This is a genomic window from Treponema lecithinolyticum ATCC 700332 (assembly GCA_000468055.1).
GTDB classification, from domain to species: Bacteria; Spirochaetota; Spirochaetia; order Treponematales; family Treponemataceae; genus Treponema_C; species Treponema_C lecithinolyticum.
Genome location: KI260569.1, coordinates 282,018 through 339,688 on the forward strand (window position 1 = coordinate 282,018; position 57,671 = coordinate 339,688).

The 57,671-nt window shown below is 43.1% G+C and carries 51 protein-coding genes and 3 tRNA genes (2 of these 54 cut by a window edge); 10 read left to right on the plus strand and 44 right to left on the minus strand.

Annotated elements, in window-relative coordinates; genetic code table 11:
- The 4 genes in view from HMPREF9193_RS09415 to HMPREF9193_RS09430 are tightly spaced (at most 53 nt apart) and all read left to right on the plus strand, a layout consistent with a single transcriptional unit that may run on beyond the window.
- Positions 1-2,415 carry the 3' portion of an efflux RND transporter permease subunit gene (locus HMPREF9193_RS09415; RefSeq protein ID WP_021687898.1) on the plus strand. It extends 18 nt beyond the left edge of the window, so the window shows 2,415 of its 2,433 coding nt (coding positions 19-2,433); its start codon lies beyond the left edge, outside the window; it ends in the stop codon at positions 2,413-2,415.
- A 53-nt stretch (positions 2,416-2,468) separates the two neighbouring features.
- Positions 2,469-3,254 carry an outer membrane lipoprotein-sorting protein gene (locus HMPREF9193_RS09420; protein ID WP_040848207.1) on the plus strand — a complete coding sequence of 262 codons (786 nt, stop codon included), beginning with the start codon at positions 2,469-2,471 and terminating at the stop codon, positions 3,252-3,254.
- A 44-nt stretch (positions 3,255-3,298) separates the two neighbouring features.
- Positions 3,299-3,736, plus strand: coding sequence for a hypothetical protein (locus HMPREF9193_RS09425; protein WP_021687900.1), 438 nt, complete (start codon positions 3,299-3,301; stop codon positions 3,734-3,736).
- Between the two features lie 4 nt (positions 3,737-3,740).
- Positions 3,741-5,285, plus strand: a complete 1,545-nt coding sequence (locus tag HMPREF9193_RS09430; protein WP_021687901.1) for a hypothetical protein — start codon at positions 3,741-3,743, stop codon at positions 5,283-5,285.
- Between the two features lie 72 nt (positions 5,286-5,357).
- Here the strand turns inward: HMPREF9193_RS09430 and HMPREF9193_RS09435 are convergent, their stop codons facing one another.
- A complete protein-coding gene (locus HMPREF9193_RS09435; protein ID WP_021687902.1) occupies positions 5,358-6,395 on the minus strand; it encodes a S66 family peptidase in 1,038 nt (345 codons plus the stop codon).
- A gap of 203 nt (positions 6,396-6,598) precedes the next feature.
- Between HMPREF9193_RS09435 and HMPREF9193_RS09440 the strand changes: the two genes are divergently transcribed.
- The gene (locus HMPREF9193_RS09440) at positions 6,599-8,521 is read left to right on the plus strand and encodes an IdeS/Mac family cysteine endopeptidase (RefSeq protein ID WP_021687904.1); all 1,923 of its coding nucleotides are present in this window, start codon (positions 6,599-6,601) and stop codon (positions 8,519-8,521) included.
- Positions 8,522-8,606: 85 nt separating this feature from the next.
- Here HMPREF9193_RS09440 and HMPREF9193_RS09445 read toward each other — a convergent pair whose 3' ends face one another.
- The 5 genes from HMPREF9193_RS09445 to HMPREF9193_RS09465 all read right to left on the minus strand — a co-directional run bounded on the left by HMPREF9193_RS09445 (position 8,607) and on the right by HMPREF9193_RS09465 (position 16,390).
- A complete protein-coding gene (locus HMPREF9193_RS09445; RefSeq protein ID WP_021687905.1) occupies positions 8,607-9,341 on the minus strand; it encodes a glycerophosphodiester phosphodiesterase in 735 nt (244 codons plus the stop codon).
- 39 nt (positions 9,342-9,380) lie between these two features.
- Positions 9,381-10,898 carry an ABC transporter substrate-binding protein gene (locus HMPREF9193_RS09450; protein ID WP_040848086.1) on the minus strand — a complete coding sequence of 506 codons (1,518 nt, stop codon included), beginning with the start codon at positions 10,896-10,898 and terminating at the stop codon, positions 9,381-9,383.
- A 96-nt stretch (positions 10,899-10,994) separates the two neighbouring features.
- Positions 10,995-12,842 carry an ABC transporter ATP-binding protein gene (locus HMPREF9193_RS09455; protein ID WP_021687907.1) on the minus strand — a complete coding sequence of 616 codons (1,848 nt, stop codon included), beginning with the start codon at positions 12,840-12,842 and terminating at the stop codon, positions 10,995-10,997.
- Positions 12,835-14,553: an ABC transporter ATP-binding protein gene (locus HMPREF9193_RS09460; protein ID WP_021687908.1), complete on the minus strand. Its 1,719-nt coding sequence runs from the start codon at positions 14,551-14,553 to the stop codon at positions 12,835-12,837. Before HMPREF9193_RS09460 ends, HMPREF9193_RS09455 begins: the two co-directional genes overlap by 8 nt.
- Before the next feature lie 100 nt (positions 14,554-14,653).
- Positions 14,654-16,390 (minus strand): ABC transporter ATP-binding protein, encoded by a 1,737-nt coding sequence (locus HMPREF9193_RS09465; protein WP_021687909.1) that lies wholly within the window; start codon positions 16,388-16,390, stop codon positions 14,654-14,656.
- A 135-nt stretch (positions 16,391-16,525) separates the two neighbouring features.
- Between HMPREF9193_RS09465 and HMPREF9193_RS09470 the strand changes: the two genes are divergently transcribed.
- On the plus strand, positions 16,526-16,948 hold the full coding sequence (locus HMPREF9193_RS09470) for a J domain-containing protein (protein WP_021687910.1): 423 nt from the start codon (positions 16,526-16,528) through the stop codon (positions 16,946-16,948).
- A 113-nt stretch (positions 16,949-17,061) separates the two neighbouring features.
- On the opposite strand, the gene HMPREF9193_RS09475 is transcribed toward HMPREF9193_RS09470, so the two are convergent.
- From HMPREF9193_RS09475 to HMPREF9193_RS09595, 25 genes are all read right to left on the minus strand, one after another.
- On the minus strand, positions 17,062-18,432 hold the full coding sequence (locus HMPREF9193_RS09475) for a sigma-54-dependent transcriptional regulator (protein ID WP_021687911.1): 1,371 nt from the start codon (positions 18,430-18,432) through the stop codon (positions 17,062-17,064).
- A complete protein-coding gene (locus tag HMPREF9193_RS09480) occupies positions 18,432-19,622 on the minus strand; it encodes a two-component system sensor histidine kinase NtrB (RefSeq protein ID WP_021687912.1) in 1,191 nt (396 codons plus the stop codon). Before HMPREF9193_RS09480 ends, HMPREF9193_RS09475 begins: the two co-directional genes overlap by 1 nt.
- Positions 19,619-20,887 carry a DNA polymerase III subunit delta' gene (locus tag HMPREF9193_RS09485; protein WP_021687913.1) on the minus strand — a complete coding sequence of 423 codons (1,269 nt, stop codon included), beginning with the start codon at positions 20,885-20,887 and terminating at the stop codon, positions 19,619-19,621. Before HMPREF9193_RS09485 ends, HMPREF9193_RS09480 begins: the two co-directional genes overlap by 4 nt.
- Positions 20,880-21,404 carry a CvpA family protein gene (locus HMPREF9193_RS09490; RefSeq protein ID WP_021687914.1) on the minus strand — a complete coding sequence of 175 codons (525 nt, stop codon included), beginning with the start codon at positions 21,402-21,404 and terminating at the stop codon, positions 20,880-20,882. Before HMPREF9193_RS09490 ends, HMPREF9193_RS09485 begins: the two co-directional genes overlap by 8 nt.
- Positions 21,394-22,677 carry a UDP-N-acetylglucosamine--N-acetylmuramyl-(pentapeptide) pyrophosphoryl-undecaprenol N-acetylglucosamine transferase gene (locus HMPREF9193_RS09495; protein WP_021687915.1) on the minus strand — a complete coding sequence of 428 codons (1,284 nt, stop codon included), beginning with the start codon at positions 22,675-22,677 and terminating at the stop codon, positions 21,394-21,396. Before HMPREF9193_RS09495 ends, HMPREF9193_RS09490 begins: the two co-directional genes overlap by 11 nt.
- On the minus strand, positions 22,674-23,597 hold the full coding sequence (locus tag HMPREF9193_RS11090) for an ankyrin repeat domain-containing protein (protein WP_169720465.1): 924 nt from the start codon (positions 23,595-23,597) through the stop codon (positions 22,674-22,676). Before HMPREF9193_RS11090 ends, HMPREF9193_RS09495 begins: the two co-directional genes overlap by 4 nt.
- A gap of 92 nt (positions 23,598-23,689) precedes the next feature.
- Positions 23,690-23,762 (minus strand) — tRNA-Phe (locus tag HMPREF9193_RS09505).
- A 426-nt stretch (positions 23,763-24,188) separates the two neighbouring features.
- Positions 24,189-24,470 (minus strand): helix-turn-helix domain-containing protein, encoded by a 282-nt coding sequence (locus HMPREF9193_RS09510; RefSeq protein WP_021687919.1) that lies wholly within the window; start codon positions 24,468-24,470, stop codon positions 24,189-24,191.
- An 85-nt stretch (positions 24,471-24,555) separates the two neighbouring features.
- Positions 24,556-25,380, minus strand: coding sequence for a bifunctional hydroxymethylpyrimidine kinase/phosphomethylpyrimidine kinase (gene thiD, locus HMPREF9193_RS09515; protein WP_021687920.1), 825 nt, complete (start codon positions 25,378-25,380; stop codon positions 24,556-24,558).
- 79 nt (positions 25,381-25,459) lie between these two features.
- Positions 25,460-25,532 (minus strand) — tRNA-Lys (locus HMPREF9193_RS09520).
- A 123-nt stretch (positions 25,533-25,655) separates the two neighbouring features.
- Positions 25,656-26,921, minus strand: a complete 1,266-nt coding sequence (locus HMPREF9193_RS09525) for a hypothetical protein (RefSeq protein ID WP_021687921.1) — start codon at positions 26,919-26,921, stop codon at positions 25,656-25,658.
- A gap of 36 nt (positions 26,922-26,957) precedes the next feature.
- Positions 26,958-27,773: a hypothetical protein gene (locus HMPREF9193_RS09530; protein ID WP_040848090.1), complete on the minus strand. Its 816-nt coding sequence runs from the start codon at positions 27,771-27,773 to the stop codon at positions 26,958-26,960.
- Between the two features lie 60 nt (positions 27,774-27,833).
- Entirely contained in the window at positions 27,834-29,348 is a 1,515-nt protein-coding gene (locus tag HMPREF9193_RS09535; RefSeq protein ID WP_051306057.1) for a MiaB/RimO family radical SAM methylthiotransferase, read from the minus strand.
- 6 nt (positions 29,349-29,354) lie between these two features.
- Positions 29,355-30,134 (minus strand): tetratricopeptide repeat protein, encoded by a 780-nt coding sequence (locus tag HMPREF9193_RS09540; protein ID WP_021687924.1) that lies wholly within the window; start codon positions 30,132-30,134, stop codon positions 29,355-29,357.
- Between the two features lie 12 nt (positions 30,135-30,146).
- Positions 30,147-30,509, minus strand: coding sequence for a bactofilin family protein (locus HMPREF9193_RS09545; protein WP_021687925.1), 363 nt, complete (start codon positions 30,507-30,509; stop codon positions 30,147-30,149).
- 55 nt (positions 30,510-30,564) lie between these two features.
- Positions 30,565-30,635, minus strand: a tRNA-Gly gene (locus tag HMPREF9193_RS09550).
- A 114-nt stretch (positions 30,636-30,749) separates the two neighbouring features.
- Positions 30,750-31,238, minus strand: a complete 489-nt coding sequence (locus HMPREF9193_RS10925; protein WP_021687926.1) for a LysM peptidoglycan-binding domain-containing protein — start codon at positions 31,236-31,238, stop codon at positions 30,750-30,752.
- A 63-nt stretch (positions 31,239-31,301) separates the two neighbouring features.
- Positions 31,302-33,926, minus strand: a complete 2,625-nt coding sequence (lon, locus tag HMPREF9193_RS09560) for an endopeptidase La (protein WP_040848092.1) — start codon at positions 33,924-33,926, stop codon at positions 31,302-31,304.
- A gap of 66 nt (positions 33,927-33,992) precedes the next feature.
- Positions 33,993-36,428: an endonuclease MutS2 gene (locus tag HMPREF9193_RS09565; RefSeq protein WP_021687928.1), complete on the minus strand. Its 2,436-nt coding sequence runs from the start codon at positions 36,426-36,428 to the stop codon at positions 33,993-33,995.
- A 22-nt stretch (positions 36,429-36,450) separates the two neighbouring features.
- Positions 36,451-37,413 carry a ribosome small subunit-dependent GTPase A gene (gene rsgA, locus HMPREF9193_RS09570; RefSeq protein ID WP_021687929.1) on the minus strand — a complete coding sequence of 321 codons (963 nt, stop codon included), beginning with the start codon at positions 37,411-37,413 and terminating at the stop codon, positions 36,451-36,453.
- 99 nt (positions 37,414-37,512) lie between these two features.
- Positions 37,513-38,115 (minus strand): response regulator, encoded by a 603-nt coding sequence (locus HMPREF9193_RS09575; protein ID WP_021687930.1) that lies wholly within the window; start codon positions 38,113-38,115, stop codon positions 37,513-37,515.
- Positions 38,116-38,220: 105 nt separating this feature from the next.
- Positions 38,221-38,781: a regulatory protein RecX gene (locus HMPREF9193_RS09580; RefSeq protein ID WP_021687931.1), complete on the minus strand. Its 561-nt coding sequence runs from the start codon at positions 38,779-38,781 to the stop codon at positions 38,221-38,223.
- 41 nt (positions 38,782-38,822) lie between these two features.
- The gene (gene rpsI, locus HMPREF9193_RS09585; RefSeq protein WP_021687932.1) at positions 38,823-39,215 is read right to left on the minus strand and encodes a 30S ribosomal protein S9; all 393 of its coding nucleotides are present in this window, start codon (positions 39,213-39,215) and stop codon (positions 38,823-38,825) included.
- 12 nt (positions 39,216-39,227) lie between these two features.
- A complete protein-coding gene (gene rplM / locus HMPREF9193_RS09590; RefSeq protein ID WP_040848095.1) occupies positions 39,228-39,656 on the minus strand; it encodes a 50S ribosomal protein L13 in 429 nt (142 codons plus the stop codon).
- A 177-nt stretch (positions 39,657-39,833) separates the two neighbouring features.
- Positions 39,834-40,070, minus strand: a complete 237-nt coding sequence (locus tag HMPREF9193_RS09595; protein WP_040848096.1) for a hypothetical protein — start codon at positions 40,068-40,070, stop codon at positions 39,834-39,836.
- A gap of 243 nt (positions 40,071-40,313) precedes the next feature.
- Between HMPREF9193_RS09595 and HMPREF9193_RS09600 the strand changes: the two genes are divergently transcribed.
- From HMPREF9193_RS09600 to HMPREF9193_RS09615, 4 genes are read left to right on the plus strand one after another with little or no spacing between them, the layout of a single operon-like run.
- Positions 40,314-41,456 (plus strand): ABC transporter ATP-binding protein, encoded by a 1,143-nt coding sequence (locus tag HMPREF9193_RS09600; RefSeq protein WP_021687935.1) that lies wholly within the window; start codon positions 40,314-40,316, stop codon positions 41,454-41,456.
- Positions 41,453-42,325, plus strand: coding sequence for an ABC transporter permease (locus HMPREF9193_RS09605; protein WP_021687936.1), 873 nt, complete (start codon positions 41,453-41,455; stop codon positions 42,323-42,325). Before HMPREF9193_RS09600 ends, HMPREF9193_RS09605 begins: the two co-directional genes overlap by 4 nt.
- 5 nt (positions 42,326-42,330) lie before the next feature.
- Positions 42,331-43,206, plus strand: a complete 876-nt coding sequence (locus HMPREF9193_RS09610; RefSeq protein ID WP_021687937.1) for an ABC transporter permease — start codon at positions 42,331-42,333, stop codon at positions 43,204-43,206.
- A 14-nt stretch (positions 43,207-43,220) separates the two neighbouring features.
- Complete coding sequence (locus HMPREF9193_RS09615) at positions 43,221-44,279, plus strand: extracellular solute-binding protein (protein WP_021687938.1); 1,059 nt, start codon at positions 43,221-43,223, stop codon at positions 44,277-44,279.
- 14 nt (positions 44,280-44,293) lie between these two features.
- On the opposite strand, the gene HMPREF9193_RS09620 is transcribed toward HMPREF9193_RS09615, so the two are convergent.
- The 13 genes from HMPREF9193_RS09620 to HMPREF9193_RS09680 all read right to left on the minus strand — a co-directional run.
- A complete protein-coding gene (locus HMPREF9193_RS09620; RefSeq protein ID WP_169720466.1) occupies positions 44,294-44,941 on the minus strand; it encodes a GntR family transcriptional regulator in 648 nt (215 codons plus the stop codon).
- 54 nt (positions 44,942-44,995) lie between these two features.
- Complete coding sequence (locus HMPREF9193_RS09625) at positions 44,996-45,910, minus strand: dihydrodipicolinate synthase family protein (protein WP_021687940.1); 915 nt, start codon at positions 45,908-45,910, stop codon at positions 44,996-44,998.
- A 49-nt stretch (positions 45,911-45,959) separates the two neighbouring features.
- Positions 45,960-47,663, minus strand: a complete 1,704-nt coding sequence (locus HMPREF9193_RS09630; protein ID WP_021687941.1) for an FAD-binding protein — start codon at positions 47,661-47,663, stop codon at positions 45,960-45,962.
- A 3-nt stretch (positions 47,664-47,666) separates the two neighbouring features.
- The gene (locus HMPREF9193_RS09635; protein ID WP_021687942.1) at positions 47,667-48,677 is read right to left on the minus strand and encodes an ABC transporter ATP-binding protein; all 1,011 of its coding nucleotides are present in this window, start codon (positions 48,675-48,677) and stop codon (positions 47,667-47,669) included.
- Between the two features lie 3 nt (positions 48,678-48,680).
- The gene (locus HMPREF9193_RS09640; RefSeq protein WP_021687943.1) at positions 48,681-49,688 is read right to left on the minus strand and encodes an ABC transporter ATP-binding protein; all 1,008 of its coding nucleotides are present in this window, start codon (positions 49,686-49,688) and stop codon (positions 48,681-48,683) included.
- Between the two features lie 7 nt (positions 49,689-49,695).
- A complete protein-coding gene (locus HMPREF9193_RS09645) occupies positions 49,696-50,781 on the minus strand; it encodes a Gfo/Idh/MocA family protein (protein WP_021687944.1) in 1,086 nt (361 codons plus the stop codon).
- A gap of 15 nt (positions 50,782-50,796) precedes the next feature.
- A complete protein-coding gene (locus tag HMPREF9193_RS09650) occupies positions 50,797-51,723 on the minus strand; it encodes an ABC transporter permease (protein ID WP_021687945.1) in 927 nt (308 codons plus the stop codon).
- 16 nt (positions 51,724-51,739) lie between these two features.
- Positions 51,740-52,699 (minus strand): ABC transporter permease, encoded by a 960-nt coding sequence (locus tag HMPREF9193_RS09655; RefSeq protein WP_040848099.1) that lies wholly within the window; start codon positions 52,697-52,699, stop codon positions 51,740-51,742.
- A gap of 103 nt (positions 52,700-52,802) precedes the next feature.
- Positions 52,803-54,446 (minus strand): ABC transporter substrate-binding protein, encoded by a 1,644-nt coding sequence (locus HMPREF9193_RS09660; RefSeq protein WP_051306060.1) that lies wholly within the window; start codon positions 54,444-54,446, stop codon positions 52,803-52,805.
- 85 nt (positions 54,447-54,531) lie between these two features.
- Positions 54,532-55,641: a Gfo/Idh/MocA family protein gene (locus HMPREF9193_RS09665; RefSeq protein WP_021687948.1), complete on the minus strand. Its 1,110-nt coding sequence runs from the start codon at positions 55,639-55,641 to the stop codon at positions 54,532-54,534.
- A 20-nt stretch (positions 55,642-55,661) separates the two neighbouring features.
- Positions 55,662-56,429, minus strand: coding sequence for a carbohydrate ABC transporter permease (locus HMPREF9193_RS09670; RefSeq protein WP_211227778.1), 768 nt, complete (start codon positions 56,427-56,429; stop codon positions 55,662-55,664).
- A gap of 71 nt (positions 56,430-56,500) precedes the next feature.
- The gene (locus tag HMPREF9193_RS09675) at positions 56,501-57,202 is read right to left on the minus strand and encodes a carbohydrate ABC transporter permease (protein ID WP_211227779.1); all 702 of its coding nucleotides are present in this window, start codon (positions 57,200-57,202) and stop codon (positions 56,501-56,503) included.
- Between the two features lie 292 nt (positions 57,203-57,494).
- Positions 57,495-57,671: the final stretch of an ABC transporter substrate-binding protein gene (locus HMPREF9193_RS09680; protein ID WP_211227780.1), read on the minus strand. The gene runs 1,257 nt beyond the window's last position; 177 of the gene's 1,434 nt are visible here — the last part of the coding sequence; its start codon lies beyond the right edge, outside the window — the gene reads right to left on this strand; it ends in the stop codon at positions 57,495-57,497.

Sequence of the window (57,671 nt, forward strand, 5' to 3'; positions counted from 1 at the left end):
CATAAGTTTTTTAAAAAAGTCGGCGTGTTTCAATTAAAATACCGCTGGCTTTGTCTTGCCTTGCTCGCGGCTGTAACGGTTGCGGGGATTTTGGGCGTAAAAAGCTTTAAGGTTAGCTCGGCGGATGAAGACGAATTTATTACGGTAAAAGAAACTGCCCAAAAAAACGACGCACGGTTTAAAGAACTGTTCGGTAGTAACGATTCGATTGTGCTGCTCTTTGAAGCTGACGATGTGTTTAAGCCGGAAGTACTGCAAGCGATTAAAGATATCGGTGCCGAGCTTTTGGAAAAAGTTCCGTATGCGGATTCGGTTACTTCCATTACCGATACGGATATTACCGTCGGTACGGATGAAGGAATTGAAATCACCAATCCGTTTAAAGACGGTATTCCTACGGACGCTGGCGCATTGCAAAAAGCGAAAGAGTTTATCCTTTCACGCAAGTCGATTGTCGATAAGCTTGTAACGAAGGATGCAACGGAAACATGGCTGGTACTTTCGCTTAAAGCGACACCGCCTGAAGAAGTGTGGAGCAAAACTTCGACAAAGGCGCCGATGTACGTTATCGGGGAAACGGCAATCGATATTGTTACAAGTTCGAAATATCAAAGCGCCGCCTATACGATAAAGCCTGCAGGACTCCCGTATACCGAAACGGAAGAGCAAGTAATATCGAGGCGCGAGTCCGGAAAAAGCGTGGGCTTAAGTTTTCTTTGTATGATTATTTTGCTGGTTGTGTTTACCCGATCGCTGCGCGGAACGCTCGTACCCCTGTTTGCAACTGTTTTTGCCATTACTACCGTGCTCGGGTTTATGGGCTTTTTGCACATTACGGGAAAGTCGGAGATGATGTCGGTGCCGATTGTCCTTGCGATGGCGCTTTCGGTCGGGTATTCGATTCACTTGGTCAATTCGTTTAAGACAAGTTTTTATGAACTCGGCAAGCGAAAAGAAGCCGTTATCGCTTCGATTGAAAACACTGGATGGCCGCTTTTTTTTACGGTGGTTACCACAGCCGTTTCGGTACTGTCGTTTTTAACCACCGACCTCAAGCCCATGCGTTGGATGGGAGCTGCAAGCGCCGCGATGGTGTTCGCCGTCTATATCTATGTGAGCGTTTTAATTCCGATTTTGATGAGCTTCGGCAAAGATATTGCAGTTACTACGGAAAACTCAGACGGCAAAGTCTGCTCGAGCGCAGCAATGAACAATACCGCTGTTTCCGCTCACAATGCAAAAGCCGCGCGTGCCCAAAAATTAGACGAGCGATTTGAGCGATTCGGACAAGCCGTTATCAAAAAGCGTAAAGCGGTAATTGTTGCATTTATAGTCGTTACCGCCGCATGTATTCCGGCACTCTTTAGAATAGAAGTCAATATGGACAGCTTTAAATTTATGGGCTTGCGCATTCCGTACATCAAGCGTCTGTACGAAATTACACAGTCGCAGCTCGGCTCCTATTTTAACTACAACATCATGCTCACCTTTGATGAAGACGATGCGGTTAAAAATCCGGAAGTCTTAAAAAAAGTCGATGAACTCAGTTCGCTCATCGGAACGTTCCGATTGACGAAATTGAATAACGGCGTGCCGAAAATCTTTTCTATTTTGGATATTGTCAAAGAGATGAACCAAACCATGCATTCCGACGATCCTGCTTTTTATACGATTCCCGACGACGAAGATTTGCTTGCACAGCTGTTGTTCCTGTACGAGATTTCAGGCGGACAAACATCGCGTTGGGTTGACGAAGAGTTCCGTACGCTCCGCATGGCGGTTGACGTTGCCTCGTATGACGCGAACGAACTTGCGGCAAATATGAAAACCATCGAGCAAACGTGCGCGCAGCTTTTTCCGCAAGCGGACTGCCATTTAATCGGATCTGCCGTGCAATTTGCAGAATTGAACAATAAAATCGTATTCGGCGAATTGTATTCTTTTTTAACTTCACTCGTCGCAATTGCAATTTTAATGATGCTTGTGTTCGGCAGCGTTAAGATGGGGCTAATCGGACTTATTCCTAACGTATTCCCCGTCATCATCATAGGCGCAATTATGGGTTATCTCGACATTCCGCTGGATATCATAACAATGGCGATTATGCCGATGATACTCGGTATTGCCGTTGACGACACCATTCACTTTACCAATCATACCAAGTATCTTTTTGAAAAAGAAAAATCATACGGCAGCGCAATTTTCGGAACGTTTTATTCCATCGGAAAGACGCTCGCAATGACAACGATTATTTTGTCGGCAACTTTTTTAGTATACCTGACAAACAATATCGCCGCGATTTTGCGCCTCGGCGTATTGGCTGCCGTCGGTCTTTCGGCTGCCCTCGCCGCCGACTATTTTATGACACCGGTATTGATTTATATGAGTAAGCCGTTCGGAAAAGAGGAAAAATAATTGGTAATTAGCATACGTAAGAGAAACGTGTGAAAAAAATGAAAGGAGTTTTTATGAAAACAATAACAAAACAATTGATTGCGCTTGCCGTATTTGCGGCAGCTGCAGGGTCGGCTTTTGCACAAGGGCTAACGGGTAAAGAGATTATGCAAAAGGTTGATAAGCGTGAAAAGGCGGCAAGCGATTCCTTTACAATGCGCATGACGCTGACCAACGCAGGAGGCAAAAAACGGGTACGCGAAGTTACGGCATATTCAAAAGATTACGGCAGCGAGAAAAAAACGGTGATGGTGTTTATGCTGCCCGCCGATGTAAAGGGCGTCGGCTACCTTTCTTTTTCGTATGACGATGCATCAAAAAATGACGACCGCTGGCTTTATATACCTGCGCTTAAAAAGGCAAAGCGCATTTCCGGCTCTTCAAGTCAAGACTACTTTATGGGTACCGATTTTACCTACGACGATATAAGCGGGCACAAAATCGATGACTACACGTACACGCTGCTTGCAGAAGAAACCGTCGACGGAAAAAACTGCTGGAAGATTGAATCGGTTCCGATAAAAAAATCGATGTATTCGAAATACGTTTCGTGGATCGATAAAGAATCGCTCGTGCAGGTAAAGGCGGAATTTTACGACGAACAGGGAACGCTACTAAAAGTGCTGACGGTAAGCGGTATCGAAAAAAAAGACGGCTTTTGGACTGCGGATAAAATGGAAATGAACAACTTGCAAAAAAAACATACAACCCTTATCGAAACGCTCAAGCACGAGTTCAACAAAAACATCTCCGATTCATACTTTAGGGTTAGCTCGCTTGAGGAAGGGAAGATTAGGTAATACTTTTGAAAATATCTTGAGATATGTGACAGGAATGGGAGTTTATGTCAACGATAAAAAAGAAAAATAACATCTGGTATTTTGATGATTATTTTGAGTCTCTTCGTAAAAAAGAAAATGAGATAGCAACTTCCATCAGGCAGTTTGTTTTAGATCCTAAAAGGTATTTATTTAATACAAAAGAAACTCTTCACGATGCCGTTTTGACTGAATTTAAATTCACTATATTGAAAAATGAAGATAAATTAACTATGAAATTTTTATCTCCTTACCATGATAGATATTTTACATTTATTTTTAAAGATATCGTACATATTCGCTTTAAGACGGATAATAAGAATTTTAAAAATAATGATCTGATAATTCATCAATTTTCATTAAAGCCGAAAGGAGTATACGAGTATGTTTTTATCTTTGCCGACGGTCAGAAGGTAACTATAAAATTCAAGCGGCTTGAAATTATCGAAAAAAAGGAGCAATGACACTATGAACACAACACAAAGAAAACACGGGGCACCGTTTGCGTTTTGGGCGCTGTTTTTTGCACTACTATTGCTGCCTTGCACTGCGCAGGAAGCGCCGGAGAGACCGGACAACGACGGATCGCAAGGAACGGTTCAAGCAGCGGAATCTTCTTCCGCCAGTACGATTGAATATCAAGCGACCGATACGGCAGACGATGCTGTAGGCGATAACGAGGCTGACGATTTTGCCACCGCTTTGGAAGATGAGGACAGTGCAAAACCGTTATTTACGCTCAGCGGCAAAATCGAAACGCTGCACGGAGTCCGCTGGAATAGTGATAAAAGCAATGTTGAATACGGGGCATCGCGTTCGATTGCGAAGATAAAAGGAGAGGTGTCCGCGGGTTCTTCGTATGCAGTTGTTTCTGCAGCCGCTGAATACAATTACCGCAATCTCGCGCGCACGGGGTTCCGCTTGAACGAAGCCTATTACCGCTATTCGGGTAATATTTGGGATATCAGCGTGGGACGGCAGGTAATTGCGTGGGGACAGGCAGATGGGTTTAAGCTTACCGATGTGTTAAGTGCGCGGGACAGCTCGGAGTTTACCGCCTTTAACGGCGATGATGCGCGGCTTTCGTCTGACAGTGCCCGCTTGCGCTTTTTTCACGATTTTTTTACGTTTGAAGCGGTCGCCGTTCCTTTTTTTACACCGAACAAGCTACCGCGTTTCGGCTTTGAAGACGGCGCAAAAGACGCTCCGTACTATATCGATACACCGGACACTTTTGATACACCGTTCGGCTCCGTTCCGGTTAAGTACACAAAAACGGAAAGTGCAAAACCGAGGATGTTTACCGACACGGAAGCGGCCGTCCGCTTTTCGTTCTTTTTACCCGGTATCGATTTCTCGGTTTCAGGTTTTTACGGCTGGGATAAAACGCCGCGCTATGTAAAAAGCGGGTATGCAAAATTGAATGCAATGCATCTACCGGAAAAGGCTTTTCTTACACTAAACCAAGAATATTACCGTATCGGAATGGCGGGGATTGATGCGGCAATTCCTGCAGGCGATGTAACAATCAGGCTGGAAACCGCGTGGGTCGGCGGCCGCTATTTTGAACCGAAAAATCAAAATCCTATTCCAGGGGTGCCCAGTGCGGGTGGTATACCGTTCACTTTTAACCCCGCACTGCAAAAACACCAGCTATTGGCTCTTGCAGGCCTTGATTGGATTAAGAATTCGTGGACACTGAGCACACAGTATTTTGAAGACCTCATCCTCGATCACAAAGACGATATAGAGCGCCCGATGCACAAGGGTTTTGTCAGCCTAAACCTGAGTAAAACCTTTTTGCGCGACACGCTTAAGCTTTCGGCAAGCGGAGCTGTCGACGTAAACTACGGTAGCACATCAAGCACTTATTCAGCCGCCTACTCGCTCACCGATAACATACAGTTTTTGCTCGGAGGTGATGTGTATACCAAAGGTTACGACGGCAAAGGCGATTTTGCAGCTTTGCACAAAATAAGCGCTGTTTGGCTGAAAGGTACGTTTACGTGGTAAAAACTCGTATGGTAAAAGCGGAGCGTGCCGTAAATCGGCACAGCCGGGGTTTGTAAAAAACAAAAACGGCTTTTAAAGTGTTGCGCTTTCCATAAGACGGAAGGTTTGCTTATCGCAATCGATTTCATACGTTAAACCGAGCGGAAACAAACCGATAGGATAGGCATGCCCTACGTTTACGTTAAACAAAACGGGAAGTTCCGCATGCCCCGCTTCAAAACCGACAACAGTTTTATACACTTCCTTATAAGCTTGCGCTTTATCGGAAAAAGCGGGCTTTCCGACAACAATGCCACTGATTACGTCAAAAATTCCCTGTGCGCACAGGTTTCGTAAAACCGCTTTTAACATGCCGGCTGACATATTTTCTTCGCTTGTTTCCAGCAAAAGCAATTTACCTTTCCATTGATCAAGCGAGGGCCAAAGCGGCGTACCGATTAAATTCAAAAAAACGTCAACACAGCCGCCCAAAAGTTCGCCGCGGACAACACCGCTTCCCTGCACGATTTCGTAACCCGTATTCGCAAAACGGGGCGTTGCTTTATGCATATTTTCTTCGCCCCACATCACTTTATCGGTATCGTAACTGCAATACGAGCTACACGGAATATCGAGCGTGTTTTGAGGATAAAACAGCGTTTGTTCCATCGCTTGCTTTGTATATTCGTTTATCGAAACATATTCGGCAATGTTTACCATGACGGACAAACCGTAGTAAGAAACCAAGCCCGCTTTATACATCATAAAGTGATTTACCGTTGTATCGGAAAAACCCGTAAAGATTTTCGGATTGTTTTTTATAACGTCAAAATCGATATACGGTAACAAACGGATCGCATCCTCGCCGCCGATTGCACAAAACACGGCTTTAACTTCGGAATTTTTAAACGCGTCCATTAAGTCCTGTGCTCTCGCTTCAGGGTGTTTGTACAAATAGTCAATACCTTTAAGCGCATTGGGCATAGCAACAACATGCAAACCGTAGTTTTTTTCCAAGCGCTGTTTTGCAATGTCATATTTATGAATAAAGACACTTTCGCCCAAAAGTCCGCTCGAAAGCGAAACAATTGCAACCGTATCACCTTTTACTAAATGTTGAGGTTTAAGCATATTATCCCCTTTTTAGCCAGTATAGCGCTTTTATATAAAAAAGAAAAGCCACGCATAAAAGTCATAAAAGTGATGTATAAAAACTATAAAACAGCAAAGTTTTCTAAACATTTCCATTGTTTTCTAATATTTTCACTCTTTACTATGAATTTTCGCTTGACCGTTCAAAAAAAATAATGTACATTATATAATGGAGATTTAAAATGAACAAAAACAAAATATTTATACATATACTGTGTGCCGTTTTTTTACTTGCTTCGTGCAAAAACGATTATGTGGCAGAGCTTGAACATGCTCATAAAACCGTTCCAGTTACGGAAATTTATTTTCCCGATGGTAATTCCGTTTCTCGTGTAAAAGGAAGTACGTATAAAATAAAAGCGGTAGTTTTACCTGCACATGCAACGGATAAAAAATTGACTTATTCGTCAAACGATAACGAAAAAGTGTCGGTCAGCCCTAACGGTGAAATTACGGCACATAAAGTAGGCGGTCCTGTAACTGTTACGGTAACAGCCGCAAACGGTATACAAAAAACAATAAGCGTTACCGTTACACCGGAACCTGTTGCCGTTACAGGCATAGAATTTGAAGAAACACCGCCCGCCTCTTTGATTATCGGCGATACCTATAAACTCAAGGCGAAAGTAGAGCCCGATAACGCGACCGATAAGTCCCTTACTTACGCCGCCGATAACAACAACGTACTCGTTGACGAAGACGGCACGGTAACTGCCCAATCGGAAGGTTCCGTAATCATAACCGTAGCGTCCAAAAGCACCCCCGCCGTTACAAAAACGGTTACGTTCACAGTCAAAAAGAAGCCGCAAATCAAATACGAATCAATACAAGCCGTTATGATCGCAAGCGCTGCCGGTACATATACGTTCGAGGTGCAAACGATAGACGGCAAATTGGATTACGAGCCGTGCTTTACATCAAGTACCTTGCCGTGGGTTTCGGGAGCGCCGACAATCACTTCACGCGACGATCCGGATAAGGATGTAATTTCGTTTACCTGTCTCAAAAACAAAACCGTATGGGACAGGGGTGCATACATTAAATTCAAAGACAAAAAAACAGGTCAATATATTAAAGGCGCTGACGGAAAAGATCTTGAAGCGAAAATACTGCAAAAACGCAATGAAAATCCTGTTGTGCATTACAAATGGGTCGACGGAATAGGCAGCCCTGCTGAAAACGAAAAAGAAAAAGTAGGAATAAACAATAACGGCATACCTACAGGGGACACGTACCCACAGTCATACGTGTTCAAATGGAAAGAAACTGCTAACACAAAATTTTACAATGTGCGGAAATTAGACAAGTTGTATGTACAAGGGCAATTTCCAAATGATTATTTTGTGATAAAAGGTATATACGGTGAAGAGAGACAAGGAAAAGATCTTAGCCAATGCTGGGCTAAAACCGCTTCCAATATGCTGCACTGGTGGTTTGAACAAAATAAAGAATATATTGAACAGTATAAACAGAAAACCAATATTGAAGCACAAAAACTGCCTTTATATAAGCATGATTATATCCGAGGCTTGCAGGATGAAGAAGAAAACAAAAAAAGTAACATAGCCAATATCTTTAGAGCATATACCCATAACAATCCCCGAGGCGGTTACATAGAAGACGGGCTGACATGGTACCTGTATAAAAGAGATGCTCAAAAAACTTTAGGTTCAATCTATCCCGGGCTATTCAATGATGTTTTCACGCATGATACAAGCCCTATTACTATTGAGCGATGTGAAACAAAAGCCGAATTTGAACAGCTTATGAACAAAGCCCTTGATAACAAACGGGCAATAGGAATTTTTTGGCAGGGTTCTAAAGGTAACAAACCATACCAACATGCCGTAACGTGTTGGGGTGCAGCCTATGACGAAGAAAATAATATTATCTGCCTCTATATTGCAGAATCGAATTTAACAGAAGCGGTCCTCTATCCATTCGGCGTTAGATACAAAGGCAATATATATGAGGAAGCTGAAAAGAATAGAACATATATGTTCAATTATGCGTTAGGCAAACCTGAAAACATCTATATTGATGGTCTTACTACCTTGGATAAGGGCGAAGAGCAGTGGAAAGCATGGCAGGATAAAAATCCGTAATCCACTATTACACAATTTATAGAAAAAACTTCTTAATAAAATATAGTTAAAAAGAGGTGCTCAAAACGAGCGCCTCTTTTTATTTTTAAACATTTAAACTGTCAAGAACATCTTTGGTTCTCTCCGGAAAATTACCGATTATACCGTCTACGCCCGCTTTTGCCATAGCGATAATGTCTTCCGCTTCATTTACCGTATAGCAGTAAATCTTAAGTCCGCAGTCTTTAACTTGTTTTACCACTTCCGGCACAAGGTTATGAAAGTCGGGATTAAAACACTGCACTCCGTGTTTTTTTATATACGGTCCTACATCGATAAACCACGCTTCCGTTAAAAACCCATATTCAAGCTCCGGAGCTATTTTTTTCATACGCATAACCGTATAATGATTAAAACTGGAAATAAGCACTTTTTTTTGCAGTTTGTATTTACATATCAAATCATAAACCATACGTTCCATAGGCAAATATTCATATTTTCCGGTTTTCATTTCGATATTGGTAACAAGCGGCAAATCTTTTACATATTCAAAATATTCTTCAAGGGTCGGAATTCGGTTTACTCCCATTTTACCGGTGTAACCAGCAGAAGCATCCAATTTTTGCAACTCTTCCAGCGTTATATCCTTTATATATCCCCTGCCGTTTGTAGTGCGGTCTACCGTTTCATCGTGGCAGATTACAATCCGGTTATCTTTAGAAAGCTGCACATCAAGTTCAATTCCGTCAGCTCCCGCTTCTACTGCTTTTTTAAAAGCAAGCATCGTATTTTCCGGATATTTTCCGCTGTATCCGCGATGAGCAAAGTTTTTTGGCTTCATTATACTCCTCTCAATTTATAAAACTACGAGATAATTAAATTATTGTTTTACATAAGCGTTAAACCATTCGTGGTCGCCGCCGGAGCGGAAAAAAGGCATAACAAGATCTTTATTATAAGCTATAACAAGATTTGCAATATACAACGGAACTTGCGGGCAAGCATTAACAAGATAGGTTTGCAGTTCTTTACTGTCGGAAGTACGTTGTGCAGTCCCCTTATCTTTAAGAACTCTGTCCACGAGCATGTCGGCTACTTTATCCGAATAGTGATGAAAATTCGAAGCGCTTCCGGTATAAAAGAGATCACGGTATACACAGTCGGGGCGGATTGTTTCGTTCCACCGCCACAAAAACATATCCTGTGTTCCCGCCTTGCAAGTCGTTTTTAATGCGGCATCTTCCAACATTTTAATTTCCGCATTTATACCGATTGCTTTTAAGTTGTCTTTGATAACTTGTGCAATTGCCATATACGGTGAAGAATTTGCAATCGTAAGCGTCGTATCAAATCCGCTTGCATAGCCTGCTTCCGCAAGCAGTTTTTTTGCTCTTTCCACATCATAATCAAAGCCGTGCATTCCATCATAAAATCCCCAAAGACCGCGGTTCAGTATGGTTGTTTGAGGAGTCCCTTTACCTTTTACCGCTGCCTGCATAACGGAGTGACGATCAATTGAACAGGCAATAGCTTGACGCAGCTTTTTATTGTCAAACGGTTTTTTTGCACAGTTAACGCCGAAATAAAACAAGCGTGTGCCGACTTTTTCATAAACGACTATGTTCGGCGATTTTTTAAGAAGTTCAAGTTCATTTACAGGCGGATCAATGCAAACATCTATTTCGCCGTTTTGCAAAGCCTCGACACGACGTGAAGCTTCCAAAATCGGTTTAAAAGTAATACGTTCGGCAATTCCGGGATTATCGCCCCAGTATTTTTCATTTTTAACAAAGGTTGAGTATTCGCCTGCAACCCATTTATCGAGTATATATTGACCGGAACCGATAAGCCACGGTTCTTCCATTGCACTGTCGTAGGCGGCTTTTGATTGAATACCGAATGGAATATATGTAAGGCTCATAAGATAGTCGTTTGAATAATCTTTCATGTTCATCCGAACGGTATAGTCATCGACAATATCCGTAGAAATAAGTCCGGTAAGATTTGAGCCTACAGGATTGGTAAGAGCCATGTCAAAAGTAAACTTAACATCTTTTGCAGTTACAGGTGTGCCGTCCGAAAAACAGGCATTATGGACGAGCGCAATTTCAATGGTATTGTCGTCAATCCATTCCGCTTCGGTTGCAAGAGCAGGAATACGGCGGTTTTCCTCATCAAGATGAAAGAGGGTTTGATGTGTAAGCTTTAAACAGATATTGTTGATTTGATCGGCTTGTTTTAAAAGATTAAGATTGTTGATATCAACAGCCGAACCGATAATCAGTTCTTCTTTATGACTACCAGTGTTCTCAATTTCGGCATCCTTTTTTACATTTTGCTTTCCGCAAGAAAACAAAAAAAACGAAATAAAAAAAATAAAAACAGCAAACTTTTTCATGTGCATACTCCAACATTTTATTTATAAGTAGGATAACACACAATTTTCTCTTTGTCACTACAAAAAAAAGGATGCTCACACTGAGCATTCTTTTAATTACACACGCATTGTCCAGTTTTCGGCGTTTTCGCGCTCGCCGATAAAGCGTTTATAAATTTCCGACTTTTCGGCAAGTTCGGTATGCGTTCCGGCGCTTTCAATTCCGCCCTTATCGAGCACGATAATTTGGTCGGCACCTCTGATCGTACCGAGTCGGTGCGCAATGATAACAGCGGTTTTGTTTTTTAAAAGCACTTTTAAAGCGCCCATCAGTTTTTCTTCGTTTTCGGGATCTACGCTCGAAGTCGCTTCATCGAGAATAACAAACATACTCGGCTTTAAAAGCGAGCGCGCTATGGAAATACGCTGTCGTTCTCCGCCTGAAAGATTGGAACCGCCTTCTTGCAGTACCGTATCGTAGCCGTTGGGAAGCACCGTTATAAAGTCGTGGCAGCGCGCTTGTTTTGCCGCTTCGATTACTTGTTCGTCGGAAGCGTCGGGATTCCCGAATTTAATATTGTTTTTTATCGTATCGTCGAACAAATACACGTTTTGGAACACCATACTGAATTGAGAAAGCAAATCGTCGTAACGGTACTCTTTTATATCCGTACCGCCTACCAAAATACTGCCGCCGCTAACATCCCAAAAGCGCGCCATCAAATTACACAGCGTCGTTTTACCGGAACCGGACGGACCGACAATCGCCGTGGTTTTATTTTCGGGAATTATGCAGTTAAGGTTTTTAAACAGCAGCGCTTCGGCCGAAGAGCCGCTAGAAGCGGAGTCAGAAGCATTTGCCGAAGTTTTGCCAGCGGAAACACCGGCAAAAGTACCGGTGCCGTCCGTTTCCTGCGCTCTGCCGTAAGAAAAGTCCACATTGCAAAATTCGATACGCGCTTTTTCAACCCTTGTTTTGTTTCCTTCGCTCATAACCGGAATGGAGCGCAGTTTGGCAATCGTTTCCAAATTCCGTACGGCAATACCCTTTACGTTTTGCATGGCACCGGCAATTTCAAAACCGCCGAAAACGATAAATGAAGCAACAATCAGCATAACGGCTTTATCGGCGCCGATAGTACCGTTTGTATAACGCAGCAGAGCAAAAACGATAATTGCACAAGTTCCGATTTTAAACACAGGCAAAAAAATCATTTGCACCGGCAGCACGGCTTGTTCCACACCCAAAAAGGCTTTTCGGGTATCGCTTATCGTTTGTTCTACTTTATGCAAAGCTTCTTTTGATTTTCCGAACGCTTTTACAACGCCGATCCCTTTTACGTATTCAAGTATATCGGCAGTAAGAGCAATTTTGTATTTTAAAAGTTTTTCACTAAAAAAATCTGCCCGCTTTTGAAAAAGTGCGTTTACCGCCATTCCTATAACGAGGGTTGCCGCTATAATCAATCCCGTAACATAATCAAAAGGAAAAATACACAAGCCGACGATAAGAGTTTGAATAACGCCGACTAAAAGCATTTCGACAATAAAGATACCGACCGTTTCAAGATCTGCAATAACCGTGGTCAAGCCGCTTGAAATATCACCTAAACGGTTTGAAGTAAAATAGCCCATATTAACGTTTTTTAACCGGTCGCCAATAAAAAGTCTGTTTTCGGCGCCCATATTGTACGAGGCTATGTTTTTATATCGGTCGGCAGCATAACCGAACAGGATTTTTCCGACGACGCCTATAAGGGCGACGACAAAAACCTGAACAACATCGGTAAAAACAATGCTTTTGTGCTCAAAGATAAAAGAACACACTTTGGTAAGCACAAGCAGCACCGCCCACAAAGAAACGCCTTCAAACATGCTTTTAAACACTTCGCACACGAGCATAGCCGTTATGCGTTTGCTTTCGCCGCCTGCAATTATGTACAGCTGTTTTATTAATTTAGTCATTATCCGTCCCTCCGTTTTTAACCCGAATGTGCGACGCCCACATGCTTTGGTACAGCGCACTTGTTTTAAGCAGCTCATCGTGTGTTCCCTGCGCTTGAACGACACCCTTATCGATAACGATGATTTTATCCGCATGTACGATTGTAGAAAGACGGTGCGCAATCATAATAACCGTTTTGTTTTGCACCAGCGCGTCGATCGACTTTTGAATATGTGCTTCGTTTTCGGGATCCGAATACGCAGTCGCTTCATCGAGGACGACAACGGGGCTGTCTTTAAGAAGCGCACGGGCAATGGTAATGCGCTGACGCTCCCCTCCGGAAAAAGAACTTCCCGCCTCTCCTGCTTTGGTTTCGTAGCCGTCGGGAAGGCTCATAATAAAGTCGTGACAGCCGGCTTTTTTGCACGCCGCCTGTACTTCTTCAATAGAAGCGTTTTCTTTTGCCATGCGCATATTTTCGATAATACTTTTATCGAACAAAAAGTTTTCCTGCGAAACATAGGTTACCGCTTCCATGTTTTGTTCAAGGGGCATATCTCGCAAACGCACGCTGCCGATGCGAATGTCGCCCGTTCCGGCATTCCAAAAGCCTGCAATCAATTTTGCAATGGTAGATTTTCCGCTTCCCGACGGCCCGACGATTGCAGTCAACTTTTTTTCTTCTGCGCTAAAATTCAAATCGGAAAAAACGTTTTCGTTTTCGTTATAACCGAAACTGACATGGTCAAAGCTAACCGAATAGGTATCGAGCTTTTGCCGTTCTGTGCCGCGCTCAAGTTCTGGCATATCCATAACCGATTTTATTTCGCCCAAAAGAACGCCGAGGTTTGCCATCGTATCCATGTGCACCATCGCTTTAATGAGCGGTTTATACGAAGCATAAGCGAGCAGCACACACATAACGAGCGTAGCCGTTTGGATGGTGCCGTGCATAAACAAATACAGCGATACGGGAAGCACAAACACAAGCGTTGCCGGAATAATTTCCCCTGCGGCGGTCATATAAAAACACACGCTTAAATACCAGTTGAGCATTGAATCGCGGTTAGCATCAACAGCTTTGCGGAATTTTCCGTACGAAGAAGCCGAACGGTTAAATGCTTTAATAAGGTTTATGCCGTGAATGTATTCAACCGCCGCCGTGTTCATATTTTTGGCAGCATTTTGATAGGCTTTGGATTTTTCTTCGTAACCGCCCATCATCAAAAACGAAAACAAAATACCCACCGGCAAACTTACAAGGTTTGCAACGCCTATTTTCCAATCCTGTATAAAAATAACGGTAACCAGCACTATGGGAATAAGCACGTTTGCAATAACTTCCGGAATTACGTGCGCAATCGGGCGCTCTAGTTTGTCGAGGGTTTCCACCGTAAACTGTGCCCACTGCCCGCTGCTCTTTTTTTCGATACTGCCCATAGAAAGACGGCTGAGCTTTGCGGCAAGACGCTTGCGTTCGTACTCGATAACGCGGAACGCCAAATTGTGCGAGGTAAGCGTAGAAATGCTATGAAACACCAAAGCGCCGATAAGACCGATTGCAACTGCTTGCACAAGCGGTATAAAGTCGGCAAAATTGCGGCTTTTTTCCGTTATCAGCGTAATGATACGGGCTACGGCAAAATACGGTATAACGCCGAAGGCGGCACCTATTACGGCGGCGATTACGGAAACGAGTACCGTACCCATGTGATTTTTTAAAAGATTCATTATACCCCCTTTAAACGAACAGCTGCCGTATAAAAAGGTGAGCGGCGCACCAGCCGGTGCACCTCATGTCATCTGAGTACGCGCTGCTTCGGTTTTTAAATTATACTTTCCATTCGTTTGCTTTTGCAAAAAGTGTTTGCAATTTTTTATAATGTCCGTCTTTTTTCATTAATTCGTCATCGCTTCCGCGTTCTATGATTTTACCTTCATCTACAACTAAAATTTCATCAACGTTGCGTATTGAACTTAAGCGGTGTGCAATCATAATAACGGTTTTATCTTTCATTAAATTCGAAAACGCTTGTTGAATTTCGTATTCGTTTTCGCTGTCGGCGGCGGCGGAAGCTTCATCCAAAATAATAATGTTTGCATTTTTCAGAATAGCGCGGGCGATCGCAATGCGCTGCGTTTCTCCGCCTGATAAATAGACGCCCTTTGAACCGATAACCGTGTGCTCGCGTTCGGGAAACTTATCGAGTATATCGGTACAGCGGGCTTTTTCCAGCGCATCCATCACTTGTTCGTGTGAAGCCGAAGGGTTTCCGATGTGTACGTTTTCAAAAATAGTTTTTTTAAAAAGTTTTGCATTTTGGAACACAAAAGCTATATTGCTTAAAAGCGCGCGTTCCGAATATTCGGTTATGTCGCGTCCGCCGATTAAAATATTGCCTTCGTTTATTTTATAAAAACCGGAAATAAGCTTGGCAATGGTTGATTTTCCGCCGCCGGAAGAACCGACAAGCGCATAAGTTTTATGCTGCGCAAGGGTAAAGCTTACATCTTTGAGCACATAGTCTTCGGTATATTTAAACGATACGTTTTTGAATTCAATATCAAAGTTGTCGAATTTTTCAACAGATCCGTGCTCCAACCTGTTTTTTTCCATCGATTTAAATATCTGTTCGAATTTATCAACAACCATTTGCGCTTGAAACTGGTACATACCTACGTACATAATGCGCATTAAAGCCGAAAACATAAGCCCGCCGAATGCAGCAAAAAAGATAACACGGGCTAAAATATGAGCAAGGTTTTCTCCCCTGTTCATATAGACAATTGCAAACGGTACGGTAAGCGCGATAACTATATTAAAAATAACTTGAAAGATAACAAACGGCGTTCTGCACGAATACACATATTCAATTGCATATTTTGAGTAAGTCATAATCGAATTATAAAAGCTTTTAAACGAATAAATAGTGCTTTTAAAAATTTTAATAACTTGCATGCCGCGCACGTATTCAACCGCTTCGGCATTCATTTTATCCAAAGAATCTTTGTAGGTTTTTAAAAAACTTTGATTGCCGAACATCCATTTTACTTGGATTGCGCCTATAACCGTTATCCCTATCAGTAGAATTCCGAGCCGGTAATCCACGGCGAACATAACCGCAATCATCAAAAACGGCATTAAAAACGCATTTATATTGTCGGGAACAAGATGTGCAACAATCATGTGTGTTTCGCCGGTATTGTCGTCTATCGTTTTGCGCACGGTACCTGATGCATTTGTATCAAAAAAGGCAAACGATGCGTTCATTAAATGCTTTATGCCTTCGGTTTTTAAATTCGTTTCCAAGCGGAATGCAAACAAGTGTGACGCCCACAATGCGCAAAAATACACAAAAGCTTGCACAATCAACAAAGCAACTATAACAACGGCATAGTGTGTACTGCCTGCATAGTTTTTTGCAACGATCAATTCATCTAAGAATTTCCATAAATACCAGTACGGTAAAATAGATAATACGGCAGAAACTACGGAAAGAAAAGCCGAAATATACATACAATGCATTTTTTCGGGTACGTATTTAAATAAACGCTTATACACATTCATACGGCAACTCCGTAAAAGCAGACGATTTTTTCGATCTACAGCCGACGCGCAAGTCGGTTATTTGGGAATTATACGTAAAAAAGCTGAGACAGTCAATATATACTAACTTTTTGGTTTATGTTATAGTTTTACGCAATGGATAATTTGTTTGACCGGTTCGGCTCGGTTTTAAAAGACTATATAGACGATACGGAATTGCAAAAACAAAACCGTGCGCACAAAACAAAGCCTGCAGATGGTAAACCGGAGACAGAGCAAAACAAAACGCAGTCAAAAGAAAAAGTACAGCAGCGCCGCAGCCGGCAAAGCTTTGAACAGCACACGGCAGTTCCCGCATATTTGTTTGAAGATTTTAAACGCTTAGGACTTAACGCTGCAAGCGGTGAAAACAGTTTGGAAAACTGCAAAAAAGCATACAAAAAATTGCTGCACAAATATCATCCGGATAAAAACGCGCTTAAAATACAATCGCAGTATACGGCAAGCGAAATGACCAAAGCTTTAAATACTTCTTTTAAACGTATTGAACAGTGGTTTTTGCAAACGCAAAAAAAGTAAACGTCATTTGCAGCACAAAAACTTTACGGTAGGGCAACTTTGCAGCACAAAGGCTTTATTACAGCACAGGGGAGCAAAACACCACAATAGCCGGACTGTTCGAGAGCGCAAACTCAGTCGGTTTTTTTTACAGTGCAGGTTTTCCCCGCATACTCATCGAGCTTGCGGTGTAAAGTTTTGCGCCCTATACCGAGGATGTCTGCCGTTTTTGATTTATTGCCTTTATTTATAGCTAAATTTTGCTGAATAAGTATTTTTTCGGCTTCTTCCATAGGAATTCCTGCAGGAATTGAAATAAGTGCGTCTTCGCCGCTTCCGGCTATGCTCGGCGGCAAATCTTCCAAGGTAATAACGGACGACGAGCACATAACCACAGCGCTTTCCAAACAGTTGCGCAATTGACGTATATTGCCGGGCCAATCGAATTTATACAGCGCCGAGCGCGCGCGCGCGTCAATTCCTTCTATATTCTTACCGTTTTCTTTGGCAAATTCCTGTAAAAAAGACGCAATAAGCAAGGGAATATCATCTCGCCTTTCGCGAAGCGGCGGTACGTGAATGTGCACTACATTAAGCCGGTAATATAAATCTTCACGGAAGCGTCCGTCGGCTATTTCTTTTTCCAAGTCGCGGTTTGTCGCCGCAATAACGCGCACATCAACCTCTATGGTTTCTTCGCCGCCGACGCGTTCAAAGCGTTTATCCTGCAGCACGCGCAAAATCTTTATCTGCACGTTTTGATCTATCTCGCCTATTTCATCCAAAAAAATGGTACCGCCGGCGGCAAGCTCAAAGCGCCCGCGTTTTCGCGCAACGGCTCCGGTAAAAGCTCCTTTTTCATGACCGAATAGTTCACTTTCCAGTAAATTTTCCGAAAGCGCTGCGCAGTGTACTTTTATTAAGGGTTTATCGCGCCGCGGCGACAAATTATGCAAAGCGTTTGCTATCAATTCTTTTCCGACGCCGCTTTCTCCGGTTATTAAAACCGACGCTTTGGAATCGGCTGCTTTGCGCACCGTTGCAAATATCTTTTGCATTTCCGCGCTTTTTCCGATAATGGACTCAAAGGATTTGCGGCTGTTTAACTGTTCCAGCAATTCGCGGTGTTTTATTGCCAATTCGCGGCTTTCAAGTGCGCGCTTAACGATAAGAATGAGTTGATCAAGATTTAAAGGTTTGGTTAAAAAGTCGTATGCGCCGTTGCGCATAGCTTCAACCGCGCTATCTATACTGCCGTGTCCGGTTAAAACGATAACCGGAACCCCCGGATTTTCCGCCGCCACTTTTGCAAGCACTTGTTCTCCGCTGACTTCGGGCATACGCAAATCGGTTATAACCAAATCTATATCGCCTTTTACCATGCGCGCCAAACCTTGTTTTCCGTCGGCGGCTAAAGCGACCGTATAGCCTTCCATTTCGAGCGCAGCGGCAAGTCCTTCGCGGATATTTTTTTCATCGTCGATAATCAATACCGTACACTGCATTAGACTTTCTCCTGATTGTCGTATTCCAAAAGCCGTCTTTCTTTTTGCGCAACCGGCAGCGAAAGAGTGATTAAAGTACCTTCTCCCGGAAAAGATTTTACGTCTATATCGCCTGCAAATTCTTTAATGATTTTGTATACCATAGTCATACCCAAACCGGTTCCTTGCGGTTTTGTTGTAAAATAAGGTTCAAATATTCTGTTTACGGTTTTTTCATCCATTCCCAAACCGGAATCGGCAATGCGCAGCAAAAAGCGATCGTTTTTAACTGCAGCGTTTATCCACAAAAATCCGCCGTTAGGCATAGCCGCAATGGAATTTTGCACCAAATTGATAAGCACTTGGCGGAACAGTTTGGTATCGATCATAACGTGCACGGATTTTTGCATAAGTTCGGTTTCCAGCTTAATATGCTTTTGTTCCAATTCCGCTTTTACAAAAGCGATAAACGAATTGATTTCTGCAAGCGGATCGGCTTCATGCAATTGCGCGCTTATCGGACGCACCGCAAACAAAAAATCCACAATAATTTTATTAAGCCGCTCGATTTCTTCGTTTACGGTATCGAGGTATTTTTCCGCATGTTTTTCATCGGGCAACCGTCCGCCGGCAGAGCGCGCTTTTTTTAACGCTTTTTGAATAAGCTGAATATGAATGCTTATGGCGCCCAAAGGGTTTTTTATTTCGTGCGCAACGCTTGCGGCAAGGTTGGTTAAACTGGCAAGGCTTTCCATACGGCGCATAAGCGTTTCTTGATTTCGTTTTTCCGTTATATCGTCTATTTGAACGATGTAGCCGGAAAGTTTTTTTGAGCGCACAAGAGGTAAAATCGATATATTGACAAAGCGCACCGATCCTGCAGGAGTTGCAAGCGTAAATTCTTTACTTATATATTTTTTTTGACTTGCACTGTTTGCTTTTAAAAATTCGGCTATATCTTCGTCTTCTATGCACTCCCATACAAAATCGCAAGCGGGACACTGTGTGCAAAGCGGAATATAACGGATTGCCGCTTTGTTTACCAAAATAGGCTGCCAGCGGGAATTGCATATAAGCAATCCGGTACTCAGCGATTCCAATACCGCATCCAGCGCTTCGTTTTCGTCGTTTATGGAATTTAACAAACGCTGAATTTGATCCGGAGTCAATTTTGAAACTTTGTTTGTTACCCGTTTTACAAAGCCTCTCATGCGGGGCACGCCTCCTCTTGCTCCCAAAAAGCGTACACTATGCTTTCCAAAGCGGCTTGCGGACTTTGATTGTACACCGTAATATCTTCATAAGAACGTTTAACATTGTTTAAAATATATGCGGCGCTGACGGTGTTTGCCTGAACTGCTTGTAAACTTTGCGCCGTATATGTGCCGCCCTGCACCGGTTGTGCGGCTTGCAGCGATTCGCCGATTTTTTTTACAGCGTTCAAAATACCGTTAAAAAACAAAAAAAGCGTTACGCGCGGCTCAAAGTTTTTAAACTGTTTTACCAACGCTTCTACATCGGGTATGTTTTTTTTATACAAATCGGCAACAAAATCAAAGGCAAGCTTTTCTATTTGTTCAGGCGGTATCGGTAAAAAACCGTTTAAGTAATCTGCAACGGAATTAACATTGCCGCCGTTTCGAAATATACGTTGCACTACATCCGATTGCTGTACAGCCGTGCGTTCAGCAAAAGTATAAGTGCGCACACGGGATAAAATCGTAGGCAAAACGGCGCTTTTTCGCCGCGCGGTTAATATAAAAAGCGCTTGTTCGGGCGGTTCTTCCAGTATTTTTAAAAGCGCATTGCGCACGCCGTCTTGCATACGCTCAACGTTTTCCAAAATAAGCACACGCATTCCGTCTGCTGCAGTTAAGCGCGCCCATGCGGAAGCTTTACGAATATGAGAAATAGGAACCGAATCATACATAAAAGAAGATTCCAATTTAACGCACTGGCTGTTGATCGTATCGAGCATTTTTTTTAAAGCAGTGTTTTCGGGTATTTGCCGCGACGGATCCAATTCTTCAAGCAGCTCATCGATTACCGAAGTAACGGCTGCTATTTTTGAAACTTTTTCATCCCCTTCCCACAGCACTTGAGTAAAGCGGGCGGTTAATTTGCGCACGCTTCGCACAAAAAGATAACGAGCTGCTTGTATGTATTGTGCATTGTTCAGCGCGGCATCGTATAAGGTTTTGGAAGCGGCGGCAATTTCCGGAGTGCAGTCGCGGCTTCCGGCTATGAGCGTTTCCGTGTGCACAAGACTTTTATGGCGCAAGCAGGAAGCACAAGTACACTGCCATAAACCTTTGGGCATATTTTTGCACGAAAGAATACGGGCTGTTTCCAAAGCTGCGCTTAGCTTTCCTGCCATTGCAGGGCCCGCAAACAAAAGTGCTTGCGGTAAACTGCCGCTTGTAATGTCAGCTTCAATAAGAGCGGTGCACGGCTGGTATAAAATATTTTCAAACAAGTTTTATGCTCCGTTCAAAAAAAGAAAGTGCATTTAAGCTGATAAAAGTTTGCACTTTATCGACTGGTTTTACTAAAAAATTTTCCAATATTTTATGGAAGAAACTGTTTTCAACCAAAGCACCGATTTTAAACCACGGCTGTGCATACAGCACAACCAGCACAACGCACACCAGCAGCAATCCTTCGGCAGATCCGAAAAAAAAGCCGAGTGCGCGGTCAAGCCCCATTAAGATTTCTCCGGAAAAAAAACCGCCGACAAAATGCTGTATCAAACGGACAATCAAATACACTAAAATAAAAATAAGCAAAAAAGCAAGAATTTGAGAAACAAAAAACGATTTTACGTGACGGTTTATAGGCGGCGCCAACTTTGCAAAAAACATAACCGAAACAAATATACCGAGCAGCAAAGCCGCTTTGCCGAAAAACTCGTTTATAAAGCCGTTGACCGCTCCGTGAATAGCTATAAACAGTATAATTGCCATAAAAATGATATCAAGAAAATTAAACATCATCGTTTTGTAATACCTCTGTATACAAAATATCGGCAATTTTTTGTGCAGCCTTTTGCTTACCGGTTAATTCAAAAGCGGCGTTTCCCATTGCGCGGCGCCAAGAAACATCTTGCAGTTTTTCGAGGGTACTGCACAACGAGCCGGATAATTTTTTGCCGTCTTTTTCGCGCGGGTTAAGCACAAATGCGGCGTTTTGTTTTTCAAACAGCTCGGCGTTTTCGATTTGGTCGCCGCGCGTGCCCGAACCTGCAAGCGGCAGCAGCACCATAGGTTTGGCGCACACCGCGCATTCCCACAAACTGTTTGCACCGGCGCGCGAAAGCACTATATCTGACAAAGCAAGCACGTGCGGCATATCGGCATAAATAAAATCGTAGCAAAGGTATAGCGCCGGGTGCACTTCAGCGCCGCTTCCGCTTTCGGCAGCTCGCCCGCTTCCGGCAGTTTGTCCGCTTTCGGCAAACTCAAGCTCGTCCTTTGCTCCTGCAATAGCGTTTTTGTTTACCGTGTGTGCTGCCGCACACGCTTTTTTAAAGTCTTCGCCCTGCCCCGTTTGGTGCACTACAATAAAACGGCTGCACAGCCATTCAAGGTTTTGCAAAACCAATTCGTTTATTTGGTGCGCGCCGGAAGACCCGCCTAAAATCAAAAGAACCGGTTTGCTTATTTTTCCCGTTAAGCCTAAAAATGCAGCTCCTTTGGCTTTGTCTGCAGTGTAAAAAATGGGACGCACGGGGTTTCCCGTAACGCTTACCGCATTAGGCGATGCTTTAGGAAAAAATGCACGCGACTGTTCGTAACTGAGCAAAAGCCGGCGCGCAAAACGCGCATTTAACCGATTTGCAAGACCGGGGGATACATCGCATTCGTGCGTATACACGGGAATACCGAGCAGTTTTGCGGCGGCACACGGCATTACGCTTACAAAACCGCCCTTTGAAAACAAAGCAACCGGCTTTATCCGTATCAAATAAAAAAAAGAAACAAAAAAGCCCGCCGCAACTTTAAAAGCATCCCACAGCGTCCTAAAAGAAAAATAACGGCGTAGTTTTCCTGCAGGAATTGCAATAAAAGCGTCTACGGACGCAACTGCATTTTCACCTTTTCCCGCACACACCATAACTTTATCGCGCCGGGAAGAACCTATCCACACAATGCGCACATCGGAATTTTTTATGCGAAGCTCGTCGGCAACCGCCAAGCCCGGATAAATATGACCTCCGGTTCCGCCTCCGGTAAATATCAGCGTTCGTTTACACGGTTTTTTTTTCATTTTTTTGCAGCGTCGAATAAATCCACAATAGCTTGTTTTTTAAACAACTTTGCATAGCCTAAAGCGGACATTCCCATGTGATCTGTTAACGAAATATCGGCTCCGCTTTTTAAAAGCAGTTTGCAAATTTTAAGATTTGAAATACCGACCGCCAAAACCATAAGCGGCTGCCCGTCTTTGCCTATCACGTTCATATCGGCGCCGGCTGTAACCAAAAATTCCGCCATATTGTAATCGTTTTTCCACACTGCATCCATAAGCGGCGTATACCCGCGGTCTTTGGAAACAATGTTTATATCGGCGCCGCGTTCCATAAGCCATTTAATCATTGCAAGCCGTCCGCTGCGCGCCGCTATGCACAGCATGGGAGTACCTGCAGAATCACGCACGTTAGAATCCATTCCGGCTTCTGCAAAAAGTTCGCATACATCGCAGTCTCCGCGCCCGATATATTCGGAAAAAGAATCAGGGGTAAGCGGAATACCGGCTTCAAATAATTTCTTTTTTGCCGCCGCTTGCGCTTCCAATTTAAAAAACAAAGGAAAATCGTTTTCAAGCGCTTTAAGCAAAGTTGCCGTATCGGCAAATGTTTTTCCGAACATATCGGAAATATACGGCGGCAAAGCACCGCCTGAGGGGGTTAAAAACACGGGAATATTTTTTCCGGAAAGCAAACCGACCGCATACATAAAAAGCGGCGATAAAGCGATACCATTCATGCCGACGCATACGCAGTGCGTCGTTTCATTTAAAAGTTCATGCACGTCTTTTACGGATTGCTCATTGTAATCCGGTTCGCATTTAAATACTTCGCCGTCCGCTTTTATAACAGTACAGTTAACTTTTTTTGAGTTAAAAAAAGAAGCGATTTGGTCGGCTTGTTTTTTATCGGTTTTTCCGGCAAACACTAACCAGTTCATTTGTACAGTATACGCCATAGCGCGCAAAGGTTCAAGCACAAAAAAAAGAACGAAAAAAAAGCAGCTCCCGAAAACGAGTGCTGCTCTTTGTATGCCGCCGGACAGAATCGAACTGTCGACACATGGATTTTCAGTCCATTGCTCTACCGACTGAGCTACAGCGGCATAACGGTATTTATCATATATTTTTGTGCAGGTTGTGTCAAGCGGTGCGATTGACACAAAAAAGTCAGCTCTACCCTTGATTATAGTCAGTGTTGCCGTATTTCCGTCTTTATTGACGGCGACACTGCATGTTCCGGCAAAAGATTTTACAAATGAACAATAGCGGTTACTTCTTTTTCATCAAGTCCGATCATTTCACAGATCTCTGAAATCGGGGAATTGCGTGTAGCCATCAGTTTTGCCGTTTTGAGCGCTTTTTGGTATGAGCCGTCGGCAAAGCCTCTCGCTTCCGCTGTTATAGTTTACCGTTGCCATAAGTTTAACCGTGCGGTCGACAAGGTCGTAGCAGACAATACCTTTTATATCGCTTACGCAGAGAAAATCGCAAAATTATAAAGTGTATGATAACGGAAAAAATTAAACCGCTTATTTACGCGTGCCGGATTCGGCGGCACTACCCCAGCTTTCGGCAGAAGATACATCCGCGTACACAGCGCATGAAGCTGCATGCTCGGCTTCCTTTACAAGCTTTGACAGCGGTTCTTCAAGCGCTTGCGCAACTTTTTCCAATGTGGCAAAGGTGGGACTTATTAAATCGTTTTCAAGGCGGTACATATAACCTTTGTTAAGCCCCGTTTTGACACACAATTCGTTTTTTGACATGTGTTTTTTCAGCCGGATATGCTGCAAAGTTCTCCCGATGTTCATATAGGCATTGTAGTAGCCAAAAGCCAGTATAATAACTATGCATATTTGCACCCGAAGTTAAAACAGCATATCCGAGTAAATATATTTATTTAAACAGGGTAGAATTTCTCCACGCAGACGGATTTCCCGGTCCGACCCATTGATTTAAAGCAAAAGATGCTTGCAAACTGCTGCCGATAAACTTTTTGGCAAGCAATACCGCTTCGCGTGCCGAAAGCCCGCGTGCAAGACCTGCGGTTACGGCGGCGGCGGTTGTACAGCCGGCTCCATGAGTCCAAGATGTTTTTACCAGCGGACCATCTATGTGTTCCATCGTAGTACCGTCATAAAAAAGATCTATCGCTGAAGAAGAGCCGGTATATGATGCAAGTTTTGAACCGCCTTTTATAAAAACGTTTTGAGCACCCTTATCCGCTATAATACGGGCGGCTTCTTCCATTTGCACAACGGTTTTTATTTCGCCCATTCCGGCAAGCTGTCCGGCTTCAAATAAGTTCGGAGTAACAACCTTACACAAAGGAAGCAATTCTTTTTCTACCGCCGCGTTCAATTCTGGATTTAAAGCTTCGCCTGCACCTTTACACACCATAACCGGATCCAAAACGTAATTTTTTATTCCGCATGAAATGATATATTCTTTGCTCAAAGATACGGCATAATCGGTACCGAGCATACCGGTTTTAAGCGCACCAACGCCGACCCCTTTAAACACAGTTTCCATTTGAGAGCGCAGCACGTCCTGTGCGAGCGGAAACACTGAATGCGCCCAGTTATTATTGGGATCCATAGTTGCAACAAGCGTTACAACGGTCATTCCGTACAAACCGTATTCTTCAAAGGTTTTTAAGTCCGCTTCCAAGCCCGCTCCGCCTGAAGCGTCGGAACCGGCAATTGTCGCCGCTTTAATCATAGCTGTACCTCTTTTTTTTAGGATGATATAAAAAAAGGGCTGCCTAAAAAGCGATAACTTTTAAGACAACCCCATTTAATGAGCCACACGTGATTCGAACACGTGACCCACGCCTTAAAAGGGCGTTGCTCTACCTACTGAGCTAGTGGCCCATTATATTCCGAAGCGGAACGCTGCATAGCATATCTTATCGGCAAAAAAGTGTCAAGCCGTTCTTGCTGTTTTTTGTCGTTTTTTGCAGTTTTTTGCCGCCGCAGGGTGTATTTGCTTTAATTTCAGTATTTTACCGCCATCGAAAAGCCCATGTTAAGCTGCGGCGCATAGCCGGGTTCCAAACCGAGTTCTTTACCGTATGCGGAAAAGTCCATTTTAAACTTGCCTAAATTAAGCCCCAAGCCCAGTGCAGGATACATTTCTTTTACCCCCAATCGTAAAACGAGCACTTTGAACAATTCCATTTCGGTTCCCAGCGAAAATTCAAGCACGGGGTTGCGGTACACGCCGTTTTTGCGGAACAAGGGCCAAACATTGTAATAATCGGTATACACCGCCCAGCGCGAAATAACGCCGTTTGTTACGGTTTTAAGAGGAATATCGACTTTTATGCCCGCACCCAACTTCGATTCCACCGGAGTTTGCACGAACTTAGAACCCTTGCCGTTTTCGAACGCTTTTGTACTTTCATAGGTTTTTGTCCACACTGGAGAATACACATCCTGCCATACCAACGCAAGCGTTAAAATATCAAACACGGTGTACTGAACGCCCATATCAAAGCCCAAACCCAACGACAAGTATACGGGAATGGCGATATCCGGATCTTTGCCGTATTTTCCAGACAAAAGCGGATCAAGTCTTTTCGCTTGCGTTTCAAGCTGCACGGTAAAGCGCCCGGAAAATCCGAGCGACAAAGTGCCCCATTTTTCCAAATCTACAACGGGAATTGCATAGCCGAGCACAAACGCCCAATCCGATCCGCCTTTGATATCAAAATTTGTCAGTGCGGGAACCCGTGCGTCCGCATAGACGGTGTTAATAAAACCCCAGCCCAGATTTTTATTGATGCGGCCGAATGTCAAAGGAGTACCTATCTGCTCGGAAAGGTTAAAACCCGACGGTCCTATAGTATCCAATATTGCCTTTATTAAGCGCTGCTTATCGGCAGGGTCTACGTCCTTTGCATTCACGATACGTGCTATATCCAAGTGAAGTTTTGCCAGTTTATCAAACGGTCCGCCTGAACTTACGGCTACAAAGGGAGGCCACAGCATTTTGGTTTTTATAAACGAAAGCGTTGCGGGATTTGAAAACAGCGAATATACCGATTCGGTATCGGCAAAATGAAATCCGCCGAAGCCTTCCGATCTGGTATCTACCGCTTCTACGCGATGGGGTGTGTATGCAGGCATATATGCACTTTGTGAAAATGCGGGAAAAAGCATACAAAGCGCACAAGCGGCACACAAAAATGTTTTTACACATACGTTTTTTTGATAAAGACCGTTTGCCGGTTCGGTTTTATTTTTACATATAATATTCATAATGTATCCTCATTCATCATATATCATGCGCAGCTTTTATTTAAGTGCAGCTAAGATATCGGAAAAAGGCAGTACACCTAAAACCTTTACATCCGAAGGAACGTTTCTGACAACCGGAATACTGTTTGCATCTTTTGCAGCAAAAGCGCCTGTTGCGCCGGAAAGCAATTTTGCAGCTTCAACTGCCGCTTTTAGCGTTTTTGCATGAGCAGGATTAGGAGCTGCACTAAGCATTTTTGTAATAACCGTATCGGTATCTTGTGTCATTACGTCTACCGCAGAACCTGAAGCAATAATATTATTTTTAATATTTTCAAAGCCGACCGAATAAATAAGCTGCAAAAATGCGGCAGCAGTAGCGTTTGCCAAAGAAGCAGGATCCGCACTCCGCATAGCTTCGGGGTCTTGCAAAATGATTTCAAATACGTGCGGATTAAAGCGGTTAACGGCAGCACTTAAGTTTTTTATTAAAGCCGAATTTGAAGAAGGCGTACCGCCCCCGGACAAAAAAACATTATTGTCGGCAAGTTTTTTTAACGACGATAAAGGAATGCTGGCACTCATAGATGCGGTAAGCACTTTTTCTTTTTTTTGTACGGAAAGGTCGCGTAAAGCGCTGCCCTTTTCACCAAGTAAATCCATTATAGCGGCAGCGGTATCCGGATGAGAAAACTGCGCTTCGCCTGCTATATCGGCAAGCTCTTCCGTAGAAGCATTTTTTAAAACATCGTATTGATTGCGCGCAGCTCTTTTTGCCCAAGACTCGGTAAACATACTGCACGACAAGTACAAAATAGAAGTAAACAATAAAAATATATAAAATACTGCCGTTCTAATATTTTTTCGGCTCATAACACTTCCTCCGTGAATTTCCAATATAGTCTTTATTCTCGAAAGCGTCAACAAAAATTATTATCGGCAAAAAACGGCGTCGGCTTCGTACTCTTCGCCGCAAAGTCCTTTTTCGCACACGGCTTGTATACACACGGTAACTTCGCTTCCGCCGGCAGTAGAGTGGTCCCTGAGCACACCCTGCTTTTGCTCTATGCGCACATGCAAAAAATTTTCAGTAACGGCGCGCACATCGCCTTTTCGGTATTTTTCTACAACCGCTTTTACCTTTGTTCCGATACAGCTTTCTATATACGCGCGTTTTTGCGCCGCAGCCAAATCGGTTAAAAGGCGCACCCGTTTTTTAGCGGTTTCAGGCGAAACGGTATTTTTCATTTCAAAAGCTTTTGTTCCCGGTCGTGGCGAAAACGAAAACGCGTGCACCCACGAAAAAGCGCCGTTTTTGCACAGTTCAAAGGTTGCACTAAAATCTTCATCCGTTTCGCCGGGGAAACCGGCAATAATATCGCAAGCAATAAAAGGATTTTTTTTTGCACTCCGCAAACGGCGCAATGCATTCGTTACATCGTGTACAGTATAAGAGCGCCCCATAGCGGAAAGTATGCGGTCGCTTCCCGACTGAACGGAAAGATGAAAATGCGGGCGCACCCTGTCCTTTTTTAAAACCTCGCACAGTTCATCGGTTATACTTTGCGGGTGTAAACTTGAAAGTCTAAAAGACAGCGTTTCGGTGTGCTCCAAAAGAAAGGCAAGTAAACGGGCAATACCGAACACTTCTTTTTTACCCGAAGCGTGCTTTTTAGCAAACAAAGCGGAATTTTTACCGTCTGCCGCGGCGGCAAGCGTTTGAGGGGCGCTGTATTGACTTAAGTTTACGCCGGTCAGCACTACTTCGCGGTGTCCCGACTTTTCAAGCTGTAAAACGCGTTCTAAAATTTCATTTGGATCAAGCGACACGGATTGACCGCGCGCAAGGCAAATGCGGCAGTACGTACAGCGGCAATTGCAGCCGTCTTGAATTTTTAACGAGGGGCGCGAATGGCGCAAAAAGGTATCGGTTGCAAGCGTAAACACGGCAGGTTTTACCGAATTTTGATTTGAAGAAAATGCGCATAAATGGCGAAGATGCTCGGCAAGCGCTGCGCCGTTTTCACAAGGCATAGTTTCGCGCAAAAAGCGCGGAAGCACCGCCAACATATCTTTGTCGCGCCCGAGCAAAACGGCAATTCTATCGCTTATAGCCGACAATTCTTTAGCTTCAAGCTGTGCATAACAGCCGGTAACTAAAACAGCGGCAGCGGGGCACTTTTGCAAAAGCAAGCGTATAAGACGGCGGCATTTTTGTTCGGCTTTTGCCGTAACGGTACACGTGTTTACTACGCATAAAACGGTTCCGGTGTCGACAGGAGAAGCGGAATTAAAGGCGCCCATACGGCAATCAAAACCGCAGTCGGCAAAGGAGCGCGCTGCCGCTTCGCTTTCCATTTGATTTAATTTACAGCCGATTGTTTCAAAACGGACAACAAAACGTGTGTTTTCTGCTTTTGCCGTCCGCACTGCACGCGAAAAGCTCACCGAGCGTTATAAACGGGTACGCACGCGGTCTCGCCCGCGCAAAGCATCCGCTTGCCCTGCGTGCAATTGCAGCGCTTTTTCGTATGCCGCCAAAGAAAGCGTATAATTTCCCGCCATTTCGCGGGCGTACCCCAAACGTGTCCACCAATAGTCGTACAAGGGTTCAGTGCGGACGGCTTGAGAAAAGGCTATATCCGCGTGGTTGTACCGGGCAAGCCGTATGTAAATTTCACCCATAAAATAGTAAGCTTCACCTAAACGGCTGCCCTTTTCGCCGACTAAAGACACATATTCTTGAAAAAGAGAAAGCGCTTCTTGATTTTTTCCCAAATAGTATTTTGCTTCTCCGAGCACTTCAACGGCACGCTGATCGTATTTTGACAGTTTTCGGCTTTGCAATCCCCAATATTCGGCTTCACTGTATTGACGGTTACGGATTAAACTCCAGCACAACACAACGTAAGAATCCATATTCGACGGACGTTCGGCTATTTCTTTTTCGCATACGGCAATAGCTTCCGCATAGCGGCCCGCCGTGTACAATTTAAGTGCATCGGGCTTTTGTTTTGCCGCATTTTGCGTAAGCGTACTTTGTCCCTCTGCCGGAGAAGCAAGCCTGTTTTGCTCCCTGTTTTCAGAGGCTTGTTCGTTTTTTTGAATTTCTTCTTGTCTGTTTTCGTTTACGGAAAGCTGCGCGTTGTTTGCAGGGTCGGCATATTCTTGACAAACGGCAGTTAAAACACATAAAGATAAAGCGAGCGCACACACGCTGATTTTTTTATTCATACTTTTTCTCCGCTACGCTTTAAGCATCGTACAGCGTCCGGAAAAAACGCTGCCCGGCTCAAGCACTACTTTTTCAGAAGTAATATCGCCTAAAACGGAACCGCCTGCGCTTACAAATACCAACGCAGAAGCTTGGATATTGCCGGTAACTTTTCCGCGCACCAATACGCGTTGAGCGGTAATATCTGCTGTAACAACGGCTCCCGTATCTACAACCAAATCGCTCGTTGCCTGTATGGAACCGTTTAAAGTTCCTTTGATCATAAAAGGTTGTGCAAATCGAACCGTACCGGAAAAAGCGATGTCGCAAGCTAACACCGTATCGAAATCTTCTTCTTCCAAATCAAAAAAATCGGTATCTTTTACTTCAAACATCAAAATACTATACACCGAACGGCGCTTTCCAGTCAACACAAGTAAAGCGAACTAAAGCGGCTAATGGGAGTCGAACCCACCTATCAACCTTGGGAAGGTCGTGTAATACCGATATACGATAGCCGCACAAAGCGGAAGCACCTAAAAAACTTCAAAGCACCGAGCGCTGCGCCGCTCAAGTACCGAACTAAAAATATACCGGACAGCGTCGGCTTTTAAGTGCGTTCCTTTACGTGTACGTTAAAAAGTTTGCGCCAAACGGCGGATGCGTTTTACCAAAACAAACTTGTTTTTTGCTTCATAAATTCCTGCAACTTTGTCGAACGCTTTTTTAGCTTCGGCGCACAAAGCCGCATCCGATTTAAATTCATTAAAATCGGGAATTTTTAAAGCCGTGCCGACTTCAATTTCATCAGGGTGCGTTATAACGGAGTTCATAACCATAATAAAGGGGAAATAATATGCGTTATCTTTTCCGTAAAAACGTGCGCCGATTTCAGACAGCGTATCGCCGCGCCGGGTTGTGTAGTCGCTCACCGAAACGCTTTTCATTTTCGGTTCTTCTTTTACCGGTGCCGCTTTAGGCTCTGTTTTGGGCATTTCTTTGGGCTGTTCCGGTGTCGGTTCCGGCGGCGGCGCAGGACGCGGAGTTGAAGAACAAGCTGCAACCAGCACAAGGGCTGCTGCAAACACTGCCGGTACGGCGGTTTTTTTCAGTTTATTTAACATTTCATTATACCTCCAATATAACGTATAGTATGAGTGTAACAGACACAAATCAAACGGTCAATATTAAAACGCCAAATCGAATACTTGCTCTATACGGGTTACCGGATAAAACTGTATACCCTTTTTTACGTGTTCGGGAATTTCATCCAAATCGCGCATGTTTTGTTTCGGAATAATCACATGTTTTATACCGTTGCGCTTAGCGGCAACCGTTTTTTCTTTAAGACCGCCTATGGGAAGCACTTGTCCGGTTAAAGACAATTCACCGGTCATAGCAAGGTTTTTGCGTATAAGCTTTTCTTTAAAAAGCGACAGCAATACAACCGCCATGGTAATACCTGCCGAAGGACCGTCTTTAGGCGTTGCGCCTTCGGGAATGTGCAAGTGAACGGTATTTTTAGTAAAAAATTCGGCGTCTTTAATTTTATTTTTTATAACAAACGAACGCACCCAGCTCATTGCAATTGCCGCAGATTCTTTCATCACATCGCCCATTTGACCGGTTAAATTAAAGCCTTCTTTACCGGGCATACTGATAGCTTCCAAAAGCAGCGTATCGCCGCCCATACTGGTCCATGCAAGCCCAATAGCGGTTCCGGGACGGTCGGTTTTTTTGCGGTTGTCTTCGTCGGTAAACACGGGTTTACCCAAATAGGTTTGAATAAGCGCGGTGTCCGGATAAAGCGGCCGCGAAAGTAAAGCGTCCAGTTTTTTTTGCTTTTCTTTTTCCTTTTCGCTGATTATGCGCGATTGCACGCGTGTTTTTTCTTTTTTCTTTTTGCCGTTGTGCGCACTTGTAAGCACAGACATTTGCAGTACGCTTTTTTTTGCTTGAAGCGTTTCTTTTACTTTTTCAGCCGCATTTTTTTCCGCCGTTTTTTGTTCAGCTTCTTTTTTTTCGGCAGCAAGCCGCTCATCGAATTCTTTTTGAGACGCTTGTTTTAACTCATACACTTCATCCATAAGAGAAGCAATTTTCGGTTCTGCAAGCAATTCAGCGGCGTATTTGCGATGGATTTTATCCAAGTTTTTTTCAAAATTGCGCACACCGGCTTCGCGGGCATAGGAGTTTGCAATAAAAAGCAATTCTTTTTTTCCGTAGCGCACTTGGTTTTTTGATAAGCCGTTTTTAACAAGACTTTTCGGCACTAAAAAGTTTTTGGCGATTTCCGTTTTTTCCTGATCTATGTAGCCGGATAAATGAATGATTTCCGCACGGTCGCGTAAAGGTTCAGGAATACCGTCGAGCGAATTTGCCGTCAGCATAAACAGTACATTTGAAATATCAAAGGGCAAATCCAAATAGTGGTCGCGGAACGCTACGTTTTGTTCCGGATCCAGCACTTCAAGAAGCGCACTCGACGGATCTCCTTGATAACTTGAGCCCATTTTGTCGATTTCGTCTATAACAAAGACAGGCGCTTTGGTTTTAACGATTTTAAGACCTTGAATGATTTTTCCCGGCATAGCACCGATATACGTGCGCCGGTGCCCTTTTATTTCTGCTTCGTCGCGCATACCTCCGACTGAAAAGCGGAAAAAGGGTTTATTCATAGCCCGCGCGATGGAACGGCACACGCTCGTTTTACCCACACCCGGAGGACCGACCAGCAGTAAAATAGAACCTTTGCTGTCGTTTTTTAATTTGCGCACGGCAAGATATTCAACTATGCGTTTTTTTACATCTTCAAGCCCGTAGTGATCTTCGTCCAAAACGGCACGCGCTTGTTTCATCGCATAGTTTTCCGGCGCCGGCTCGTTCCACGGTAAATTAACGATTGTGTCCAAATAATTGCGTGTAACGATAAATTCAGCGGAATTGGAATCCATAAGCGAAAATTTTTCCAACTCTTCGTTTACGGTTTCGGCAACTTCTCCGGTAAAACCGAACTCTTCTATTTTTTCTCTGAATTTTTGATAGTCGGAACTTTTGGCATCCCCTATCATACCCAATTCTTCTTTTATGGACTTTAATTCTTCTTTAAGAAAATATTCGCGCTGACTTTTTTCTATGCGCTCATTTAATTCACTTTGAATCTTTTTTTGAATGCGCAACAGTTCTTGTTCTTTTTTTATAAAAACAAGAACTGTTTCCATTCTTTGGCGGACGTTTTGCATTTCCAAAACGCGCTGTTGATCGTTTTTATCGATGTTCAAAATAGATGCGATAAAGTCGGCGATTTTTCCGGGATGGTCAATGTTTACCATATTTAAGCGCATTTCTTCGGAAAAAAGCGGATTGTTTTCCGAGATTTCTTTCATTTCGCTGATTAACGCACGGGTAAGAGCTTTTACTTCAAATGTTTGATCTTCAATATCTTCAAGGTATTCAACGGCAACCGCCATAGGCGATTTTGCATTTAAAGTTTTACGGATACGGAAGCGTTTTATCGTCGAAATAAATACGTTTAAGCCTCCGTCGGGCAAATTAATTTTTTTGATAATGCGGGCTGCAGTTCCCACCGAATGTAAATCGGCAACGGTCGGATTTTCCGTTTCGTTTTTTAACATAACAATTCCGATAAGACCGTCTTCGGCATATGCGCTTTCTATTACCTTTGTATCCTCCGCAGAGTTAATCATAAAGGGGGTAAATATGCCCGGAAAAATAGGGCGTCCCGAAAGGGGCAGCAAACGCAGTTTATTCGACAGCGTTTGATCTGCAGGTACGATGGTTTGTTCTGCCATAAAAAAAGAACTCCTATTCTTTATAATATGCCCATTTTTTCGCGAAAAGGCAAACATTTTTTGTTTTTAAATAAAGCGCACGTACGTTTTACCGGTACCGCCGTCTTCAGGCGGAGCAAAGGCGAATTCAATATTTGCAGGATAGTTTTTTAAGCATTCGTGCACGCCTTGCTGCAGTACGCCGTTTCCTTTGCCGTGAATAACCGAAAATTCGTGCAAACCTTGAACAACGCATAAATCCAGCTGCTTTTCAAGCGCTTTAAGTGCTTCTTCCAAATGCATACCTAAAAGGCGCAGTTCAAAAACAGCGCGCGAAGTATCAGCCGCTTCGTGCGTAAAAGAAGCATTTGAACATGCCCGAGCCGCTGCCGGTGTTATGTCGCGTACTGCAGCCTGGCCCTGTATGCCGACAATCGATCCAATCCCGTGTGCACGCTCTTGTTGCACACGTAAATCTTTTTGTTTGCAAGCTATTTTTACCGAACCGGTTTGCACAAGGTACTCGCCTTTTTTTGCTTTTGCAACAATGACGCCGCGTATGTTTAAACCGGTACTGTACACATAATCGCCTATGTGCAATTCCGTCGCTTCGTCGGAATGTGCGGTATTTTTATGCCGTATACTTTTTTGCGCACTTTCCGTTTTTAAATGATGCGCCGTTTGTTTTTCGTTTTCTATAGTTTGTTCAAGTTCTTTAATAAAAGCTTTTACTTTAAGCGTTTTTTCACGATTGATTTCGCCTTCACGCAATATGCGCACCAGATTTTCCAGTTTTTTGCGGCTTTCCGCTAAAAAAACGCTTCCTTCTTTTGCCGATTTTTCGCGCAGTTCGGCTTCTTTTTGTATAAGATCAGCCTTTTTTTTATCAAAGTTTTTTTCTTTTTCGTATAGCTCTTTTTCTTTTTGCACGTACTGCGCGTAAAGCGTTTCGCATTCGGCGTGTTTTTCGTTTAAGCCGCGTATAAGAGCTGCTATATCGGCGCTGCCGTTTGCCATATACAAGCGGGCTTTATCGACTACCTTTTGCGGCAAGCCGTTTTTTTGCGCAATATCCAGTGCGTGGCTTTCGCCGGGTATTCCCATAAGCACGCGGTATGTCGGCTGTAAAGAGTGCTCGCAAAACTCAAGCGATGCGTTTACGCATTCGCGGTGCGTATACCCGTAGTTTTTTAAACTGCCGTGGTGTGTGCTGACAAGCACAAAAGCGCCCTTTTGTATAAAGGCATCCAAAACCGCCATGGCAACGGCAGCGCCCTCTTGCGCTTCGGTACCGCTTCCCAATTCGTCAAGCAAAAGCAAAGTGTTTTTATCAGCTTTTGTAAGCATTTCACCGATATTCTTCATCCGCGCACCAAAAGTCGAAAGCGATTTATCGATATTTTGCTCATCGCCGATATCGGCAAGCACGGAGGTAAAAAAAGGCAAGCGGGTTCCCTGCAAAGCGTTTACGGGCATACCGCTTTGATGAAGCAATACAAAAAGGGCAATCGTTTTAAGCGTTACGGTTTTTCCGCCGGTATTCGGTCCGGTTACAATAAGTACACGCGCACCTTGCGAAAATTCTACGTCTATCGGTACCGCATGTGTTCCCAACAGAGGATGACGCGCTTGCACAAGAGCGAGCGGACGGTTTTCCGCATCTTCGGCAAAAATGCATTTGTTTTCAACACCCCAAAGGGCACAAGCATAAGCACTGTCCAATTCCAGCATAAGCGGCAATGCATTTTCAAAATCCTTAACAAATTCCGCCAAAGAAGCGCACAAAGCTCCGATAATACGGCGGATTTCCTGCGCCAAACGGAATTCTTCTTGCACCAATTCGTTGTTTTTGCGCACCGCTTCTTCCGGTTCAATGTACACAGTGTGAGCAGTTTGCGATACTTCGTGTACTATGCCCCGTATTTTTGTTTTCCGTTCGGCTTTTACTGCCAAAACCTGTCTGCCGCTTCGCAGCACGGGAAGTTCCGATTGCAGCACGTCCTTAAAGCGGCTGTCAACCGTATAGTCTTTTATTACCCTTTCTATATCTTTGCGTATAGCGGCAATGAAATTGCGGATTTCTTTTATTTGCGGCAAATCTTTTATTTCGCCGAAAGTATCGATTACATTGAATATAAGATTTTGAGCACATAAAAGATCGGGCAAGCGTTTTGCGTATTCGCCCAGCATATCAGCATCCGTATACGTTTTTTTTATGTTATTGACGGAGCGGCAAAACATACCTAAAGCATACAGCTGCGATGTTTCCAATACGGCTCCCGGAATGCGAAGCGGAGAAAACAAATGCTTAACGGGCTGCCAGCTTTGCAGCACGTCTTTTTTATGCGATTGTATAACTTGCGTCCAACACAGGGCAAGCGCTTGCGCTGTACACATATCTTCTTTTCGGGTAAACGGAGTTACGCTTACAAAATAAGAGCGACCTTCTTCGCTTACGCACAAAGCCGACGCTTGCTCCCGTATGCGTTTATAATCCAACTGTTCCAGTGTTTTTTCGTTCATAAATTCGTATTGCACAAAGCGTTTAATCTGCCCAGTTTCCCGTTTTTAATTCTTCTTTTATACGCTGCCAGCTTTCGTACCGTCTGGAGCATATAGCGCCGTTTTGTACCGCTTGCCGTATTTTACAGCCTTCTTCTTGCGTATGCGTACACGACATACCGAACGCACAGCTTCCGACCAGATTTTTCATTTCTTTAAAATACAAAGCCAAATTTCCCTCTTCTATGCCGGATAAAACAAAACGGCGCACTCCGGGCGTATCGATAAACGACGCACACGCATTTTTTTTTCCGCCGGTAAAAGCGCTTTTTAAGCGAACGCGCAGTAAAGTACCTTTTACCGTAGTATGAGAGCCTTTTCCGTACTTTTCGGATAAAGCACCCGTTTTAAGAAAACAATCTTCGCTTAAAGCGTTAATTAAACTTGATTTTCCCACTCCCGATTGTCCGACAAAAACACAGCGTTTGTTTTCGGCTTCACGGGCAAGTTCCTTCAACCCCTCCCCCGTGAGTGCGGACACTTTAAGCGTTTTATAACCGACCGCTTCCCATTGCGCAAGACAGTCGTTTATATTTTCTTGTCCGCTTTCTTTTAAATCGCATTTATTGCACACAATCAGTACGCGCACGTCGTTCAATTCGGCTTGCGCAAGCACTCTATCGACAAAACGTGCACGAAAAGGCGGCTGTGCGGGGGTAATAACGCAAAACAAAAGATCTATATTTGATGCAAGAATTTGCGCACAGCGTCCTTTTACATTCCAGCGTACAAAACAGTTTTTGCGCGGAACAAGCGCGGTAATTTGTCCTTTGGAAGGGGTTAATTCATCCGCTTCTACGGCAAGCATATCGCCCGGACACAGAGGATTGTAAAAACTGCCGTCGGTTTTAAGCTTTTTTCCTTTTATCGAGCACGAACGGACAACACCGTCTTCACAATCTACGTCGAACACGTTATTCGAACCGCTTATCAAAATTCCGAGCATACTCAAGTGTGTACGATACGCACGCCAATGTCAAGAACAAAAAAAAGACAAAAGCGCGCGGCTTTTGTCTTTTTTTACACTTTCAGTTAAAAACCTAAGCTATGCTTTGTCAAAATAGGTGTGAATGATTTGTGCCAAATCTTTTAAATTCACCGGCTTTTGAAAAAATTCATTTGCACCCAGCTCTTTAACTTTTTTTTCAGTATCGCTTTCCTGTAAAGCGGTAACGACAAAAATGTAGGGGTTTTCAAATTCAGCCGATGTACGTATTTTTTTGCATAAATTAAAACCGTCCACTCCGGGCAAATCCAAATCGAGCACAACATAGCGCGGTTTTTTATCGGCTAAAAGCGTTCCCGCTTCAAACCCGTCAAACGCTTGATGTATCATTGCATCGGGAAATTCTTTTTCAAGAAATTGCGCAAGTACCGTATTCAAACCTTTATCATCATCTACAATTAAAAAGCTTTTACCTGCAGTAATTTTTTTGTCGGTTTCATGAAGTTCTTTAGGTAAACGCATACCGCGCTTTTTCATAAAATTTACAAGATCGTCGTGATATACTCGATACTGACCGCCGGGAGTACTGAAAGCGGTAAGATATCCGTTGCGAATCCAATTGATGGCAGTTTGATTGACAACTCCGCATACATTCGCAACTTCCAAAGCCGAATACACAATGGTTTTCTTTGATTTTTCCACTTTTATTCCCTCACTTATTTTTCGGTTTAGATTTTGTCAAGGCATTCTTTTAATTTAACATTTTTGTAATAAAAAATCAATATATTCGATATATTTTTTTTTCATTTATAATCCGAGTGCTTGGCGTATATGACGGTATTCAAAGCCGCTTCTCAGCAGAGCATCTTCCAGTTTTTTTCCGCTTTTGCCCAGCCGCCGCTGTTTTTCTGCAGCACGACTGCACAATTGTTCTACACTTACCGTTTGCAGCAAGTCGCACACGGCTTTTTCACATACGATACGGTTTACACCGCGCGCGCTCAATTCCGCCGTCAAACGCGACGGTCCTTCCGCTTTTTTAATAAGACGGTTGTGCAGCCACGCTTGAGCAAAGCGGAAATCATCCAGCAATTTTTCTTTTTCAAGACGGTCGAGCGCCTTTGCCGAAGCATCTTTTGCGTGCCCCTTTTTTGCCAGCTTAAGTTCAAGCATAAAACGGCTGTGTTCGCTGCGGTTTAAAAAGCTAAGCGCTTGGCGCTCGGCAGCAAAGGCAAAACCGGCTTGCACAATATCTTCGGTTTCTTCATCGGAAAAAAACGCGCCGCAGCACAGTTTTTCCGGTGCAACGGATACCAAATAATCCGTACGGATAAAAAAAGAAGGTCCGCCGGAAGCGGTTAATTCCATACAACCTCCGCAGCCTTCTTTTACTTCGCTTAACGTCAAAATTAACGTTTGCTGAACTGGAAGCGGCGGCGCGCCCCGCGTTGACCGTATTTTTTACGTTCAACCATGCGCGAATCGCGGGTAAGAAAGCCGTTCGCTTTTAAAGACGAATAATTTGACTGATCTATTTGCGTAAGCGCGCGTGCCAATCCGTGCAAACAAGCACCGGCTTGACCGTTCAAACCGCCGCCGAACACTTTAATCAGCACGTCATATTTATTTTCACTTGCCGTAACTGCAAGCGGCTGACTTGCAACTTTTATTTGATCGCTCGTAGCAAAGTATTTATCTATTTCTTTTCCGTTTACGGTAATTTTTCCGGAACCGTCGCGTATAAAAACGCGGGCAACGGAGGTTTTTCTTCTTCCTGTACCGATTGCAAGATTTTTTACCACGATAAACTCCTGTTATATTTCCAAATTCAAAGGATGCTGCGCCGCATGCGGATGTTCCGCTCCGGCATATACTTTTACATTGGTAAGCATTCTGCGTCCCAACGGCCCTTTAGGAAGCATACCTTTTATAGCCGTCATCAGCGGTTCTTCCGGATGGCGTTCTATGGTTTTTTCAAAGTTGCGCGCTTTCATACCGCCTACGTAGCCGCTGTGATGATAGTACATTTTGTCTTGCGCCTTTGCCCCCGAAACGGCAACTTTTTCGGCGTTTATAATAACGACAAAATCCCCCATCTCCTGATTGGGAGTATAGGTAACCTTATGTTTACCGCGCAAAACGGAAGCTGCTTTAACCGCAACTCGTCCGAGCGGTTTGTCTGCGGCATCGATAACATACCAGTTGCGTACCGCATCTTTTTCATTAACGTAAATCGTCTTCATGAATATTCCTAACAAAAAAAACTTAACGGCGGTACGCATCGGAATGCCGGCATACCGTCTCTTTTTTTTCCGCTTCGGGCGAGCAAACCCTCAGCACAAAAACGCAGATATACGGGAATCGTAGTATACCGTTTTTTTTAACGGACTGTCAAGACTGACAAGCACGGCTTTTGATTTTCAGCGCCCGGCTTTATCTTCTTGCAGTTTGGAAGCGGCTTCTTCTTTTTTTGCTTCGTTTTTATCTTTTATATCCGCAATACCGATAAACAGCGCAATAAGCCCCGTAAAAGCGGTAAAAAAAGGTAAAAAGCCTTTTAAAAACAAAACAATGTGCGCTGCCCAGCCCAAACCCGACGGAAGAGCTGCAAAAACGGTAAAAGCAATAAAAAGCAAACCGACAATGAGTGCAACCATTCGTATACCTCCATACAACACAGTTACCGCAATCAGTGTGCCATATTTTCTTTTTATGGTCAAGAAAAAATACGCGTACATTTACCTCACATCTTTCAATGTAAATCCGCCGGTTTGCCGCACACACACACCCCTACATACGCGCGCCGATACAACCGTTTACCTATTGACAATACCGTGTATTTTTTGCATTGTACAAAGTGCTCTATAATTTCCGGCTAAGCGAGGAGAACAAAAAAAACATTGAAGGGCAGCACAGTATCTATTAACGGCGTGTCGAAGGATTTCGGCAGTTTTCACGCGTTGGACAATGTCAATTTTACGATTAAAAAAGGCGAGTTTTTTTCGCTTTTGGGACCTTCCGGCTGCGGAAAAACCACACTGCTCAGGATTATTGCAGGCTTTGAGTTTCCCGACGACGGCACGGTTTTTTTTGACGACAAAAACGTAACCGAGCTGCCGCCGAACAAGCGCGGGTCAAATACGGTTTTTCAAAATTACGCTTTATTTCCTCACTTGTCGGTATATGATAACGTAGCGTTCCCCCTTAAACTGAAAAAGCTGAATAAATCGCTCATAGACGAGCGCGTTAAAGAATATTTACACATGGTGCAGCTCGATACGCACATGGACAAAAAACCGAACCAGCTTTCAGGCGGTCAGCGCCAAAGAGTTGCCATTGCACGCGCGCTTATAAACGAGCCGGACGTATTGCTTTTGGACGAACCGCTTTCGGCACTGGATGCAAAGCTGCGCTCCAATTTGCTGGTTGAATTGGACAAACTGCACGACAAAATCGGCATTACTTTTATTTACGTTACACACGACCAGTCCGAAGCCCTGTCCGTTTCCGACAGAATTGCGGTTATGAACCGCGGCAAAGTATTGCAAGTGGGCACACCCTTTGAAATTTACGAAAGCCCCGCTACCGAATTTGCCGCTCAATTTATAGGCGAAACGAATATTTTTACCGCACGTGTGGAAGAATGCAAAGACTGGCCCGTACCCGAAGGACGCGAAAGCGAATTTATGTGTACACTCGATATTCCCGAATTAACTTCTGCAATAAAAGTAACCGATTACGAGCGCACGGAAGTCGGCCAAAAAGTGTGTTTTACCGTACGTCCGGAAAAAATCCGCATTTCTTCCGAGCCGCCGCCTGCAAACAAACCGAATATCAATGTGTTTACCGGCATTGTAGAAGAACCGGTGTATTCGGGCTTTCAGTCCAAATTTTACGTGCGATTGGAAAACGGCACCGTTATAAAAGTGTTTAAACAGCATACCAATTATTTGGACGACGGTCCGGAAATCGCATGGAAAGACCGCGTGTATATTTCATGGAGCGCAAACGACGGCTATATCGTTGAGGATATAGAACAATGAAAAAACTGCCGGACGCAAAAAACAATATCGGCATGTGGTATGCATGGCCGATGGGCGTGTGGTTTACTGTTTTTTTTGCCGCCCCCATTGCCATAATTATTTTGTACAGTTTTTTAAAAAAAGGATTGTACGGCGGTGTGGTAAACCACGTTTCTTTTGCCGCGTACCGGCAAATCCTTAATCCCTCATACGCGCTCGTTTTGTTTAGAACGGTGTGGATTGCAAGCGTTTCCACCGTTATTACCATCGCACTTGCCCTGCCCTGTGCATACGCAATGGCAAAAAGCCGGCGGCAAACGCTGCTTTTGCTTTTGGTTATAGTACCCTTTTGGACAAACTCGCTTATCCGCATATTTGCGTGGATGTCTATTTTAGGCAACGACGGACTTTTAAATACGCTTTTGTATAAACTGCACATAAGCGGCGGCTACACTCAATTTTTATACAACAAAGGCGCCGTTATTTTAGTGTCGGTATACATGTATTTACCCTACGCTATTTTACCCGTTTTTACCGCAATCGACCGCTTTGATTTTTCGCTTTTGGAAGCAGCCCGCGACTTGGGTGCAACAAAACCCCAATCCATGCTCAAAGTGCTTATACCGAACGTAAAAAGCGGTATTGTAACGGCTTTTATATTTACGTTTATTCCCATATTCGGTGCATACACGGTACCGCTTTTAGTCGGCGGAAAAGATTCCTATATGATAGGAAACGTTATCGTCGACCAAATAAACAAAACCCGAAATTGGCCGCTTTCGGCGTCTTTTTCCATGATTATAACGGTGCTGAGCACTGCGGGCGTTTTATGGATGATGAGTTCCGGTAAAAAAGAAAACGCTTTAAAAAACAGTTTAAAAAAGGCGTAGCGTAAATGAATCCGAATCCGTTTAGAGCTTTAATAAACCGGCTTAATAAAAAACGCCCGCTCGACGAAAGCGCACGCCATGCACGCCGCGCTTTTCAAAAACGTAATCCGTTTTCGATGTCGATGACCGTATTGGTTTTAACACTGGTGTTTTTATTTTTACCGCTTTTTGTTATTATCGCCTATTCGTTTAACAGCGGCAAAGGCGGAGACTTTACCGGCGTATCGCTGGTGTGGTACAAAAAACTGCTGTTCGACTCAAAAGAGCTGTGGCAAGCGCTGCTCAACAGCGTTATCGTTGCATTTTCATCGGCAGCGGTGGCAACCGTTTTAGGCACACTTGCAGCCCTCGGCGTAAGCTGGCATACGTTTAAAGGCAAAAGTTATATTCAAACCATCAGCTTTTTGCCCATGGTACTGCCGGAAGTGATTATCGGCGTATCCATGCTTATCTTTTTTTCGGGCATAAAACTGCCGCTCAGTTTATTTACCGTTTTTACTGCACACACAACCTTTTGTCTGCCCTTTGTATTTTTAATGGTGCTTGCCCGCTTGGATGAATTCGATTATTCGATTATAGAAGCGGCACACGATTTGGGTGCAACCGAGCGGCAAACTATGTTTAAAGTTACCGTTCCTGCAATTTTACCCGGTATTTTATCAGGCTTTCTTATGGCGGTAACCATGTCTCTTGAAGACTTTGTAATCACTTTTTTTGTGTCCGGTCCCGGCTCAACCACTTTACCGCTGTACGTGTATTCAATGATACGCTTCGGGGTGTCTCCGGTTATAAATGCGCTTTCGTTTATTATGATTTTGGGAACAGTACTTATAGCGTTTTCGCTGCGTAAATTCCTTAAAAATTTCGCATCGGCACAATAACAAGGAGATCCGTTATGAAAAACAAGCGATACATCAGCCTTGCACCGCTGTGCATTTTGTTGGGCGTACTGTTTTTTTATACCGGCTGCACCAAATGCACGCAGCGTAAAAATAAAACGCTCTATTTATTTAACTGGACGTATTATACCCCCGACAGCGTTATTGCACAATTCGAAAAAGAATTCGGCGTTGATGTTAAAATAGACAGTTATGCTTCAAACGAAGAAATGTTTGCCAAATTGCTCGCCGGAGCATACGGCTACGACATCGTATTTCCCTCGCAAGACTACACGGCGATTATGATAAAACTGGGAATGCTGGAAAAAATCGATTTAACTAAAATCCCGAACAATATATATGTAAATCCTGAAGTTCTTAAAAAGGCAACTTACGATCCTACAATGAAATACAGCGTTCCCTATTACATGGGAGCTGCAGGAGTTGCCGTAAACAAAACAAAAGTAGCTAACTACGAAAAAAGCTGGAACATCTTTGCCCGCACGGATTTGAAAAACCGCATGTGCATGATGGACGACATGCGAGAAGTTATCGGAGACGCGCTCGCCTTTGACGGAAAATCGGTCAACAGCTTGAACGACGCCGACCTTGCGCAAGCCGAACGGCTCATCGTCGATACATGGAAGCCGAACCTCGTAAAATTCGACGCGGAAGGCTTCGGAAAATCCTTCGCTTCAAGCGACTTTTGGGTTGTGCAAGGCTATGCCGAAGCCGTTTTCGGCGAAGTGCCCGAAGACAAATGGCACACCGTCGACTTTTTTATTCCCGAAGAAGGCGGGCCCATGTACATAGATTCCATGTGCATATTGAAGGGCGCGCGCAATTACGATTTGGCTTTGGAATTTATAAACTTTATTCACCGCCCCGAAATCTACGCGCAATTTTTGGACGCTTTCCGTTTTCCCGCCGCCGTAAACCCGAAAGCCGGCGAATTTATGAAAAAAACTCCCTTCTACTCCGCCGACGAACTTGCAAATTGCCAAATAAAAGAAGACTTGGCCGAAGGCTTGTCAAAATACAACGCCGTGTGGCAGCGTATCCGTTTTACGAAATAGCAGCATGGAACCGGCTATAACAATGCAGCTGAGGTCTGCCTTTCTATCAACTCAATAAGATTTTTCCGTTTACGCTTCCATAAATGATTAATGATAAACTGCTCCGCCTGTACGGGATCTTTTGCCCTAATAAGATCAATGATTTTTTTATGCTCATTATGGGTCATTTTTTGTTCGCTCGGTGTCATAGGCGAAAAAAATACTTGCCGCATGGATCTAAAACGCATTTTGTCGTATATGTCGCAAAGCACTTCGTTTCCTGCCATTTGTACTAAAGTACGATGGAAACGGAAATGCAATTCTCCGAATGAAACGGTGTCAAAGGGTTCCGCTGCAAGTAAAACTTCCATTTGTTTAAGGCAGGCTTCAAGAGGACACGGCTCCACCTTTTGCTCTATAACCAGACGAATTGCTAAAGCTTCCAAAAAAGTACGCACTTCTAAGATTTCCTTTACTTCCAAAGGAGATTGAGCTCGTACATAAGAACCCGATTTAGGCAAAATGGTTAAAAGTCCGTCTTGTTCGAGATGTTTAAAAGATTCACGCACCGGCATTCTGGACAAACGGAATTCTTTAGCAAGTTTATTTTCCGATAACTTTACTCCCGCTGCATACTCCCCATTCAAAATACGACGTCTGAGTTCCGTATACAAATCTTCCACACTTATATTCAAATCCGGCATAAAAACTCTTTTGTGCAGTTTATCCGAAAAGGATTAATCGGTCAAATCGACGGCTTCCCGTATCATTTTTTCACAAGCGTTTATTCGTTCCGCATCATCCGCACTTATACCGGCAAGAGGCAGCCGTGCAGTACCGATATCTACACCTTGTCTACGCAAGATTTCTTTTATAACGGCATACATATTTGCCTTGCACGCAAGCATTGCATAAATAATACGGTTTGCGGCAAATTGAATTTTTCGTGCAGCTTGCACATTGCCGGCATCCATGAGTTCTTTTATTTTAATAAACAATTCGGGCATAACCCCATAAGTGCCGCCGATACCGCCGTCTGCACCCATTGCAAGACCGCCTACAAATTGTTCATCCGGACCGTTAAAAACAACGCAGTTTTCGCCGCCCTCATCTTTAAACATTTGAATATCTTGTACCGGCAGTGAAGAATTCTTTACGCCTATAACGCGCGGATTTTTAAGCATTTCGCGGAACAGCGGAACCGTAAGGGAAACTCCGGCAAGCTGCGGTATGTTGTAAATGATAAAATCGGTATTCGCTGCAGCATCGGATATCTCGTTCCAAAAACGCGCAATACCGCTTTCAGGCAAATGAAAATAAATAGGCGGAATTGACGCTATCGCATCAACGCCTAAGCTTTCGGCATGCGCGGCGAGACTGCGGCTTTCGGCAATATTATTACAGGCAACGTGAGCTATAATCGTAACTTTGCCTTGTGCTTCGGCAACAACATTTTCGAGCGTTATTTTGCGCTCTTCAACCGTTTGATAAATGCATTCTCCGGAAGAACCTCCAACATACAGCCCCTTAACACCCTTTGAAATTAAGTAGCGTGTAAGAGTACGCACCGCTTCGGCGCTTACATTTCCGTCTGAATCATAACAGGCATAAAAAGCGGGAATAACTCCCTTGTATTTGTCTAAATTTCTCATGGCAAAACTCCTTCCATTGTAATTATCATAAAATTTTTCATAAAATCTTTTAATCTTTTCCGATTTTAAAACTCCCGTTATCGAAACTTACCGTAATTTTTTTTGTTTGAGTTTTATCTTCATTCGGATAATCGCAGCGGTAATGCGAACCGCGGCTTTCTTTACGTTGCAACATCGCCGTCAGCATTCCCTGCGCAAGCGTAAGCTGTCCTTTGAGCATTTTTATTTTCCGTATATTAGAATGCTCGGAAACAAAAACCAAATCTGACGGACACGGTTTTTCTATAGCGTTCTGTAATTCTTTTACTCTCACTATAGCGTCCCGTAAATCAGTTCCGTTGCGAATAACTGCAGCGCTGTTATACATAATTTGTTTTAATTCGGTTTGTATGCGCTCAAGTTCTTCCGTACTGACGGCAAAAGGCTGCAATATATCGGATAAAATACCGGAAAGCGTTTTATCTTTTACCGCAAGATTTTGCCGTCCCGATCCTGCAGCATATTCGGCTGCGGCACAACCTGCACGTCTTCCGAACACAAGACTGTTGGCAGTGGAAAGACCTCCTATTCTGTCCGCTCCGTGCATGCCGGAGCTGCATTCACCGCAAGCAAACAAACCGGCAACTCCGGTTGCACCGTTGCCGTCTGTTTTAATACCGCCGTTGCTCGCATGAAAAAAAGGAGCAATTCGTACTTCAATATCGGGTGAAATTCCCCTCGCCTTTTTAAGCCATGCAAAATAATCTTTAATCATTATACCTGCCTGGTCATTTTTTACTGCAGGAGTAAAAGATATGGGAATACCGCTGTTATTTTTTTTATATGTTTCATACAGCATAAAATCGATTATTTTATCCGGCAAGCGGCTGGTAAAAGGTCCGTGCATTGAACGGCTGTTGAGCAATTGCTGTTCCGTAAAGCGATCTTGTGCCGGTTGTGTTTGATTAAATGCTTCAACATACGGTTTTAAAAGCGATACGCCGTCTTTTATGCATCGGGCAAAGCGGAATGTCCGTTCATTAAAAATAGTCCGATAGGCAGGTTGAATATAAGCCGGAATAAACTGTATAAATTCAAGATTTTGCAATTGTGCTCCTGCCTGCAATGCAAGATAATGACCGACAGCGCTTACATCATCGGCCGGAATTGCATGCCGGAATAACGCTGCCGTACCGCCGGTGGCAAGAATTACCGCTTTACTGCGGATAACGCGTACATTGCCTTTTAGATCCATACTGATAAGACCGTACACCGTTCCGTCATAACACAATAGCCGTATTGCCGCTTCGTTTTCTATAGTGCGTATTTGGGGTTGCCTTAATCTCTTTGTAAAAATCCGGGTCATTGACGGATACAACAGCCCCCGCCATGTCCGGTATTGATCATCAAAACAAGGAATAAGCGTACGGTCGGAACGGTTTCCTTCGGGCATACGAAATGCAATTCCCCAAAGGCTAAGCCGTTCAATTTCAGTCCCGATATTTTGTACTAAAATTTGTACCAGCTCCGGTTCGGCCATACCGCAGCCGACCTCAAGTATTTTTGCCGCTAAATTATCACAGTCTGCATCGTTTTTCGGTGCTATAAGACCTAAGCCCCACGAACCGGGATAAAAACTGCTTCCTGACAGTGTTTTTCCCAAACTGAGCAAAACCACAGAAGCATTTTTTTCCGCAGAGGCAAGCGCAGCGGAAATGCCGGCAAGCCCCGAGCCGACAACACATATGTCGCAGTTAAGTTCCGAAGTCTGCATACCTCATCCCTCTATTGCCCTGTATTTTACAAGGTGGCAAGCGGCAAAATGTTCTTTTCCGTTAATACTGTATTTTTTCAATTCGGGACGTATATGCTTGCATTTATCCATACAGCGATTGCACCGCGGATGGAACGGACACCCCGACGGAGGATTTACGGGGTTCGGCACATCGCCTTCCAATATAATACGCTTTTTTTTCGCATCAAGATCGGCTACCGGAATAGCGGAAAGAAGTGCTTCCGTATAGGGATGTTGTGTATTTTTATACAGTTCTTCCGCATCGGCAAGTTCTACAATTCGTCCCAAATACATAACCGCAATACGGTCGGCAATATATTCGACAACGCTTAAATTATGCGTAATAAAAATATATGTTACTTGACGTTCTTTTTTCAGTTCCATCAGTAAATTCAATACTTGCGCTTGAATGGAAACATCCAACGCCGATACCGCTTCATCCGCAATAATAAGTTCGGGATCGAGACTCAATGCCCGCGCTATACCGATACGCTGGCGCTGCCCGCCTGAAAATTCGTTCGGATAGTGATCCATATATTCACGACTTAAATTAACACTTTCAAGCAGCTGTGCTATGTGTTCGCGACGCTGCGCTTTATTTTTCATACCGAATTTTATAAGAGGGTCTTCCAGTGAACCGAAAACAGTAAAAGCCGGATTTAATGAAGATTGCGGATCTTGAAACACTATTTGCAGTTTTTTACGGGCTTTATCCATTTCTTTTTTTGATAATGTATTTAAATCGCGTTTTTCCGTACCGAAATCGTATATCATTGTACCAGTTGTGTGAGGAATTAGGCGTAAAACGGACTTCCCCAAAGTCGTTTTGCCGCAGCCCGATTCCCCGACTAAACCCAACGTTTCGCCGCGGTATATATCGAGTGAAACATCGTCAACCGCTTTAACGTATCCTGCAGTATGTCTAAAAACGCCCTTTTTAACCGGAAAATATGTTTTTATATTGCGCAACGAAAGCAAAACATTATCGGCCATAATTCAATTCTCCTTATGTTCCGCATACCAGCAGCGTACCGTATGCGTACCGCCGATAGAGTATTCGGGAGGCATTTGACTGCACTTTTCGGTGCAAAAATCACAACGCGGTGAAAACTGACAGCCTTTCGGACGGTTATGCGGATTGGGAGTGGAACCGCGTATCGGTACCAGTTTTTGATTATGCCCCTTACCGAGTATCGGTATGGAACGTAAAAGCCCCTTTGTATACGGATGTTGCGGAGTGCGCAATACTTCTTCAACCGTACCGCGTTCAACAATATGCCCCATATACATGACGATAACATCATCGGCAAGTTCCGTTACCACTCCCATATCGTGAGTAATCAGCATAATCGCTGTTTTGTACTTTGTTTTCAGTTCTTCCATCAGTTCAAAAATCTGCGCTTGAATAGTAACATCAAGAGCCGTCGTCGGTTCATCTGCAATTAATACACGGGGATTACATGCCATCGCCATTGCAATAACCGCCCGTTGCCGCATACCGCCTGAAAACTGATGCGGATATTCGTCTATACGCTGAGAAGGCAGCGGTATTCCCATTTTTGTCAGCAAATCGATTGTTTTTTTACGTATTTCTTTTTTAGTAAGCGCTGTGTGTTCTGCCAACATTTCTCCGATTTGAAAACCTATAGTGTATACGGGGTTCAAAGCCGTCATCGGATCTTGAAAAATCATCGCAATATCGCCGCCTCTGATGTGCCGCATTTCCTTTCCGTTTTTCTCGAGTTTTTCGATATGAATAGGTCCAGTTTTACCGTGGTAGACAATTGCCCCCTCTTCTATACGGGATAAATCGGGCAATAAACGCATAATCGAATTTGCAGTAACGCTTTTACCGCAGCCCGACTCCCCGACAACACATAACGTTCTTCCTTTTCTAATCGTAAAAGAAACTCCGTTAACGGCTCGATTTACTTTATTGTTATAATAAAAAAACGTTTTCAAATCTTTTACTTCTATTATGACATCGTCTTTTCCGGTATGCATTTTTACCTCATATAATAATCGGCTGCTTAGTTTTTGCCGACCGCATAGCCTCACTTGCCGTCCGGACGGATTTAAATGCGGAAGAACCGTCAAAAAGATCTGAAAATTCAACCGGTATGTTTTTTGTCGTTAAAGCCGAATGAAAACAAATAAGTTCTTTTTCCAAAACATTTAAAAGATATTGCGGAATTTTTTGTCCGGGACTGCCATACCCGGCACCCCCGCCCCTTTGTTTGTATATTTCTATGCTCTGTGTTTCATCTTTATCAAAAAAGGGGGCCGTTTTAACTTCGCCGTTTATACTAACCGTATATAAGTTATTCTGAAAATCGAGAATGATACCGCCGTTTCGACAATTTATACGAACAAAATGGTTTGAAAAACGAAACGCCGATCCGTATTGCATGGTAGAATATGCGCCGTTTTTATGTCTGATTGTAAGAAGCAGTACGTCATCTTCATCGCCGGAATCTTTTTCTTTATGCGCAAGATTATCGGCAAAACAAAATATTTCCGAAGCCTCCCCTGCAAAATACTGCACCAAATCTATTTCATGAATATGATGAAACAAGTGCCCGCCCGAAACGGCTTTCATTTTTTTCCAGCTTACGCAGTCTTTTTGCTCTTCCCATCCCGTTCTTTCCGTATGAATATGTATTATAGGACCTAAGCTTTCGGGACCGGCTTTGTTAAGTAACGCGCATATTTGCCGGATACGGGGATAAAAGTGCAAAATGTGTCCAACCATAAATGTAATACCGGATTTGTTTGCACTATTTATCATTGCAGACGCATCTTTTGCGGATAAAGCAAAGGGTTTTTCAATGTAAATATTTTTACCCGCTTGAGAAGCTTTTATAAATTGTTCCGCATGAAGATTATTCGGACTTGCAATAATAACGGCATCCATATCCGGATGATGTAAAAACGAATCATAATCGGTATAATGGGGAATATGCATTTTTTGTGCAAATAACTTACCCGTTTTACCGGGACTGGTGCAGCAAACCAATCGCGCGTCGGGCAGTTTGGCAATGATCCGTCCGATTTCCGCACCGAAATAGCCGCATCCGCTTAATCCGTACTTAATCATTTTTTCCCCTTGTAATTATCCTTGTTGGCTCGGATCTGCCGAATCGCGCAAACCGTCCCCGATAAAATTGATGCTTAAAACAAACAGAGCTATTACCGAACCTACCGGAAGCCATATCCACCAGTTTTGACGCAAAACGCTTATATCGTTAGCTGCGTTAAGGATATTTCCCCATGTAGGAATTTCCATCGGCACTCCCAATCCCAAAAAACTCAATGCTGCTTCCCGTAAAATAAACATAGCCGTACTTAACGTAATATTTACCGCAATGGGACCGATGGCGTTCGGCAGTATATGTTTAAAACAAATAACAATATCATGCAGTCCGAAAGCTTTCATCGCCTGCACATATTCTTCTTCCCGCAATGAAAGTATTCTTGAACGAGTCATGCGGTACATACTTCCCCAGCCGGTAACAATAAATATAAATATTAAATTGGCAAGATTTTGTCCGATAACGGAAACAAGAAGCAGTATAAGAATCATTGGAGGAAAAGCCATAAATAATTCCGACAAACGGAAAACAAAAGCATCAAGCCGTCCGCCTTTATAGCCTGCATATGTACCGAGACTGACGCCGAGCAGTGCGGTACCGAGCGCACTGCCGAAACCTACAAAAATTGAAATCCTGCCGCCGTATAAAATTCTTGAAAAAATATCCCGTCCTATTTTATCCGTCCCCAGCAAATGAGAAAATGACGGAGCTGCCATACAGTTTTTTAAGTCTATTTGTAAAGGATCATAAGGAGCAAACAACGGCGAGCCGATACAAAGAAAAAGTATTATACAAAAAACAACCAAACCCGCAACGGAAAGCTTGTTGTTAAACATTTTTCGCAAAGCCCGGTTACCAAAGCGCTTTTTATTTTTATTATTCGTTTGCTCCCGTCTAAGGATTTTATCCATTTGCTTGTTAAGTTTTTTTAATGCACGGGAGGTCATAACACATCCTTGTTTACTAATTTAACCGAACGCGGGGATCCAGAATTGCTGTCAATAAATCGACAAGAAAACTCGCCAATAATACTGCAGTAACGGAGAGCAATGCAATCATCATAACCAGCGGATAGTTTTGGCCTCGCACAGCAGCAATAAATTCGGAACCCACCCCCGGCCACTGAAATACCTGTTCAATAACTACCGAACCGCCGATAAGAGTCGGCAAACGGAAGCCTATTAAAACGATAATAGGAGTTAAAGCGGTTCTAAATCCGTGAATTAAATTTACGCGCCATTCGGGAAGCCCTTTACTGCGAGCCGTTTTTATATAATCTTTATTAATTGAATCAAGCATACTTGAACGGGCATAGCGCATAACGCCGGCACTCATCGCAAGCCCCATAACGAGTGCCGGCAAAATAAGATGATACAATCTGTCTGTAACGGTTCCGTTTCCTGCAGTTAAACGCCCTCCGATGGGAAATATTGAATTATTAATTGCAAAAAACAATAAACTGCATAAGCCGAAAAAGAATTCCGGTATCGATAAACCCAACATACCGGCTACGGTAAGAATGGTATCTGCAAAGCTTCCTTTTCGCAGTGCACTGAAAATCCCAAGCAAACAACCTAAAAACGAAGATATACATAAAGCTGCAAAAGAAAGTTCCAGTGTTGCAGCTAATTTTGCTTTTACAATTTGTGCAATAGGCGTTCCCGATGTAAGACTGTATCCGAAATTCCCCCGCAACACGCCGCCCAGCCAATTCAAATAACGAATAAGAAAAGGTTTATTTAAACCGAGCGCTTCGCGTAACGCATCCAATTTTTCGGGAGACATATTCGCCATCGCCTCCGGCCCTGCTATAAAAGAAACGGCATCTCCGGGCATAAGTTCAAGACCACCGTAAATTAAAAAGCTGATAACTAAAAGCATGGGAATGAGCACCAATAATTTTCGGATCGAATATGTAAACATACTTTATGCCTTTGTTCGGATTCGTTTTTTAAAGCACTGATTAAGCAAACCAACCAATCAGTGCTTTTCCGCGTTACGTCAAGACCGATAACTTATAATCGTTTTAATTTTTCGGAAATTTATTATAGTAAATAAAACGAGTATAACGGTTTGCAACTTCGCTAATCTTAATGTGATCCGTGTTTTGCAGATTGATAATATCTTCTATCGATTTTGTATATCCATAATCAAGTTTTTTTGCACTCGTATTTTTTACAAAATTAGGATCAGATTCGCCCGAAGGATACATTTCCATACGTTTAATCTTTGCAGCACCGCTGTGGTATTTTTCAAAAGGAACAAAAACGGCATAATCGCCCATTTTCACATCGCTGAGTTTAAACGGACCCGAGCCCACCGGTTTTTGAAAATATGAAGCTTGCTGAACTTGCAACGGGTCTACTCCGGTAAAATATTTTTTCGGCAAGGGAGGTAATTGAGTAAAAGTCAGTAAAGCGTTCGGATCGATTTTTGCATAATTAAACGTAATCTTTTTTCCATCAATAATAATACCCGAAATATCGGCCGCAGTTCCCGCTTTGTATGCTTCAAATCCTTCCAGGGAACTGATTGAACTTGCAAACACCGCATTAAGCGCCGTTACCTTACTTGCAAATTCAAATGTCCATTTTACGTCTTCTGTCGTAATTTTTTCTCCGTCATGCCAATAAATATTATCTTTAAGAATAAATTCTACGGCTTTGCCGCCGTCAAGTATTTTATAACTTTCGGCAAGTTGTCCGCCTTTAACACCCAAACTTTCATCGGCAACAAGCAAATGATCGTAAAGTACTTTTGTACTCATATGAAAGCCCGGGTTAAAAAACGGCGTTTCAAAGAATTGTAAAGGACCGCCGTTAGTACGGAAAATACCGTCATCCCCGCTTATTTCCCATTCGGTAATCTGCCAATCATAATTAAACTGTTCATTTCCGTAAGGTGCGTTTTTACGGTCTAAACGGTTGCTTTCGACAATAAAAACTTTTTGATAGTAAAGGGGCAGTATCGGAAGTACTTCATTTTCGTAAACTTGTAATTCTTTAAAAGCTTTTTTTTGCTGTTCAATATCTGCGGAAGCATTTGTAGCACTGATCAACGCATCCAGTTTTGAATCGCTGGGAGTATGCGAATTACTTGAAAAACCGGTCATAAAACGATTATAGTAATCGTGGGGCGCTAAGGCTGCAATCGCCGCATAGGCCATATCCCATTTTACCGCAGACGGTCCGTTTTTAGGATCTTGCGGCGCTACCCAAAGTTGAGATGCCAAATCGCCTTCCAATTTACGGGCGGTCATTTTAATACCGACTTGTGCAAGATATTGTTGTATTGCAGCCATCAAGTTAACGGTCATTTGGTCACCGTAATAATAAACAACATCCAGCGTATAGTTGGAATTCCATTTTGCCTCTTTTAATAGAGCCTTGGCTTTTTCGGGATTATATTCATAATTATTTAATCCGCTTGCTTTCCAATCGTCATTGGGCATAAGAGCATTGGCAGCAACCGCTTTACCTTGTAAAAGACTGTCGATAAGTGCTTGTTTATCGATTGCATAAGCAATCGCCTGACGCACCCGCACATCCGATAAGGGATTTGAATTGGAAGCGGTACCGGATGACATATTCGATTTTGAACATCCTAATACGACCGATAAAAACAATACAAACATTGTCCATACGGTAATTCTTTTTAATACATGTTTCATACTTTCTTTCCTCCATAAAAAATAAGAAAACACATACTTGTATACTAGATTAGGAATTTCATTTTGTCAAGAAAAAAAGAAGCTTTTATCCTATAATTTCAGAAACGGCAACAACACGGTTTTCATTTTTCGATATAGTGCATGCATCGGCAACGGCAATAGCTGCACGGGCGGCTTCTCCCGTTAATAAAGGTTTAAATTCCGCTTCTATGGAAGTTCCGTGTAAAATACTATTAAAATATTGCATTTCTTTTACCATAATGGAGTGAAGCCAAAGCGGAGGTTTTTTTCCGGGACTTCCGTACTGTACGGCTCCATCCGTTTCCGTATTTGCATAAATACGGGTACGATCGTCATCTTCTTCTTTCGTTTCGTGTATTAAAAAATGCTCTTCTTGTTCGCCGTATTTTATTGTACCGCCGCAATTAACCAAATCCAATTTTATTGCATCTTCAGTTCCCTGTATAAGAACATAATGTTCCGGCCATCGGAAAGCCGATCCCCATTCCAATATCGCATAACGATTATCACTAAAACGCATATTAATAAACAGCATATCATCTTCATCACCAAAACGTGAGCCATTATGAGCAACATTACCTCCGCTCATGTATACGGTTTTAGGCATCCCCCCCATAATAAATTGAACACAGTCCAATTCATGAATATGATGATATAAATGTCCGCCTGATTTACTGCGGATCTTTTTCCACGAAATAGACGACTGCACATTCTCCCAGCCGTTGCGAGCAGAATGACAATATAAAACCTTACCGATCTTTCCGCTTTGTATTAATTGTTTTGCATAACGTATTCCATTAAAAAAATTCATTATATGTCCGACCATAAATATTACATTGTGTTCTTTACAAATATTTACCATTTCATCACAATCTTTATAACAAAGTGCTATAGGTTTTTCACAAAAAACTTGTTTGCCGTTCAATGCAGCCTTAATTACCGGTTCTTTATGCAAATAATTCGGAGTTGCAACAATTACCGCATCAACATCGGAACAGCTACATAGCTCATCGAGTGTTTGTGCTGCCCTGCACTTTATTTCAGCAGCTATTGTTTTTCCGTTTTCCGGATCATATACGGCAACAATACGAGCTCCCTGTTGCTGTGACATTATACGACATAATTCCGCACCGAAATAACCGGTACCTACTACCCCATAACCAATTTCTTTCATATCAACATGCTCCTGTAAAATTATTTTATTGAACCTTGCGCAAGTCCGCCTGCTATTCGCTTTTGAATAAACATAAAAAATACAACAGAAGGAACAACGACTAATGCAGATGCTGCCATCATTGTTCCCCAATCAAGAACCTCCTGCCCTTCAAGCGATTTGAGCGCAACGGAAACTGTCATCTTTGTATTGTCGTTAATCATTATTAATGAATATAAAAATTCATTCCATGCGTTAATAAATGTATATATTGCAACGGCAACAATTCCCGGCGCCACAATAGGCAAAACGATTTGTAAAAAGATTGTCACTTTATCGGCACCGTCTATCTTACCCGCTTCTTCTATTTCAAGAGGAACTGTTCTGAAAAAACCGGTCAATAACCACACCGCATACGGTACGGAAAAAGACATATAGACGACAATCAGTCCAGCACGAGTATTCACAAGTCCCGACTTTCCCATGATAATTGAATATGGAATAGCCAATAAAATCGGAGGAAACATATATGTAGTTATTAAAATTCGAGTCATTATTTTTCCCAATCCGGGTAAAAATCGTACAATTCCGTATGCAGCCAAAGCGGATACGCTTATAGCTACCGCAGTTGTAATGCCCGCAATCAATATACTGTTTACAATATTGGTCGAAAAATTCATTTGACCTATAACAATACGATAAAATTCAAATGATATTTTTTCAGGTAAAAGTGCTGTTGGATTACCCGTTATCTCTCCTTTTGATTTTATGGAAGATGATAAAATCCAAAACAAGGGAAAAACTGCCATAACAGATAGAATCGATAAATAGCTATAGCTCACAATGTTCCTCAATAGCTTAGTCTTTGACCGAATTCTGTTCATTGCTGCCCCTCCTTTTCCCATGTATTCAGCAATTTAAAATAAAGCAGCGAAACCATAAGTAAAAACAACAGCAATATAACGGTAACGGATGACGCCGCTCCTAACTGCTTTAATCCCCAGCCGTAATTATAAGCATACAACGGCAAAGTTTGAGTTAAATCGGCAGGACCTCCGCCGGTAATCAAAAAAATGATATCGAATCCGTTAAAAATCCAGATAGTACGAAGAACAACCAATAACCCCACAACAAGACGGATATGAGGAATTGTAATATATATAAAAGACTGCAAAGCCGATGCCCCGTCTATTTCAGCCGCTTCGTATTGATCCTGAGGAACCGTTTGAAGAGCGCTCAAAACATTTACCATAATAAGAGGTGCTCCGAACCATACATTTATAAAAACCAATACGGAAAAAACAAGCTTCGGCTCAGTTAAAAATTCTATCGGTGAAGCAGAAAAACCGATTTTCATCAAAAAATGCGGGACAAAACCGTAAACTCCGTTAAGCAGCCATTTCCAAATAAGCGCAATAACAATGGTCGGAAATGCCCATGGAATAATCAACAAAGTACGAAACAAACCTCGTACACTCTGAATATGGTTCAGTGCCAAGGCAGCACTTGCACCTATTAAAACCTGCCAAAACAATGACAATACCGTCCATTTTATGGATATGTAAAAACTATGATAAAACATCGGGTCTGAGAGTATTTTTATATAATTTTTTATTCCTACAAATTTATAAACAGGTTTAAAAAGATGTTTTGTTGTAAAACTGTAAAATATGCTTGAGAATACGGGATAAAGTAATAGGCATAACACAACTAAAACGGCGGGAAACAAAAATAAAAAAGCGGTTAGTTTATTCTTAGATAAATTCACACAAACCATATTCGATCCCCTAATAAGTATTATTGCAGTATTTTATTTTTTAAGCGGCATCTAAAAAATTCAGGTTTTAGATGCCGCGCTCAAAATAATTTTTGTTTTACTTAACCGTTTCGAATAATTCATTTAGTTTTTTTTCTGCACTTTCTGCTGCAGTATGAACATCAACACCTTTAACAATAATTTGATGAAACATATTTTCAATAACTCTTTGTGTCGTTAACAAGCCGGCTTCCACACAAGGACCGTTTTCCATACCGATAGCAGTACCTGTCCC

What these genes read in the sequence shown, in the direction of transcription:
- HMPREF9193_RS09565 (WP_021687928.1), bottom strand. Translation starts at nt 36,428, where the DNA reads ATGAACGAAAAAACACTGGAACAGTTGGATTATAAACGCATACGGGAG.
- HMPREF9193_RS09450 (WP_040848086.1), bottom strand. Translation starts at nt 10,898, where the DNA reads ATGAAAAAGTTTGCTGTTTTTATTTTTTTTATTTCGTTTTTTTTGTTT.
- HMPREF9193_RS09615 (WP_021687938.1), top strand. Translation starts at nt 43,221, where the DNA reads ATGAAAAACAAGCGATACATCAGCCTTGCACCGCTGTGCATTTTGTTG.
- HMPREF9193_RS09665 (WP_021687948.1), bottom strand. Translation starts at nt 55,641, where the DNA reads ATGAAAGAAATTGGTTATGGGGTAGTAGGTACCGGTTATTTCGGTGCG.
- HMPREF9193_RS09470 (WP_021687910.1), top strand. Translation starts at nt 16,526, where the DNA reads ATGGATAATTTGTTTGACCGGTTCGGCTCGGTTTTAAAAGACTATATA.
- HMPREF9193_RS09455 (WP_021687907.1), bottom strand. Translation starts at nt 12,842, where the DNA reads ATGACTAAATTAATAAAACAGCTGTACATAATTGCAGGCGGCGAAAGC.
- HMPREF9193_RS09530 (WP_040848090.1), bottom strand. Translation starts at nt 27,773, where the DNA reads ATGAGCCGAAAAAATATTAGAACGGCAGTATTTTATATATTTTTATTG.
- HMPREF9193_RS09545 (WP_021687925.1), bottom strand. Translation starts at nt 30,509, where the DNA reads ATGTTTGAAGTAAAAGATACCGATTTTTTTGATTTGGAAGAAGAAGAT.
- HMPREF9193_RS09465 (WP_021687909.1), bottom strand. Translation starts at nt 16,390, where the DNA reads ATGAATGTGTATAAGCGTTTATTTAAATACGTACCCGAAAAAATGCAT.
- lon (WP_040848092.1), bottom strand. Translation starts at nt 33,926, where the DNA reads ATGGCAGAACAAACCATCGTACCTGCAGATCAAACGCTGTCGAATAAA.
- HMPREF9193_RS09475 (WP_021687911.1), bottom strand. Translation starts at nt 18,432, where the DNA reads ATGCAGTGTACGGTATTGATTATCGACGATGAAAAAAATATCCGCGAA.
- HMPREF9193_RS09540 (WP_021687924.1), bottom strand. Translation starts at nt 30,134, where the DNA reads ATGAATAAAAAAATCAGCGTGTGTGCGCTCGCTTTATCTTTATGTGTT.
- rplM (WP_040848095.1), bottom strand. Translation starts at nt 39,656, where the DNA reads ATGAAGACGATTTACGTTAATGAAAAAGATGCGGTACGCAACTGGTAT.
- HMPREF9193_RS09420 (WP_040848207.1), top strand. Translation starts at nt 2,469, where the DNA reads ATGAAAACAATAACAAAACAATTGATTGCGCTTGCCGTATTTGCGGCA.
- HMPREF9193_RS09445 (WP_021687905.1), bottom strand. Translation starts at nt 9,341, where the DNA reads ATGAAGCCAAAAAACTTTGCTCATCGCGGATACAGCGGAAAATATCCG.
- HMPREF9193_RS09495 (WP_021687915.1), bottom strand. Translation starts at nt 22,677, where the DNA reads ATGAAAAAAAAACCGTGTAAACGAACGCTGATATTTACCGGAGGCGGA.
- HMPREF9193_RS09440 (WP_021687904.1), top strand. Translation starts at nt 6,599, where the DNA reads ATGAACAAAAACAAAATATTTATACATATACTGTGTGCCGTTTTTTTA.
- HMPREF9193_RS09595 (WP_040848096.1), bottom strand. Translation starts at nt 40,070, where the DNA reads ATGGTTGCACTCATTGTCGGTTTGCTTTTTATTGCTTTTACCGTTTTT.
- HMPREF9193_RS11090 (WP_169720465.1), bottom strand. Translation starts at nt 23,597, where the DNA reads ATGAACTGGTTAGTGTTTGCCGGAAAAACCGATAAAAAACAAGCCGAC.
- HMPREF9193_RS09435 (WP_021687902.1), bottom strand. Translation starts at nt 6,395, where the DNA reads ATGCTTAAACCTCAACATTTAGTAAAAGGTGATACGGTTGCAATTGTT.
- HMPREF9193_RS09655 (WP_040848099.1), bottom strand. Translation starts at nt 52,699, where the DNA reads ATGTTTACATATTCGATCCGAAAATTATTGGTGCTCATTCCCATGCTT.
- HMPREF9193_RS09430 (WP_021687901.1), top strand. Translation starts at nt 3,741, where the DNA reads ATGAACACAACACAAAGAAAACACGGGGCACCGTTTGCGTTTTGGGCG.
- HMPREF9193_RS09480 (WP_021687912.1), bottom strand. Translation starts at nt 19,622, where the DNA reads ATGAGAGGCTTTGTAAAACGGGTAACAAACAAAGTTTCAAAATTGACT.
- HMPREF9193_RS09635 (WP_021687942.1), bottom strand. Translation starts at nt 48,677, where the DNA reads ATGGCCGATAATGTTTTGCTTTCGTTGCGCAATATAAAAACATATTTT.
- HMPREF9193_RS09675 (WP_211227779.1), bottom strand. Translation starts at nt 57,202, where the DNA reads ATGTTTTATCATAGTTTTTACATATCCATAAAATGGACGGTATTGTCA.
- HMPREF9193_RS09425 (WP_021687900.1), top strand. Translation starts at nt 3,299, where the DNA reads ATGTCAACGATAAAAAAGAAAAATAACATCTGGTATTTTGATGATTAT.
- rsgA (WP_021687929.1), bottom strand. Translation starts at nt 37,413, where the DNA reads ATGCTCGGAATTTTGATAAGCGGTTCGAATAACGTGTTCGACGTAGAT.
- HMPREF9193_RS09660 (WP_051306060.1), bottom strand. Translation starts at nt 54,446, where the DNA reads ATGAAACATGTATTAAAAAGAATTACCGTATGGACAATGTTTGTATTG.
- HMPREF9193_RS09645 (WP_021687944.1), bottom strand. Translation starts at nt 50,781, where the DNA reads ATGATTAAGTACGGATTAAGCGGATGCGGCTATTTCGGTGCGGAAATC.
- HMPREF9193_RS09610 (WP_021687937.1), top strand. Translation starts at nt 42,331, where the DNA reads ATGAATCCGAATCCGTTTAGAGCTTTAATAAACCGGCTTAATAAAAAA.
- HMPREF9193_RS09510 (WP_021687919.1), bottom strand. Translation starts at nt 24,470, where the DNA reads ATGAACATCGGGAGAACTTTGCAGCATATCCGGCTGAAAAAACACATG.
- HMPREF9193_RS09630 (WP_021687941.1), bottom strand. Translation starts at nt 47,663, where the DNA reads ATGCAGACTTCGGAACTTAACTGCGACATATGTGTTGTCGGCTCGGGG.
- HMPREF9193_RS09650 (WP_021687945.1), bottom strand. Translation starts at nt 51,723, where the DNA reads ATGACCTCCCGTGCATTAAAAAAACTTAACAAGCAAATGGATAAAATC.
- HMPREF9193_RS09490 (WP_021687914.1), bottom strand. Translation starts at nt 21,404, where the DNA reads ATGATGTTTAATTTTCTTGATATCATTTTTATGGCAATTATACTGTTT.
- HMPREF9193_RS09640 (WP_021687943.1), bottom strand. Translation starts at nt 49,688, where the DNA reads ATGCATACCGGAAAAGACGATGTCATAATAGAAGTAAAAGATTTGAAA.
- HMPREF9193_RS09625 (WP_021687940.1), bottom strand. Translation starts at nt 45,910, where the DNA reads ATGAGAAATTTAGACAAATACAAGGGAGTTATTCCCGCTTTTTATGCC.
- HMPREF9193_RS09525 (WP_021687921.1), bottom strand. Translation starts at nt 26,921, where the DNA reads ATGAATATTATATGTAAAAATAAAACCGAACCGGCAAACGGTCTTTAT.
- thiD (WP_021687920.1), bottom strand. Translation starts at nt 25,380, where the DNA reads ATGATTAAAGCGGCGACAATTGCCGGTTCCGACGCTTCAGGCGGAGCG.
- HMPREF9193_RS09460 (WP_021687908.1), bottom strand. Translation starts at nt 14,553, where the DNA reads ATGAATCTTTTAAAAAATCACATGGGTACGGTACTCGTTTCCGTAATC.
- HMPREF9193_RS09670 (WP_211227778.1), bottom strand. Translation starts at nt 56,429, where the DNA reads ATGGCAGTTTTTCCCTTGTTTTGGATTTTATCATCTTCCATAAAATCA.
- HMPREF9193_RS10925 (WP_021687926.1), bottom strand. Translation starts at nt 31,238, where the DNA reads ATGTTAAATAAACTGAAAAAAACCGCCGTACCGGCAGTGTTTGCAGCA.
- HMPREF9193_RS09580 (WP_021687931.1), bottom strand. Translation starts at nt 38,781, where the DNA reads ATGGAATTAACCGCTTCCGGCGGACCTTCTTTTTTTATCCGTACGGAT.
- HMPREF9193_RS09605 (WP_021687936.1), top strand. Translation starts at nt 41,453, where the DNA reads ATGAAAAAACTGCCGGACGCAAAAAACAATATCGGCATGTGGTATGCA.